Origin of the sequence: Hwanghaeella sp. 1Z406, assembly GCF_048892425.1 — a bacterium.
Classification (GTDB): domain Bacteria; phylum Pseudomonadota; class Alphaproteobacteria; order UBA8366; family Aestuariispiraceae; genus Pacificispira.
The window spans coordinates 115,343-173,013 of sequence record NZ_JBLZHU010000008.1; the positions used below are offsets into that span (position 1 = coordinate 115,343).

Consider the following 57,671-nt stretch of genomic DNA (forward strand, 5'->3'; position numbering starts at 1 on the left):
AGGACGATGCCGTTACTTCCGCTGTTGGGGCTGGCGGGGGCGCGAACAGCTTATCCCGATAGGCCTTGATGAAGGCATCGAACCTGTCGGCGCCGATCAGTTGATCCACTGTCGCCAGGACATCGCCGCCGGTCGGGGCGCGGGTCTGATTGGTCATGTAATCGAACACACCGGCTAAAGAACTGTTGGCCATAGCCGGGGCCCACAGGTCGATCAGATCCCGCAAGCCATCGGTATCGTTATTCTTATACAACGCAACCGCCCAGTTGATGACATAGCGCGCCGTCTCCCCTTCTACGCCAACAGCAGGATCACTGGGGGGATTGCCAGCCAGCCGTTGCAGAACCTTCGCTGATTCCTGCCAATTACTGGTCGTGCGATACAGATCACGACGCAGCAGGTCCGCTTCGACGCTGACATCCCCTGCCAGTTCCTTGATCGCATCCTCATAGTCGCCCTGCTGGATTTTGGCCCGCGCCAACAGGCGATCCCGATCCGCCTCCAGATCATTGCTGAGTTCAAACAGTGTAAGACCACGGCGGCCCTGGGCGATCGCCTCTTCCGCTTCTTCGGGTTTGCCGTCCATCAACAAAATCAGGGCCAGCTTGTTGCTCAACCGAACCCGCTCTTCGCCGGGGGGCAAGCGATCCTCATCGCTCAACAATTCGCGCAGTTTTTCGGCCGCCTCCGTCAACAGATCGATGGAGGCCAACCGGTCGGCGATATTCTCGATGATCTGATCGCCGTCCTCTCCCGACGGGGTCAATTCCTTGAACTCGTCATACAGGGCCAGGGCCTTAAGCGGCGGCAGGCTGTCGGCATCCCCATCCAGATACAATTTGCGGAAAATATCTGTCATTTCGCCGGCCAGATCTTCCGCCACCGGATCACCCGGGAAATATTTGACGGCCGTGCGGAAAACTCCCAACCCTTTGAAATAGTCGGGTTGCTTCAGGTACAATTCCCCAAGCCGCTTCAACAGATACAACTCGCTGCGGTCGCCACGCCACGCATAGCGCAGGCGTTCCATTCTCTCCAGGGCCTCTGCATCACTCATAAATCCCTGCCGTTGGCCCAGCGTGATCAGCGCAAGCTCCGCCCGATAGGCATATTTCCGGTCCCCAGACGCCATGACATCCTTAAACAACTGTGCGCCTTCATCAAATTCGGTTCGCGAGACAGCCAGCCTTGCCCGTTGATAGTCCAGCGCCGCCTGTTGCCCGCGCGTCAGTTCCTCACGCGCGCCCTGCAGGGAATTGATCCAGGCTTCCGCCCCCTGGATATCCCGGTTGGCAAAGGCGGTATCAATCCGCATCAGGCCAAGGCGGGCCTTCAGCGGGTAGGGATAGCGGCTCAACAGGCTATCGCCGGGGCTAAATGCCTCTGCGGCGGCCAGATAGTCCCCCTCTTCCGCAAGGGCGGCCCCGCGCCAGATCGCGGCTTCTGCAAATCCATCAAGACGAGGATCATTCAACAATGTCTTCGCCTCTTCCGTTCGACCAACCAGAACGGTTGAAGCCCCTTGCAATGCCAGGTTCTCCGGGCGCTTCATCAATTGGGGATCATTTTCCTCCACAACCCGCAAAACCCCCAAGGCTTCAAACCCCCGATTATGGGCCATCAGGAATCCCGCATAATTCAAACGCGCCGCATCCAGTTTTTCATCCGGAACTTCCGCCATGGACCGGAAAAGGGCATTGGAAAGGTCTTCGAAATCCTGTTGCGGGCCCCGCATCAAACCATTCAGGTCAAACAGTCTGCGCGCGCTTAGAATTTGCCCTGTGGACACGGGTGCTTCAGGCGACACGCCGGAAATCGCCAGACCATCCGGGGCGCTGATTTGAAATCCATCAAAATTTCGATCCAGCAGTACCGTGTCAGAAAGCCGAACCAGCGCCACACCCTGGGCGGTCGGCAACAGCTCAAATTCGGGATACTGACGCAGCCCATCGATTCCCATCCCGGATTCCAGGAATGTCGCGACGCGCATGACATCGCCCATATCGGGATCTGGTACATTAAAGGACCGCCCAGGCGTATCGGTGGGGAAGGTCAGAAATGGACCGATTTCCGCCGTAACATCCGCAAGGATCGGAACCTGAGACAAAGGGCGCTGCGGGGCGCGCCGGAATTCAACGACCCAGTTGAACCCTTCCCGTCGGGCGCTGGCGTTTACGCTGCGATCAGACACCTGCATGCGCAGAACCGACGCGCCACCGATTGGCAGTTGATCAATGCGCTCAATGACCGGCGCGCCCTCTACCCGCAAGGGGGATAGATCCAGATTGGTCGCAGCGTCAAAGATCACCCAGATATTATCAGAACGGCGAAAGACTGCGGCCCCCACATCACCAGACCATTGAAACGAAAAATTGAATAATGGCGGGCCGGACGGCGCTTCTACGGAGGGCGTTGCCGCCTCATCCTGCTGTGCCGGGGCATTGGGCATTGCCGCCATTTCCGCAGCCGATGGCTCAGATGCGACAGCCTGAGGCGCCTCTGGCGCAGGCACAGGCTCTCTCACGGGTGCTGGTTCGGTGGGGGCAGGTTCGGTGGGCGCAGATTGAACCGGCGGTTCCTGCGGGGGCTGTGAGACCTGTGGCGCTTGTTCGCTCACCAATTGATCATTCGCTAGGGCGGCGGCTGGTTGGTTGCGCGCTTCAGCAGAGGCCAGAACATCCAGAACGACCTTTTGGTCCAGCGGGAAATGGCGCAACTCCGCCCCCTCTGGCACGGCAAGCGTGATTGCAGTTCCCTGCCCGCTGGGCTGAACCGATGCTACACGAATACCCGGCGGCAGGGTCTGGGCCAGGGCTGCGACATCAACAGTGGCTGCACGCCCGAAATCAACAGTTACCGCACGGCCGTTCTGGTTTACTGAATAAGGTACCGATTGCGGCCAATCAAACACGATGCGGGTATAGCCAGGATGATCGCCAATGCGCACGGGCAAGTCTGTCGCCCCGACCTGGGCTGTCTGCGTGACTGGCTGTGCGGCTGAATCTGCTGTCGGTTGTTGGGCGGGCTGTGCGGGCAGATTTTGCGCTTGCGGTGCGGTTTCACTGCGGCGCAGATCCACCACGACGGAGTTTTCGTTCGTAAAATCAGTCACCGACATGGGGCTGGTTAATTCGAACGATACCGCATTCACAGCCGTTCCCGCTGTGCCCGGACCATTGGCTTGGGCGATGTAATCTCCCAGACGCTCCCGAACAGTGCTCAGATCAACCTGAAATGCGCGGTCAAACTGAACCGTCAGGACCTGATCGGTGATACTGGTCTGATAGCCGATTGGCGCAGGCCAGTCGAAAACCAAACGGGCAAAATCCGAATGTTGCCAGGCGCGAACGGTAACGGCTTCCTGTGCGCGCGCAAGTGTCCCACCCATGGTGATGGCCAGGATCAAAAGTATTGTGCGGCAAATCAGACGCCCTGTAGTAACGCAGTTCACTGTCCCCGAGCCTCCGGCACAATGACGATATCGACGCGCCTGGACAAAGCGTAGCGCTGTTGTTCCGGGATATCCCGATCAATAAAGCGATAGTTTGAATCACCCAACCCCAGAACCGTGAACTCCCCGGGATATCCAGCCTTGTTCAAGGTCTGGGCCACGGCCAGCGCGCGCGCCAACGATAGGGACCAGTTATCCGGATAAACCGAACCGGATGGGGGTGGGGTGGGGTCTGTGTTGCCCTTGATATCCAGACGATTGCCGAACTGACCAAAAACCACTCCCAATCGCCGCAAAGCGGGCAAGGCCTGGGGATCAATCTGCGCACCGGTTCCGGTGAAAAATCTATCGGTCGGCAGAGACAACACCAATTGATCCTCTAATCCTGTCATTCGAATTGTCTTCAACAGCGGGTCTTCCGCCAATTTCGTCTCAAGTATCCTTTGCAAATAACCGGTTGGAAAGGCTGACACCAGATCAATTCGTGTGATGGTCCGTTCGCCGACCGGTCGCGGCTGCCCTTCTGCCGTGGGATCTACCCGCGTTGCCAGTACGGAAATGACAGTATCCCACTTTTCCGACTGCAATTCCGACATGGAATACAACATCACAAAAAATGCCAGCATCAAGGCCGTTACATCCCCGAATGTGACCAACCAGGCGGGAGATTTTTCGACAACATCTTCTGGAATGGCATCCTGTTCCAACAGCGATGTATGGATATGCCCCATAACCTCCGGTTCCCGATCCAACCGCTCATCAGGGTTCGGGTTGGCAAAGGCAGATGGTTCCATCACCTCGTCGCTCATTACAGACCCCCAGCCTGTGTTTCTGGCTGATCTTCTGGCTGATCTGGCGTTGTCGCGGGGGTAGATGTCTCATCCTGAACCGGTGCGAATGTCATACGGGCCTCCCCCGCATCGCGAATAAAAAAGCGGAACCGAATGCGCGACACATTGCCCGGACGAATCCCGATTTCGAAATTATCCGGGGGCGCCCCGCCCGCCACCAGCGCCTTTGCCAGGGCTGCAACACGATCGAAAGCCAGTTCAGTTCCATCTTTTTCATCATCAACCGGTGCAATCATCGCCTCTGGATTTGCAAGATCGACAACCCCCTGCACGTCAGGCGGGGGTGCCGGGATATCAGGTACCGTTGGCACCTGTGCCAGATCATTTACGAACAGGATCGCCTGCATAATCACGACCTGCCCGGGCAACCGCGCCGATAACACATTAGCGGTCGCCGATAACAGATCCCGCCGATCCCCCCGCAATTCCGGTTGTGCACCGACAAATAGCTGGATCACCGGCAGTTCCACCATGATATGGCGACCCTGGGTCACCGTCTCAAACTTCACAAACGGCACATCCGACAACCACAGGCGTTCAACTTCATCCAGCACTTTTTCCGGTTCCAGCACCCCGCCCAAGGTCGAAACCAAAATTTCTGAGGACCTGTCCGGATCAATTGTGGTTTGAAACGTCGCGGAAACAGAGCTCAACACATCGCGTGATTTCGTTTCCCGTAAGGTTGAAATAGAATTAAGCAAAATAAAGAATGCCAATAACATCAGAAATAGGCTTAAAAACAGGATGGGTCCCGTTTCCTTGCGGATTGGGAGTACATCCGTTTCATCCTTCAACTGGTCTTCTTCATATATCATCCCCCCAATATGCCGGAGTCGCAGGATAAATCGCAAGAAATCGCCGTAATTCTATAAAATTTATAACAGAATGGCTGAACTGTTTCCCTAACTCTACAACTTCGCAATCCGTGGGATCATTGCACCTGACCAATCAGCATCAGGTCCGTATCTTCCGGCCGCGTCCCTGCCGCGGTCAGCATCGCGTGAACCTGGCCCCGATGATGGGTCTGATGATTGAACATATGGGTCACCAGCAAAGCCTTGGATTCTGTCATATCCCGTTTCACGGCCCCTGAATACCAAGATAAATCCCCCGTCAACCAGGCTGGGTCCAAACCATCCGACCATTCCTGAATCATTTGATCCATGGCTGTGCGGGCCTGTTTCAAAGCCTGCCAGTCTTCAATCATATGGTGGGAGTCAGCATTGCTCATCAACGGCTTGGGGGAGCCAGAAAATCGATGCATCCAAATCTGGTCGGCCCACAGAATATGACACAGCGTGCCATGAATGGAGCCGAAAAATGCACCGCGATCCAGACGCCGGGCATCATCATCCAACTGGTCTGCAGCACTATACAGATTTTCATTCTGCCATCGATTATATCGGGCCATGGTCTTAAGATATTGCGTATCTATCATCGTTCATGTCCAATTCAAAAATCCCCTAAAATAGCCACCAGTTTCGATTTCAGCATTGCGGCATTGAAGGGCTTTACAATATACCCGCTGGCACCGGCCTGTCTGGCGGCAATGACGTTTTCTGTCTTGTTTTCCGGGGTCATCATCAAAAAAGGCGTTGCGCGCCATGCTTCGTCAGCGCGCATGGCTAGCAATAAATCAAGGCCATTCATGGGTTTCATGGTCCAATCTGAAATGACCAGACCATAGTCTTTCCGTTCCAGTTTCGCCAAAGCATCCCGCCCATCCGTGGCGTCATCGATGCTGAAAAACTGAAGATCCCGCAGCATATGGCGCAGGATCCGAACCATCGTTGGTCGATCATCCACAATAAGGATATTCATATCGAAACTGACCGCCATATCACCGCGCCATCAATTCAAATCGCAAAACCAATTGGGGCCTGGAAATGCAAATCAGGATGCAGCCGAAATCAGTCCCTTGAAAGGGAATCTTTTAAAGAGGGCTAATTGTTGAAGGTTGGTAACTCTTCGCGGGCGTTGATTTCCTGAGTAACGATCACAGCCTTGCTAGGATCCATCGCCTCAAGAATTGGGGCCAGCTTTCTGTCATTCATTCCCCGAATAACACTGAGGATCGTATCCAGTTCCATCGTATCGAAGATTTCTGCGGCATTTTTGGGCTTCATATTGGAATAGACCCGTTGCAGGCGTGCGCTTTCCTCATCTTCCAGACCTTCATATTTTGCGACCAGTTGCTTTATTTCGTCGCGAATGCCTTCAAGATTCTTTTGAGTTTCTGCCAAGCGCGCCTCAACCACGCCCAACATCGCGCTGCGTTGTTCCAATTCCCGTTCGCGTGTGTCCAACTCCATGCGCCGCTGTGCCAGGCTGTTGGCCAGTCGCGCCTCTGTCGGATGCATGCCGTCTTCCGTCCCATCAATGATCGGGACATCGCTTTTATCCAGTTCCAGCGGCGTCATTTCGTTGCCATTATCGCCTGGGACGGGCGGAATAGCACTGGCATCCTGGGCAACCGCCACACCGATGACCGGGGCCTTTCTGGATGGTTCCTGATCCGTCAAAAGATCAACGATGGACCCGGCCCGAAAAGACAAGCCGAGCGCCGCCAAGACGATGACCACTGGGATCAATCTTAACCGCATTGCCACTTCCTCACCGCATATCCTGTAATGCTTTTAACAATTCAGACTTCGACTTTGCCCGCGCCTTCTTGCTATCTGATTTTTCACCAGCAGCAACACGGTCTTCTGGCGCAGCAACCAGGGATCGACCCGATGCCTCTGCACCGGTTTGGTCCGTATCGGAATGCGCGCCGCGAATGGCCCGAGACATGCCTTTTTTCAGACTATCCTTCAAGCTGGCTTCACCAGCCGCCCGCGACGACGGTTTCGCACCCAGCTTCTGGTCCGGCGCCGCGCGCAAATCGCTGCGCGCCTCAGCCGATGCAGGGTCAGCAGATCCTTTGCGGCTGGCGCGAACGCCAATTTCCAGGGCATCGGCAACTTTCTCCCCGCGCTTGATCAGGAATTCCAGATCATCGCACAGCGCACTGGCTTTATGTGCCGACTGCCTGGCATCATTCAGCGTCGCCCCGACATCTGATTTCAATTCCGACAAGGCTGTTTCCGCCCGCGAGGTTGCCTGCGTGAATTCAGTGATTAGGGATTGCAGCTCTTCACGTCCTGAGCGGATAATTGCCATTTGACGATTCAGACGCACACCGTAATAGATCGCAACGCCCAAACATATCATGAGCGCCACATCAAAACCGATGCTGATCACCGTTCCGATCATCGACCTGTCATATACCCTTCATCGTCACAACGTAAACCGATTGCCAGAAAATACACGTGTTTTGCCAAACGCACTAGCATTGTAACGATATCTAATATCAGGATTCGCCTGAAAAAAGGGGCTAGTCCACTTTCGCCCGCTTGTCGATGCGCACCGCGATGTTTCCGCCCTTGCGCCCCATCGTGCCCGTAAACATTGCCATATTGCCGCATCGAATTTCGACCGGAGAATCCGGCGTCGCGTGAAATGGCAGGAACATGCCCACTTCCCAGTCCAGCACATCACCCAGGCTCATGGTAACTTCATCCAGGACCGCTTCAATGGGAACTTCTGTGAACCAAAGTTCTGTCGCCAGGTGATTTTCCCAGATCGAATCCCGACCGAATTTCTCCCCCATGAACATCTGCAACAACAGTTCACGGACGGGTTCCAGCGTCGCGTAGGGCAGCATCAATTCCAGCCGCCCGCCGCGATCTTCCATATCTATGCGCAGACGTGCCAGGATCGCCGCATTGGCTGGTCGCGCGATTGTGGCAAACCGCGGATTGGTTTCCAGACGATCAAATCGCATCGTCACGGAAGACAGCGGGTCAAACGCGGCGGACAGATCCGCCAGAACCACGTTGATCATGCGTTCGACCAGATTGCGTTCAATCGTGGTATAGGGTCGCCCTTCAATCCGCATCGCCGCAGTCCCCCGGCGACCGCCCAGCAACACATCGACGATTGAATAAATCAAAGAGCTATCGATGGTGATCAGGCCATAGTTGTCCCATTCTTCCGCCTTGAAAACGGTCAGCATGGCTGGCAACGGGATAGAGTTCAGGTAATCCCCGAAGCGAATGGAGGTAATATTGTCCAGGCTGACTTCAACGTTGTCAGAGGTGAAGTTACGCAGGCTGGTCGACATCATCCGGACCAATCGGTCATAGACGATTTCCAGCATCGGCAGGCGTTCATAGGACACCATGCCGGAATCGATAATGGCCTCGATCCCAGATTTACTGGAATCTTCATCGCCGCCTTCCTGGAAACCAAGCAGGCTGTCAATCTCGTCCTGGTTCAGAACCCGCGCAGCGCCTCCGGCAGCAGCATCCCCGCTATCGGCCATGGCAGCCCATTCAGCAGCAAGGTCGTCCGCGCCGTCGGAATCACCGCCGCCAACGTCTTCGTCCGCCATCGCGTCAAACTCATTGGCCATATCGTCTTGATCGTCAGCCATACGTCCCGTGCCTCAGTTACGTTTCGGTACCATCCGTCATTCGAAACGGCGAAGCAATTCTGGGGCCAAGTCAAAAGAACCCCTTAAGTCTCAGCCTATTGCACCAACATTTTCACCAGCAGGAGATCCTTCACAGGGGTCGGTGCCACCACCTGACTGACACGCCTGTACAATTCTTCGCGTATCAGATAGGCCCCTGCACTGCCGTTCAACTCCTCCGTTCGCAATTCACGCAAGAAGGCGTTGAACTCACTAATGATCTTCGGTTTCATCTGCTCAACGCGCGCCACATCGGTTTGCGCCTCAAGCTCTAATTCAACTTGCAGCACCAGGAAATTCTTCCGCGTGCCGGTGCCACTTAACGATACCGTCAATTCATCCATCGGATAAAACACGCCGGGGGGATCAATGACGGCTTCACCATGGTCATCTGTAGCCGCAGCGTGCTCTTCCGTTGCGTGCTCCTCAGTCGCATGCTGCTCTCCACCGCCCAGCAAGGGGTCCAGCAGACCCAGTGCAAACACAGCGCCAGCCGCCCCGCCCAACAAGAGTATCGGCAGAACAACAAACAGAATGAGCTTTTTGCCGCTCACCTTCTTTTTAACCGGTGCTTCATTATCGTCTTCGTCGCTCATCTCTTGCCGCCTGTTATGGACCCTGGCCAACACCCAGCATCGCGGTGCATGCAGTACTGCAAGGACCCTAACATAAAGTCACCGAAACAAAAAAACTTCGGATTGCTTTTTATAGGCCGTTATTCGCCCACACAGATCAATGGAAAACATACATGACCGGGTCAAAGTGATCCGGCAATCCGTTCCGCATACCCCGCCCTAACCAGCACTTTTTGGTGAATAAGGGCGAGCATATTTTGCCGATACCCATTATAACTTATTGAATTTAAACAAATATAAAAACTGGCACGCGACTTGCTATTACAGGTCCAGAGAGAGCAGTGGGCGGTTGGTTGAGAGCTTCCGCCCAAATGAGAGAAAAGAGGCGTCCAGAAATGGAAAACACAAGCTATATAGCCATGTCGCGTCAGGCAGCCCTTCGGCGGTCGATGGACATTGTCGCCAACAACATCGCCAACGCCAATACTCCGGCCTTTAAGGCTGAGCGGATGGTGTTTCAGGAATATCTGGCAAAACCAACAAAGGATGAGAAACTGTCTTTTGTTGAGGATGTTGGCACAGCAAGAGACCTTTCCAGCGGGCCTTTGACCACGACTGGAAATGATTTCGACATCGCTTTATCTGACGAGGGATATTTCGTTGTCGATAGCCCCTTGGGAGAACGTTATACCCGCCACGGACGCTTCCAATTGGATGCGAACGGCCAATTGGTGACTGGATCAGGTTATCCGGTTCAAGGCCAGGCGGGCCCCATCAATATTCCAGAAGACGGCGGGCGGATCAGCATCGCAGGCGATGGCACGGTTTCCAATGACGACGGGATTTTAGGCAAGCTGCAGGTCGTGACCTTCGAGGACGAACAGAAGCTTCGCAAGGCAGCCAATGGCTTATTCATCGCCGACCCTGACATGAACCCGCAACAGGTTGCTCAGCCAAGCATGATGCAGGGCATGATCGAAGAATCCAATGTGCAGGCGGTTCTGGAACTGACGCGCATGATGGATATCAATCGCGCCCATGAAAGTGTCGCGAAACTGATTCAACGCGAAGACGACCGGATCAAAGACATGATCGATAAGCTGGGCCGTGCGCCACAGGGCTAATCGCGCTGTGACGAGATACTGACAGCTTTATCCGACTGAGGTTTTAAAGGAGACGACAGATGCGATCACTTAGTATTGGCGCGACAGGGATGTTAGCCCAGCAATTGAATGTGGAAGTCATCTCCCACAACATTGCCAACATGAACACCACGTCCTATCAGCGCCGGCGGGCTGAGTTTCAGGATCTGCTGTATCAGAACCTGCGCCGGGTCGGGTCGGACAGTTCCGACGCCAGCACCACGGTGCCAGTCGGTGTCCAGGTCGGGCTGGGGGTAAAAACCGCCGCCGTCTATCGCATCACCGAACAGGGAAACCTGACCCTGACGGAAAATCCGTTGGATGTCGCAATCAATGGCGAGGGCTATTTCCGCATTACGCTGCCCAGCGGCGATACGGCCTATTCCCGCGCCGGGTCCTTTCAATTGGATGGCGATGGCGATGTTGTGACCGTCGATGGTTTTACCGTGCAGCCTGGACTGACCGTTCCACCGAATGCCGTGGATATATCGGTCAATGCCTCAGGGGAAGTTCTGGTATCCCTAGATGGTGTCACCGCCCCGTCAAACATTGGGCAATTGGAACTGGCGCGTTTCCCGAATGACGCCGGCCTGTTGGCCATCGGGGACAACCTGTTTCTGGAAACACCGGCATCGGGTGGCGCAACAGTGGCTGCCCCTGGAACGGCCGGATTTGGCACGATCCAACAGGGCTTCCTGGAAACGTCGAACGTAAACGTTGTGGAAGAAATCACCAATCTGATTACGGCCCAACGCGCCTATGAGATGAATTCGAAGGTAATCGAAACATCTGACCAGATGATGTCGACCCTGACGAACCTTCGCTAATAGTGACTCATAGTCACCCACAGACGCTGACGACAGTAAGGAGAGTGATCATGAAACCGATATCAAACCATTGCCTGAGCGTGATTTACGCCCTGGTCCTGGCCGGGTTCGTGATCGCCCTGACTTTCCCGGCCCTTACTTTCCCGGCCCTGGCTGAAACCGCAAGCAAGGCAGAGTCCGAGGAAGTAAAGGTTCCTGTGGTACTGAATCCTATCGTTCAAGTGGATGCAGAATTCATCCATGTCGGGGATTTATTCGAACCGGCCGGGCAATACGCGGACCGCACGGTCATCCGTGCGCCAGAACCAGGACAGGAACTGGTCCTGCCGGCCGTATGGTTATGGAAAGCGGCAAAAACCTTTGGCATTGATTGGCGCCCAACCAGCACCGCGGAAACAGTGACCGTCACGCGGCCCAGCTCAGTGATTACAACAAGCCAGATCGAAGGACTGCTGCTGGATTCCTTCTTCAAACGCACCGGCGAGGATGACCTGGTTGAGGTTGAAGAAGATGGCGGTCCGTACCGGATCCATCTGCCGCGCTCTGTCGCGCCAACGGCCCGGGTCGAACGGTTTGACTATGACGCCCATTCCGGTCGCTTCACGGCAACCCTGCTGGCCCCTGCAGAAGGCCGCACCTTGCAGAAAATGAATATCTCAGGACGGTTCCACCGAATGGTTGAACTGCCCGTTCCAACGCGGCGCCTGGGCAAAGACCATATTATCGAAGCCGGTGATCTGACCATCGTGCGCATGCGGGAAGAAGGTTTGGGAACCAACCTGATCATCGATGAAAACAAGTTGATCGGGCAATCCGTTGGACGGTCGCTGACATCGGGGAAACCCATTCGCGCTGGTGACGTTGGCGCCCCGATCCTTGTCGAAAAGGGCCGGATTATAACAGTTAGCCTGCAAACCGACCGCATGGTGCTCAGCGTTCAGGGTCGGGCGATGGAAAATGGTGCCCTGGATGATGTCATCCGGGTGCAGAACACACAAAGCAACACGGTAATTGACGCAGTGGTGATTGGTTCCGGGCGCGTGGAAGTTCAGCTTCAGCAACCCCTGGCGATGCGCACGGAATAATCTGCCCGACACGCCGTTAACCTGAATGCAATCGAGATGAGGAGAGTAACCATGAAACATCATCCCTCCCGCCCTTCGGCGCGTTTCAAGACGCTGGCTTGCCTGACATTGGCAAGCGCCCTGCTGGTCGGTTGCAATTCGATGGAACGTCTGGCCGCTGTGGGTGAAGAGCCTTCGATGAACCCGGTGGCGAACCCGACCTATGACCCGAATTACACGCAGGTCACCATGCCAATGCCAAAGCCAGTAACGGCATCATACATGCCAAACTCACTGTGGCGCCCCGGCAGCCGGGCCTTCTTTAAGGATCTTCGGGCCTCTGACATTGGCGATATTGTCACCGTCGTGATCGATATCGACGAAAACGCACAGTTGGATAATTCCACAACCCGGACCCGAAACAATTCGGAAAATGTCGATGTCGACAGCTTACTGGGCTATGAAAATGCCTTGAATTCTGTCCTGCCCGAAGCGGTAAATCCCGCAGCCCTGTTGGCATTCGACGGCCAGACCAGCAATGCAGGTGGTGGCGCGATCGATCGCCAGGAAGCCATTTCGGTCAGCGTTGCGGCCGTCGTGACCCAGGTTCTGCCCAATGGCAATCTGGTCATACATGGACGCCAGGAAACACGGGTGAACTTTGAATTGCGGGAACTTCAGATCGCTGGGGTCATCCGCCCCCAGGATATTTCGACCGCAAACACAGTAAGCTACGAAAAGATTGCTGAAGCCAGGCTTGCCTATGGCGGGCGCGGCCAGGTCAGCGATTTCCAACAACCCCGCTGGGGCACCCAGATCATGGACGTGATCATGCCCTTCTAATCAACGGTCCCGTTTTGGGACCCACAGTTTCGGTGTCGCCCGCGTACTCTCTCTCTCCTCTCTCTCTCGCGGCGATTCCGAATGGGGCCTGACCAACATGGTCGGGCCCCCTTATCTTCTAAACCCGATTACAGCCCTGATCCCAAACAGGTTGATAACAAAAAAGGCCCGCCGGATTCAGATCCAGGCGGGCCTTTAGCATTCTTAACGGCGTCATGCTGACATCCGGGGTCCGAACTTAATCTTCCCGATGCAGCCGTTCCATCCGTTCGTGATGTTCCTGTGCTTCCAGGCTCAGAACCGCAATTGGTCGGGCCTCTAACCGGCGCAGCGAAATGGGCTCACCGGTTTCTTCGCAATAGCCATAACTATCATCTTCAATACGCTCCAGCGCCGAATCGATCTTGGCGATCAATTTACGCTCCCGGTCCCGGGTGCGCAGTTCAATCGCACGATCCGTTTCCATCGAGGCGCGGTCCGTCAAGTCCGGCTGTGCCAAGCTTTCCGACTGCATGCTTTCAAGCGTTTCTGAAGATTCTCTCAGCAGATCTGCACGCCAATTCAACAGCTTCTGGCGGAAATACTCTTTCTGAAGAGGGTTCATGAACTCTTCAGACTCACTGGGCCGATAATCCGGCGGCAGCAAGGGCGACGACACAGTCGCTTTCGGGTTTACACTGGTATTGCTCGTAGCCTCACTGCCCGACATGCCAATCTCCCGGTCAAATGCGTCCTATACTTCAAGACCGGCGGCTTATATGGCCCTAGGCAGGTCATTACAACACATTTTTTTAGGATTATTCGTCGCATCCCGCAGGCGCACACAAGACCTGCCTAAATGCGCAACAGGATCAATCGTCCTGTCCGTGCTTTGCCAGTTCAACGGCAACGCGCAGTTCAATATCATCGACCAATGATTTAACCTTTGGATCCAAAGCACCGCTGGCGCGCTGGCTCAACGCCGCCTGCAATTGTACCAGGCGCTGCCGTGACAAACCACCGGACAAGAGACCAATTCGTATCTCATCCAATTGATCCAACAGGTCTTCTCCGCGATCCAGTGCCGCCTTGTTGCGTCGTTTGGCATCCGGTTCCGTCGCATCGACGCTGTCTACCCCTTGCAGGGCCAGCAAAGCATCAATTGAGCTGACACCAGAACCACCCGCCAAACCACCGGCGCTGTCGACCGTATCATCCGCCCCGCCGTCGGCCTGTCGCAAGGCACTGGAAAATCCCACCCCTTTCGCCCCGCCGGTCTTGGCGGTCTTCTTGGACTGGCTGAGCTTTCCAGATGATCCGGGTCCGTCGACTTTCATCGTTACAGTGTATCCATTTTGCGCCGCAGGGGAAATCCCTGTGTTAGTAACTGCGCGCCGATTCCCACCCGGAATCAAGCGCAATGGCACCCGGCAAGTCTTGCCTAAACCGGGAACTCAGCACCAAGGCTACTCGCGTAAATCAATGAATTCAATAGCTTGTGTCTTTTTCCAATCTGGCACGGGTTTCGCATAACTCTCACCGAGACGGGTGTGTTTACCCAGCCCGAAATGAGAGATGAGAAACATGACCAGAGATTTCACAAAACGATCTGCAGGCTATGGCGATCTCAGAACGCGCCCGATGGCCCGAGTTGCACGCTTTTTCCTGGCGATACTGGCCCTCATTCTGGGATGGGCCCTGGTGCCGGCGGAAGCCGCCGCGCAATCACGGATCAAGGACATCGTCGACATTGAAGGCGTTCGCGACAACATGTTGGTGGGCTATGGTCTTGTCGTTGGCCTGAACGGGACGGGAGACAGTCTGGACACCGCCGTTTTTACCCGGGAAAGCCTGGTCGGGATGTTGCAGCGCATGGGCGTCAATGCCAGTGACTCCGATCTTGATACCGATAACATTGCCGCCGTCATGGTGACGGCTACATTGCCGCCATTTTCCCGTCAGGGGTCCCGCGTGGATGTGACAGTATCCTCTATGGGGGACGCAGACAGCCTGCTGGGCGGCACATTACTTGTCACCCCGATGCTGGGTGCAGATGGCGAAATTTATGCCGTATCCCAGGGAACGGTCGCTGTCGGCGGCTTTTCCGCGCAAGGCGCTGCTGAAACGGTCGTGAAAGGCGTTCCAACCTCTGGACGGATTTCCAATGGGGCCATTATTGAACGCGAAATCCCGTTTGAGTTGGCCCAGTTGAACCAGGTTAAATTGAATCTGCGCAATCCTGATTTCACCACGGCACGCCGCATTGCCCGCGCGATTGATGCCTTTGTCGGGGAACCCACGGCGAAGGCAACAGATTTGAGCACGGTTCAATTGAACATTCCGCCCAGCTATAATGGTGAACTGGTTGAATTGCTGACCGATATCGAACAATTGCGCGTTGAGCCGGATCAGATCGCCCGCGTGGTCATCGACGAACAGTCAGGCGTCATCGTAATGGGTGAAAATGTCGGGATTAGCACCGTCGCTGTGGCTCAGGGCAATCTGACCGTACGCATCACCGAAACCCCGCAGGTCTCGCAACCCACACCATTTTCTAACACGGGTACGACGGAAGTTGTTCCCCGCACAGAAGTCACCGTGGATGAGCAGGAAGACCGTCGCCTGGGCCTTGTGCCTGGCACCGTCGAATTACAAGAGCTTGTGAACGGCCTGAACTCCCTGGGGGTTGGCCCACGCGACATGATTACGATCCTGCAGGCGATCAAGGCATCTGGTGCCCTGCAAGCAGAAATCGAGGTGATGTAATGATCGATACAAGCAGCCAAATGCTTCTGGACAGTGCGCGCAATCAAGCGTTTGCGGCCAAGCCTAAAATGCCAATGGACGGCACACCAGACGCGATAAAGAAGTCAGCCATCGAATTTGAAGCCGTCTTCGCCCAGCAAATGCTGGAGCCAATGTTCGCTGAAATATCGAATGACAGCATGTTCGGTGGCGGTCACGCCGAAGGGATCTACCAATCCATGATGGTCCAGGAATTCGGTAAAATCATTGCGCAACAAGGGTCACTGGGGATCGCCGATACGGTCGCGAAAGAAATGCTGAAAATCCAGGAGGCCCAATCCAAGTCAGCCGCCAACACCACAGGGGAGATATCCCGATGAACGCCACTATCCGCGCCCATAATCTGATCGAACTGATGGAAGATCTGGTTGTTGTTCTGGAAAAAGAAAACGCGCTTTTAGAGACACCCCAGGCCGCAGAACTCAGCCCGGTTGTCGAAGAAAAGCAGGCTTTATTCAAACATTACAACGACCATGTCGAAGCCATCTCACAAGATCCAGGATTTGCTGTGGCCTTAAGCGATGACTTGCGCACGCAATTGCAGACGCTGGCTGAAACCTTCGAAGCCCTGATGACCATCAACCGGCGAAAGCTGGAAATCTTGACAAAGTCCAGCCAACACGTCGTCAACCGGATCATTGAGGCGGCAAAGCAGGCTGCGGGCGATATACCCGGTTATGGTCGCCAGGGCGCGATATCCAATGGACGCGCAGCCGCCCCGATCGCCATGAACCGAGAAATCTAACTGCAAGGTTTTTACACGCAACGATGCACAACACCCCGTGACACGAAAACCCAGGACGTAGAAACGATCCTCTTCAACCCCACGGACTTAGTGCACAGGAAAGGCAAAGAAAATGTCTCTGTTTGGCGCCCTTAACGTCGCAATCACTTCGGTGAATGCCTTGAACTCCGCGACGCGCGTTGTGTCTGACAACGTCGCAAACGCGAATAACGAAAACTATAACCGCCGCGAAACCAAATTTGAGAACCTGCAATATGGTGGCGTTCTGGTCAGCGATATTACACGCGCTGCGAATACAGGCCTGCTGCGGGATTTGTTTCAGCAAACCACGGTCGCGTCGGCTGACGAAATGCGCGACAAGCTGTTTCAGCAGCTGGAGCAATTGACCGGAACCATCAACGGCCAGACCCCGTTGGTCGACAGTATCGAGCGCCTTCGCACCGCATTTAAGGCATTGGAAGCCACGCCGGAAAGCGATGCGGCTGAGAACGATGTTATAATCGCCGCCAACAATCTTACATCAGAAATCACCCGCCTTTCCGATGGCCTGGATCTGATTGAAAACCAGGTGCTTCGAGACATCAGCCTGGTGGTGACTGACGCTAACAGCGCCATCACGGAAATCGACACGTTGAACAATAAAATCGTTGTTGAGAAATCTGCCGGTCGGTCGACAACGGCGCTTGAAAACCAGCGCGATGCCGAGATCACCAAACTCGCCAGCATTTCACAGTTGCGAACCTTTGAGCGCGACGATGGATCCATGGCGGTTTACACGACATCTGGACTTATCCTGGTTGATGCAAGTCCAGAGACCTTCACCTGGGATGAAGCAACGCGATCCCTGACAATTTCTGGGTCAAATAGCACGAACCTGTTGACCAGCGACAAGTTGCCCGATGGTGAGCTTGGTGCATTGGCAAACTTCATCAGAACCGATGCCACGGCGCAATCCAGTTCGGATTCCGGGACCGGCACCATTCAGAAACTGCGCAATCAGTTGGATGAGCTGGCCTTTTCGCTGGCAGACAACTCAACCGCCCGAACCTCCGGCGCGACCTTTGTTGACGCCAATGCCGACCTGACCGGCAGCGGCACCATTACCGCTGGCAATACCTTAACCTTCACGGTTGGCGGGGCGCTACAGGGTACAGTGACCATCAATGCGGGCGACAGCATCGACACGGTGGTCGCAAATATCAATGCGATCAATCAGGTGCGTGCCCGGGTCGATGGCCATGGTCATTTGCAGATTTTAAGCGATGGCGGTCAGTTTACGATTGGAGGGACCGCTGCAGCAGAATTTGGCCTTTCAACAACCCAGATTGCTGCAGATTCAGATGATACCCTGGCCTATGCCTATGAAGCGGAACGCAGTCAGGGAACGGTTCCACTGACCACCGCAACGGTGATGAGCAGCATTAACGGCATCGCAGTGGGAGATTCCTTCAGCTTCAACAACACATCCCTGGGCGGGGCCGTCACATATACGGTCGGCGCCGGTGATACGGTCCAGACCATGCTGGATACGATAAATGCCCAAGACGGCATGTATGCCCGCATCGGGGACGGAAATGTCCTGGAAATCACCAGCAAAGCCGGTGGCCTGGCCCTGACCAATACGAATAACACCCCCCTGACCGCGCTGGGCTTTACCGTGAACGGGACCTCCGCCAGTATCAGCGGCACAACTGCCACGGGACAAAGCGCTACCCTGTTTGTCGCAGAATCGGGCAACAGCCCGATGGATGTGGACCGCACCAATCTGGCAATCACAACCGGACTTGCCAATAACAGCCTATCGTTGCGGACCGGCAACCGGACAGAAATTCTGGCCGCTCTGAACAGCAGCAATCGGTCGATCAGCGGGTCTGGCAGCACAATCGCCAATACGGATTATACTGGTCTTACCAATGGAATTCTGACGGGCCTGTCCCAACGCGCCGAACGGGCAACCCTGGACGCACAAGAAAGTGAAGGCCTTCGTGCGGGCTTGAACCAGGCCCTGCGCGACGAGGTTGGCGTGAATATCGATGAGGAAATGGCGCGCCTGACCGTGTTGCAAAATGCGTATGCCGCGAGCGCGCGCGTCATTGATACGATCAACCAGATGTTCCAGGCCCTGGAATTGGCGGGACGATAGGAATTCATGACAACAGCACCTCCCCTTCGCATTGGCGTAATCGGACTCGGCGTGGGGGAACGCCATATTGTTGGCTATCAGGAGATCCCCGACGTAGAAGTCGTCGCCTGTTGCGATATCGACCCGGTAAAAATGGCCGCCGTCGCAGCCCGTCGGAATGTGCCCCATCTGCACAAAGACTACAGCACATTACTGGCGGATCCGACGATCGATGCGGTCTCGTTATGCTCTTACGATGATGCGCATGTTGAACAGGCCGTCGCCGCCTTTCGCGCAGGAAAGCATGTCTTCTGCGAAAAGCCAATTGCGCTGGACCGTGCTGGATTGGACCAGGTCATTCGCGCCTGGTCTGACAGCGGCAAACATCTGTCCTCGAATCTGATCCTGCGACAAAGCCCGCGTTTCAAGGCGGTGCGAGACATGGTCCGGAAGGGTGACTTTGGGGACCTGCATTATATGGAAGGGGACTATCTGCACCAGATTCTGTGGAAAATCACAGAAGGGTGGCGTGGAAAAATGCCTTTCTATTGCGTCACCTATGGCGGGGGTATTCACCTGATAGACCTGATGCGCTGGATCGCCGGCGAGGAAGTGACGGAAGTCACAGCGATGGCCGCGAAGAAACTGACAAAAGAAACCGGCTTTGCCTATCCCGATACCATGACAACGCTGATGCGTTTCAGCAGCGACCTGATGGCCAAGTCCACAACCACATTCGGGCCACAGCGTCGAAAGTTTCATTCTTTGAATGTTTATGGAACCAAGTTGAGCTTCGAGAATGCAAATGGGCCCGCGCGCCTTTATCATGGCGACCAGCCGGAAGATGAAGAACCCTTTGATGTTCCCTATCCGGGTATTGAAAAAGGCGACCTGTTGCCCGATTTTATCGCCGCCATTCGGGAAGATCGACCGTCGATTGTCGATGCCAAGGATGTCTTCCAGGTCATGAACATCTGCCTCTGCGCCTGGGAAGCGGCGGAAACCGGACACACCATGCCGGTTGTTGCTGTCGTCTGAACCCTATTTTCGATCACATCTTTCGTCTTGCAGCAGTAGCAAGGCGTCCGCACGCATTGCCAATAAGATTGATAAATATACCGCCCGTCATGTCAAAATTGAAACCATCAGCAATAAAACAACTAAGAATTAAGATAACTAAATTCATTTTAAAATTTGATCTAAAGCAAGAGACGAAACAACAAAAAGCTGTATAAATTTATTACAATAAATATAATACAACTTTCTGGTTAACCCAAAGATGACTTTCTTACAAGGCAACAACTTTGACGAATTCGAAAACATCGCAATTGGGACGACCGGGCACATTCTTTGCTTCCGCAGCACCCTTGTATGAATACTGGAAAATGTTGCCCGACGATAAGCCCAGACGGGCCTTGCGTGCCGAGCAACTGGGACCCCTCTTATTGCCGCATGTCAGCTTGCTGCGGGTTTTGGGACAGGCTGAAGACTTGCGATATGATCTGATCTGTCAGGAGATGAAGATGATCGCCCCCCGATTGATTCCGGGCAGCCTGGGCAGTGATCCCTTGCAATTGAACCCGGATGATCGCGGCGTGCTGGACCTATTGATGGGCGCAGCCCTGAAACAAAGTCCAAGCGCCCATCTGGCAAATTTCAAATCCTATGAAGGCCACAGAAGGTCTGTCTTTACACTGATCCTGCCCCTTGGCCTTAACGCGCAGGCAGTGTCATCCAATGATTTAATTGTTTCCGTCTGGCAGCGGCCCAATAAATTGGAGAATGACCAAGAAGTCTTCGAGGATATGACAGACGCATTTCTGACCTATTGCGATACCCACACAGAGTCGTAAAAATCAGAATATTGCCTGAAAAAGGAAAGTTACTCTGACGTAACCTCTTTCCATTTAGATTTAAAGGCACCCCAACTGTCATCCAGCTTGGACTTGGCATCGGTCCAGCCTTCATCGGTCGTTGTTTTTACATCGTTCCAGCCGTCCTTCACGCCCTGCCAGGCAGCTTTTGCATCTTCTGTTAACGGCCTGTTTGAATTTCTGGCTTCTTGCTCTTCAATCTCTTGCTTCATCTGTGCTTCGTAATCCTGGCGCGCGCCTGTTGGAGTTTCTGTCTGACTTGTCGTTTCGTCAGCCACCGCCTGAATTGCACCGCCGCATAAGAATAAAGAAACAGCCAAAATGCTGAAAAAGGCTTTCATGCTAATAACTCCCTTAAAAGATATGAGGCGACACGCCGCATCTGTGAACATGATAGGCGGCGGTTAAATATCAAGGCCACACAGCTAAATTGAAACGCGCTAGAACCCGACCAGCATGTCATATCCAACCGCGGCGGCAACCAGTGTTAAGACCCCCGCGACAAGGGCGGCAAGGCCATCCTCGCTGACTAAGGAGATACCAAACAATGCGATTGCCAGACCGGGCAAGCTGGCGGCAAAAGGAACAAATGCAAGCGGTATCATAAGCACCGCCAGTCCACAGCACAGGACGGCAACGAAGTAATTGAATGGCGACTTCAACAACCAGGTCAGCCGCGGCGACAGGAAGCGATCAATTATCCTGGCTGCAGGCCTAGAAATGTCCAATGCCTTGTTCAGTTTTGCACGCGGAATGGATATTTGGGTGATACGTTTAGGCATCCATAATGCCGATGGTGACACAATCATTTGCACCGACAGTATTATCAGCAGGATCGCCATTCCAATTGCCATTCCTGGGATAGCGCCAGTGGGGGCGGCTGCCAGAAATGCAGGAAAAAACAGCAAGGGCCCGTGACTACGCGCGCCAAAGCTTGTCAGAACATCTCCGAGATCAAAGGATTCCTGATCTTTAGGTGCGTTCCCGGTTATGCCATCCAGCAAATCCGTCAAGGAATGTGGTTGCTGTGTCATCCGTCCCATTGACTCTTCGACAGTCTATCCAAGTCGTCATACAAAATACGCCCCGCCTTTCGACGGGGCGCATCTGTATGATCACTATGTGAGGACTTTAGACAATCCCGTATTAGGACTGATCAGAAGTCATTTCTTTCCACTTAGCCTGGAAGTCATCCCAGCTCTGCTGGAACGTTTCCTTGGCGTCTTCCCAGTTTTCATCTGCGGATTCGCTCAAGGCTTTCCAGTTTTCTTCCACTTTCTGCCAGGCTGCGCTGGCCTCTTCGCTCAATTCTTTATCAGAAAATATCGCTTCCTGATTTTGCATCTCAGTGTTCATTTTCTGCTCGTAAACATCGCGCGGAGAATTGTTCGCGGTGTCACTTGCGGCCATAGCCTGCGGTGCAACAAGGCCCAGAGCCAGTGCGATAGTGGCAGCTTTTACGATGGTATTCATGAATAATCTCCTTCTTTGATGGCAGATGGTGCGTCCACGACCCCTCTGCGCTGTTATTCTTGTTTCAGTTAGTATAAACGGCGGACGCCATTCCTTGCTCTCAAAACATTTAGTAATAGATATTTTCTCTTCAACATAAAATTTTCTAAAAGGTAATAAATCAAAATTTTGCCACATTCACTCAGTCACTTTTAATTAACTTTATCTTGTATGATAATATATTTATAAAATTTTAAATAAAGTTTGTCATTCAGATGTATTTTTTTATTGCAAAAATCAATCCCGTATCCATGTAGAGAAATAATTTCCGTCACTGCATTCGTTCAGGACGGTTCCAACCATGTGCAAAGGCCTTCGGGAGATCTGAACAACCGGTCTTAGCACCACGACTTAAGGAGACTGTTTATGCTATATTGGGCAGCCGTGTTTTTCATCATCGCACTGATCGCCGCAGCCTTTGGCTTTGGGGGGATTGCAGCCGTTGCGGCAGGCGCCGCCAAAATTCTGTTCTTTGTCTTTGTGGTTCTGTTTTTCGCAGCCCTGATCATGCACATCGTGCGTGGCCGCAGGCTTTAGGGACCCGAGGTTTTAAAGGTCCACATGACCGCAGCGGTTGAACTGCGGTGCAACATTCTTAGTTTCTCTCGCTCAGGATTCGGGGCATCCTGAGCGAGATTACCTTTGTTGGAGTATGTAATGTATGCCTGAGTCCCCGACCCTGACCCTTGCGAAACAAATTTGCCGGTTCAGAACCAGCCTTGACCTGATTGAACATTGGTTATCAAAACAGCCACAGCAAGACAGTCTGGAAATCCCTGAATTTGACCCAATTGACGTCCCCGGTCTGTTGCCGAATATCTACCTGCTGGAAAAAATTGACGGTCGACTGAAATATCGGGTTTCTGGGGAGAATGTGAATTCTCTATTCGGACGTCAGAATACGGGCCGATATCTCGACGAGGTGGTGCCACCTCATTTATACGAATTTGTGCACCCCTATTTTTACTCCATTTTCAGCGGTAATTTGGTAGTTTTCGGGGGAATGGTCGTTGTTTCCAACAAGGAATATCTGGAATTTGAACGGGTGTTGTTGCCGGTTCGCCGCAAGGGTGAAACCCGATTATTGGGAATGCTGTCGCTGACAGACACGGCGAAAATGCGCGATGATGCCCCCCCACCCCGTCCAAAGGGGGGGTATACCTTTCACTGCCAGAACCTAGCGACAGGCACGATCGAAGAATTTTTTCACGAAGTGACCCCCATCAAGTCTCCCCAAATACGATAGCGGCTTGATCTGGCGTGAAAATTGCTTCCAAACTTGGAAGCAATCACGGCCCGGAGAGCAACAGGCATGCCCGATACCCCCATCCCATTTGGCAAACCGCAACTGGATACAGACGTATTCGACGCGGTCCGCACCGTCCTTGAAAGCGGGATGCTGGTACATGGCACGGTCACACCCGCTTTTGAAGCGGCCTTTGCACAGCGGATCGGGGCCGCCGAAGCTGTGGCAGTATCATCCTGTACGGCGGGTCTGCACCTGACGCTGTTCACCCGCAACATCGGCCCGGGGGATCGTGTCGCCGTGCCCGCCATGACCCATGTGGCAACCGCCCACAGTGTAGAGCTTGTCGGGGCGGAGCCGGTGTTTATCGATGTCGATCCTGCAACAGGCAATATGGACCCGGCCGCGCTGGAAGCCGGAGAGGGGCCCCTGGCGGTGATCATGCCCGTGCATTATCTGGGCCTTCCCTGTGATATGGACCGCATTCTTGCTGTGGCACAGAAGAAAGGTGCATTTGTACTGGAAGACTGTGCCCTTGCCGTGGATGCGACCTGGGGTGACCAGAAGGCGGGGACGCTGGGCCTGGCGGGCAGCTTTTCTTTCTATCCAGTCAAGCACATGACGTCCATCGAAGGCGGCATGGTGACAACCAATGATCCGGCGCTGGCCCATGAGCTTCGACGGCGCCGCGCCTTTGGCTATAACCGCGCCCTGGGTGAACGCACCCGACCTGGCCTGTATGATGTTGATATCCTGGGCATGAATTATCGCATGAGCGAAGTTGAGGCCGCGGTAGGATTGGCGCAACTTACTCATCTGGATGACTTTATGGCGGATCGGTCCCGCAATGATGCGGCATTGCGGGCGATACTGACCCGGATTGACGGCCTGACCCTCTTCCCCGACACGCACGGCAAGGCGACATCATCGCACTATTGTATCAATGCGGTACTGCCCCGGGATGGCTCCGTTTCAAGGGATCGCGTGGTCGATGGATTGAACGCGCGAAAAATCGGGTCTTCGGTTCATTATCCAGGCCCAGTCCCCCTGTTTACCTATTATTCACAAAAATACGGGTATAAGGCTGGTCAGTTTCCTGTCGCAGAATGGCTGGCGGATCAAACCATCTCCCTGCCCGTCGGGCCGCATCTGACCAGGGGTGATGCAGAGAGAGTAGGCAACGCCTTTCAGGAAGCGTATAGTGAGGCATCGCGATGACTCCAACGCAGAAAGCATTGGCGCCATCGCTTCAAATTTTAATCACGCGGGTAAACCAGAAGGAGACACCGCAATGAGTTCGATACCCTTTGAGACACTAAGACCCAATCTGGAAGACCAGCGGATCTTGCTGGTCGGTGGCGCTGGCTTTATTGGCCACAATCTTGCGCTGGAACTATCCCGCATGGGGGCCACGGTTGGCATTTGCGACAATCTGATGGTCAACAGCCTGATCGAAAATTGCTACGAACCTGGCCGCAATGTTGTTCAGCGCACCGCCTATCAGAATTTTCTGTTGGACCGATTTCTGCTGTTGCGGGAAAACGGTGTGGTGCTGATGAACAGCGATGCGCGCCTGCTGGCCGATCTGGGCCGTGTGTTTGAAGCATTCCAGCCCACCAAAGTCGTCCATATGGCCGCCATCGCCAGCGCCGTGGATGCAAAGGCAGAGCCGGGTCTGGCGTTTGATCTTCAACTGATCACACTGCGCAATGTCCTGGAACTGGTGCGCCCGAAAGTAAAAGATATCAATCAGGTCATGTTCATGTCGTCTTCGACCGTTTACGGCGATTTTGAAGGCGCAAGCGTGGACGAAACAACCTTCCCGCGCCCGGAAGGCATTTATGCCAATGCCAAATTCATGGGGGAACGGCTGGTCCGAACCTATCGAACACAATACGGCCTGGGCACGACGGTTATTCGACCATCTGCCTTGTATGGGGAACGCTGTATTTCCAGGCGAGTCAGCCAGGTTTTCATTGAGAACGCCCTGACCGGCAAGCCGTTGCTGCTGGAAGGCGGTGGCGATGGGCGGTTGGACTTCACCTATATCAACGATCTGGTACAGGGCATGGTGCGCGCATTGGCCCTGCATAAAGGGCATGACGACAGTTCAACCTTCAACATCACCTTCGGCAACGCCCGCACGATTGCGGATCTGGCCGCCGTGGTGAAATCCGTTGTTCCCAATGCCATCCTGGAAGAACGCCCACGGGCCGTGGACAAACCAATCCGTGGCACCCTGTCTATCACCCGGGCCCAGGAGAAACTGGGATTTGAACCGGAATGGACCCTGGAACAAGGGTTCAAACGCTATTGCGAATGGTATGCTGATCAATGGCAACGCGCGCAAATGCAAGTGGAAGCCAATTAAGATGAGCGATACAAAGCGGGGTCCAGCAGCCCTGATGCTGCTGGCCAGGCTCGATTCAAGGCGCCTGCCGGGAAAGGGTCTGATGGATCTGGGTGGGCGCACAGTGCTGGGCCGGGCCATTGATCGCCTGCGCCGCTGTCATCATGTATCGGACATGATCCTGGCCACCAGCGATCGCGCCCTGGATGATCCCTTGCAGGCCTTTGCTGAGGCTGAAGGCATCGGCTGTTTCCGGGGCGATGCGATGGATGTCGCAAAACGCTGCACGGATGCCTGCACCGAATTTAATTTGGACTGGTTCGTCAGGATCTGTGGTGACAGTCCCTTTGCCGATCCTGCCGTCGTGGACCAGGTTTCCCAAAAGTTCCTGGACAGCGGTGCAGACCTTGCCACGAATGTTTACCCCCGATCCTTCCCCATTGGGGCCAGCGCCGAGGCTGTATCAAAGGCCGCGATGCAGCGTATCTTACGCGCAACCCCCGATCTTGCGTATCGGGAACACGTGACACTGTACGCGTACGAACATCCCATCGACTTTTCCATAGTCAGCGTACAGCCAGAAGATCTGGATTACGAGGCGATGTCTATTGCTGTGGATACACCGGAAGATCTGGCCCGCGCCCGCCGCCTGATTGCCCTGCTGCCAGATCCGACGACGGCAACCCTGGCAGATATCCTGAAGCTCCAGCCGCAACTGTCTTAGCGCCAATCCGGGCGAACGCTGAGATAAAAGCTCTCTCATCCTGAGGAGCGAAGCGTCTCGAAGGATGGGCCCTCTGGAAACACAGGACTTACAGCCCCTCCTTCGAGGCGGTGCTATCGTGCCACTTGAGGATGAGGATGGTTATTGGCTGAAGCACCGTCATTCCCGCGAAGGCGGGAATCCAGGGCCACCCGCATAAATCACACCAGCTGCCCCTGGACCCCGGATCAGGTCCGGGGTAACCGCTTTGTCAACAGGCGCCCCCAGCGCGCAGACCGTGATGTAATCTGTTAGAATTGAAAACAGCCCCCTGCATCACAGCGCCTTTCATATCAGATCCATACCCCGGGTCTTAGGCGCGCCATTGCCGTCGATGGGCATGGCCCAGGCTTCTTCCTTGAAATCGCCAAAGCTGAAGCGCTTGCTGGAGCCGTCTGGAAACAGATAGGTCGCGCTGCCGTCTATCGGGTCATAGATCGCGGTATAGATGGTCCCGAACCCATTATGATAGGCGTTGGTGTATAAAGGCGGCTTTCGGAAAGCATCCACCAGTTTCGGGAATGTGACTTTATCATCTTCCAGACGGAACCTAAGGAACTGCTCGCGCTCCAACGTGGCGGTCGCGCGTGCATGGTCGTGCCATTCTATGCGTCCCTGATGATTGGTGGCATAAGCAACGGATTTGATCACGGGACGGCTGCCCGGCGCCAGATAGGCGGTCGTGAAGCGTCCCTTCTTATCAACCACCGTCACATTATAGGCCATATGGGTCGGCACATCGGCCAAGACTTTTGCAGCGTCCTCCACCGTCGCACAGAATTCCAGAATGTTGCGCAGGATAACGGGGATACCAAATCCCTCCCCCACGGCGCGGCGGCCCCCAAACGTCAGGCTGACAGCCAGCCCCTTCTCGTTCACCCCATCCAGCACGCCCCACAGGCAATCGGTCATCGCAATGACCTTTGTGCCATTCCAGGCGCTTTCCATGATAACGCCATCGATCAAAGCCGGGCTGTAATCATAATTGCGCACCAGTTTCGGACCATCGCCCAACCAGACGATCTGACTGCAGCCGGAGATATAGGCTGGCGGTCGCCACAGGCTGAGGAAACGCGCCGCCAAGTCGCCCCCACCGGCCAGATCACACAATCGGTCATAGGTCGGCAATAGACGGGGCATATGGGCTTCCAAGGCCTCCTTACAGGTCAGCCAGGTCGCGCGCTGCTCCAACCCATCAGAGAGATACCAGGCCCGATAGGCCGGCCAATATCTCTCAAACAGGGTCTGCCACTTATCGCCGGGCTTCTTCTCAGAAACCGACTGGAAATAAAGGTCCATGTCTTCCCCGTCCGTCCCCTGTGTCAGGGGACCGGACCGATACGGTCCTTCCTGTTCCGGCACGCCCAGAAACTGGGTTCCGAAAGCTGTACTTTCTGTGCCAATTACAGAATCTTGTATGCCCCAGCGGTCGGTGCCGGTTGTAAGCCCCGCCCCTTGAACTTCCCGCGCATTCCATTGATCCATTTCTTGGCCCGCTTATTCAGCTTGAAGTTATCGGTCATAAGGCGGCCGCGGGTCACCAGAATGCCAAGGTCAGCCCCTTCATACCGATAATCTCCAACCCCGGAAATTCTCAGGAAAAAGGCTTCATTCTCGCTGGCAACCGCACGGCGGTGATAGTCAAATCGACTGAAATCGATACTGCCATCAGGGTTCATACGATAGATGCCACTTTCAGGGGCTTCGGTGATGATGTCCACCGAATCCTGTGTATGTTTCATGACATATTGGGACCAACTGTCGATATTGTCCGGATCAGCCCAACGGTCATTCAGAGCCTCTACATCCAGTTCAAACGGCATCCCCGAAAATTCCAGCAAATGGAACAGGAATAGCGGCGCATCCGCATGGGCGAAGGCGGCATGATTGGTCATGGAAGACGCCCCGGTAATGCGCGGGTTCAATTCCCCCAGATACATCAGGCCACTGTCCATATCGATCAGGAAATCCAGCTCGAAATACCCGCGATACCCTTCTTTGCGCAGCTGCTCCCCAAATTTATAGGTGTATTCACGGGCCTGCTGGCGGATTTCCGGTGTGAAGCTGGCATCAAAAATCTCATTCCCGCACCAACCGCCTTTATAGGGGGTCAGTTCCGGGAACCCGACCAGTTCGGTCATCAGCGGCCCCACAATGGTGCCCGCCTTGGTCGTGCAGGCTTCAATCGCCGACCCACGGCAATTGATGCGTTTCATAACCTTGATTTCACCCTGACCGATGATTTCGGACTGATGCTTCTTGAAATCCTTTTCAGTGGAGATGAAGAAGGTCGTATGACCGGAATCGCCAAAGGCAGACTGCAGCACCAGATGCTCACCCAGCCCCTTTGATACCTCGCGCAACTGCTCATAGCTTTCAATCTTAGCCAGGACGTTAGGCACCGATGGTACGCCCGCCTTGTCACCGATGCGCACGGTGATGATTTTGTTATCAACCCTGGTGCGCAGCTTCGCTTTCGGGAACCAGACATCCATCTTGGCCTTTTTCGCCAGCTTTTCCGTTTCCTCGTCAAACATCAGGAAAACCGATTTAGGATTTTTCCCCATGGCGCTGACGGTATCCAGCACTTCCTTATGCTGCAGCAGATAATTGTTGATATCCTCAATCGACTGGAATTCGGCATGGGGCGCTTCATTGGGAACGAAGACGTTCGGGTGACGCCCGTCATAACAGTCTATATAATTGATATATTTAAAGTTCTTAACCCATTCATCCATGCCCAACAGGTTAAAGTTGGTCGCACTAATGAACACGATCGGTGTTTCATTGCGATGGAAATACCGCCGTATATCCGACATGCCTTTCAGGACTTTCTTTTCCCGTGGCACGCGCTTTTTCGTTCCCGGCTTCAACGTCGCCTTTTTCGCGACAGGCCGCTTGACCGCAGCCTTCGCCGCGACTTTCTTAGCTAATGCCTTTTTCACTGTCGCTTTTGGTGCGGTTTTCTTTGCTGGTGTTTTTTTAGTAGCCGCCTTCTTAGTAGCGGCTTTTTTCGATGCCGCCTTCTTCACAGTTGCCTTCTTTGTGGCTGCTTTCTTCGTCGCTGCTTTTTTGGCAACGGCCTTTGGCGTCGGAGTGGTCGACACAGGTTTTGTCGTCAGGGCTTCTGGAGCCCCACCATCGACGGCGACGGCGGCTTTTGTTGATGTCTTCTTTGCAGTGGCCTTCTTAGCCATAGGTTAGTCCCCCATTTTCTCTGTTCGGTTTATTTCTTTGCGACGTCTTTTAACGCCTTTTCTGTGAATACGCGCAGTCCCAGTTCCGGGCGATAGCCGTGAATTTCCTTCACATCCAATGCCCGCATATATTTCAGAATTTCGATGCTCAGGACCTGCCCTGGCACCAGAATTGGGAATCCCGGCGGATAGGGAATGATGAAGGTCGATGATACGATTTCCCGGCCTTTGGCCATTTCCGCATCCAGGCTGCCATCTTCCAGGCTTAAATACTCACAATTTTCCTGATCATAGGCCAGGAAGTACGCGGTGCGAATATCGCCTTCTGCCGTATCCGCACTTTGCCCTTTTTGGGTATTCTTTGCACGGAAAGAGTCATGGAAGCGGCTGAAATCCGGTTGCGGCGGCAATTCTTCCAACAAGGATGTCACCTGACGATTATGCAGCGCCCGTTCGACCGGTGAAGAATCATCCAGCCGTTCGTCCAGTTCCGCTGAGATCTTCACCAGAACTTCTATCAGATAAGCGACCGAGGACCGTGTGGTCCCGATATTGGTCATGAACAAGACCGTATTGCGGGATGTCTTGTTGATCTGAATCCCGTACTTGTCCATCAACTCCTTATTCTTAAATGTATCGCCATCCAGTCCTGTTTTGCCGATCAACAGCGTGACCCGCGTCGCATCCAGCGCGAATTCATCCTTCGCCCAGGCTTCCCAGATGTCGGCCCAGCCATGTCCAACCTGATAATAGGATTCCATGCCGCTTTCTCGGTATTCGGCTGGAATCATATCGCTGGCGGTCAGGACGCGGAAATATTTACTTAACAAGGGATGGGTCGCGACTTTCTCGCGCAGAACCATGGCCATTTCGACCTGCTTCTGAACCATCTCGAAGCCTTCCAATTCCACCTGCCGGCGCCCCACATCCAGAGACGCAACGATCTGATAATTTGGCGAGGTTGATGTGTGGGTCATATAAGCTTCGTGGAAGGATTCCTCTGCCTTGGATTTGTAATCCTGATCATGAATATGGATCATCGACCCCTGACGCAGACTGGTCAGCGTCTTATGGGTTGATTGGCAGGCATAGACACGAACCCGCACCTTGTCTGGATCGGGCATCAGGCGTTGATCCAGCCAAGTGGACTCTTTCTCTGGCCCCGCCTTGTCAAAAGCGGCCTTCCAGGCCTCGTATTGCTCCCGGTACTCACCGGTCTGATAGCGTTCCCGCAACATCGCCGCATTATGCATCGCGGTGCGCTGACGATAGGTCGGCCCGAAACGGGCAAAGGCAAACCATGCCTCATCCCACAGGAAGACCAGGTCTGGCTTAATCGCCAGGCATTCTTCCATCACCCGCTCAACGTTATATACCAGTCCATCGAAGGTACAGTTGGTCAGCAACAGCATCTTCACCCGGTCCAGCTTTCCCGCCTTCTTGAGTTTTAGCAACTGATGCTTGATCTCGCGCAGCGGGACCGCGCCATACATAGAAAATTCATTCAGCGGATAACTGTCCAGATAGACAACCTGCGCACCAGCCAGGACCATTCCATAATGATGGGATTTGTGGCAATCACGGTCTACCAGAACAATATCGTCCGGCTTCACCAATGCCTGAACCACGATCTTATTACAGGTCGAAGTTCCGTTGGTAGCGAAGAATGTATGCCGTGCCCCAAATGCCCGGGCTGCTGATTCCTGAGCATGCTTGATTGGCCCATGGGGATCCAGCAGTGAATCCAACCCGCCAGACGTGGCAGAGGTTTCCGCCAGGAAGATATTCATCCCATAAAAGTCGCCCATATCCTTGATCCAATGGGACTTGGCGATGGATTTTCCGCGGCTGATCGGCATTGCATGGAAGACGCCCGTCGGCTGTTTGGAATATTCCTTCAGGGCGGTGAAGAATGGTGTCTTATAGCGCGTGTTGACGCCGCGCAGAATATTCAGATGCAGCTCCATATAGTCTTCCTGGTTATAGAAGACCCGGCGGCAATTATCACAGACACGCCCGGCAATATCCTCCACGGACTGATCCGTGACCATATAGATATCCAATTCCGGGCGCAGCTTTCCAATAGCATAGGCCAGATTGACACCATATTCCTCTGGCGGCAGATCATCGAATGTCTCGTCGCCAAGCCGGTTCAGATATCGCTTCAACATCGGCAAATCATGGCGCGACTTGTAGGGGAAACCGTAACGGACAACGACAGCCTGAATATTGTGATTGAACAACACACCAATCAGCGCATCTTCAAAGCTGCCGACAACCACGCTTTCATAGACAAAGGAATCCTCTGCCCGGCGCTTGTCTCTGAGCGACCGTTTCAGTGTGGTTTCCTGATGCGGTGACAGGTCATCGACAATCATCACTTCGAAATAGGGACGATTGCGCGCACGCTCTTCAGCGGTATCGGACCGCTCGTCATTGTCTTCATCATCTTCGGTGGGTATGACATGGATGTGGCGGCTGCGATAGCTGTCGGACATCAAGGCCCGCGTGATACGGGCGACTGTGTGAGTAAGCGTCGTGAATTCCTGCTCTTCAAACATAGTATGCAGACGCTCGAAGGTGACCCGTCCAGGAAAGGCCCAATAGCTTTCGATGGGTTCCAATTTGTGCAGCAGGTCTTCAACAACCTTGTGCATGGGGGAGCCCGGATCGCGACGCTCTGCCACCATCAGGCGCGCAGCCGCGTTCTTCAATTTGCTCCAGCTATCATTCCGTAATTGAGAGGCGGAATAATGCGCGGTTAGATCCCCTGGCCCGCTGCGGCGAATCGCCAGTGCCTTGCCTTCTTTTGCTCCCGGTTTTCCGCCTTTTGGGGCGGCATTCTTTTTGGACTCACTCGTTAGCTTTGCGATCGGTTTGCTCCATTTATTGTATCAACGGCGTGCAGGCGCATACCGCCTGGGCCGGCAGGCTCTCCCAATGGCTCTGAAACACCCCTGTCCAAGGTTCCAGGCCGCATGTCCAAGCCTGCCCGAGACCCTCTTTGAGGCATTTCGAGGGGGCCAAGACTGTAAAGATAGGATGTGTCGGCATAGGTCGGATCATAAATCGAAAAATAGACGCTGCGGTCACGGAAACTCTTCTGCGTCTGCCCCAATCCTTTAAGGCCGGTTTCCCGCTGGCGACGCACCAGGGTAAGATCCACCTCAATCGGGATAATCTCTTCCTGCCCGGCGGCTTGATACAGAACGGTTCCGGACGGGTCCACGACACAAGACCGTCCACATCCCCCGGCACCCAATCCATTGATATCAAATATATAGCATTGGAACATGGCCGCCGACGCGCGGGCGATGGACAATTCCACATCACGATCAATGGTTCCGGTCAGGACAGGGTGCAGCAAAACCTCGACCCCCTGTGCTGTCAGGGTTCGTGTCGTTTCCGGAAACCAGATGTCATAACAGATCGAAACCCCAAACCGCCCAACGTCTGGAACATCGAAGATCAGAAACTCTGTCCCTGCCTCGATACCGGCCTCATATGGGCGAAAGGGAAACATCTTGCGATAGCGCCCGACAATCTCCCCCTCAGGATTAATCACGATCGCTGTATTGTAGATTTTATCGCCAACACGCTCAAAAATTGAACCTGGCAACAGCCACACACCATGGGCGCGCGCCATTTCCTGAAAGATTTCTTCTGCAGGTCCAGGCAGAGTTTGCGCATGCTCCGGCAAAGGCCCATAAGGTGCGAGTTCTGAGAACATGACCATCTGAACCCAGGGAAACCGGGCTATGGTTAGATCAAGGCGCTGTCGGATCGCTGTAACATTTTCAGCGTATGCTCCAACATGCATTTGAACTCCGGCAATCGCAAAGGGTTGCATTCGGGCGCTCTTCCGTCCGTAGTTATTATTATCTGCATAGGACACCATAGGCATCCATGCTTGTAAACAATCGGATTCTGGACAGTGACGGAACGGTTACAAAGGGGCTTGTTCAAACCACCCTATCAAACGGTTGAAAACAGACCGCCATCTTCATTCAATGTCGCCTGTTCATTTTCCAATCGCCTTGCATCGCTTAAGCTGAATTGGCGCACCGCAGGCAGTTTATCCGTTCTTTCCATAAAAACAGGGCCGCTGATCAATTGAACGCCACTTTCAGCCAGCTTGATAACCTCACGCCAACTTGTGGCATTTACTACGGTACTGACCAAGCCAAGATCCCGGGCAGTGCTTAGGGTGGATTTTGTCCAATCCAAATCTGCGTCAGAAACCGTTCCTGGCAATTCGACACCCACGATCTGAACGCCCGATGCATGAAGACGCGACAGTATGTTCTTAATCGCGCTGCGCCCTGTACCCTGCCGCATAACAACCGTAACCCCCCGAAAAAACGGGGTTAGATACTGGCAAAGCTCCATTAGGCGACTGGGGGGAATTCCCTCTGGTACGTCGCACAAATTCACGTATATGCGTTGCCGCAATGTTGGTGGCGTCATCCGCAGCACCTCAGTCAATTGCTGTCGTCCTTGCGCAGCCGACAGGGTTTCAAAATTTACATTAAAAACGACATGACTTCGCTTACCCTCCTTTAGGGAGCCTTTCAGCGCCATCAGACCAAATTCCAATATATCAATATCGAAGGAGAAAATGTCCTGGTGCGTTGCATCAAAAGGTAACGCATCATAACCGATCGACAATTCGTCCTGAAATGGCGTCTGCCGCGCAGGGACACACTGATACCCTGCAATCATATTCGTCGGTACAGACCACATAGCGACAAACAGCGGAAAACTGGGTACGTTTTCAATATCCGCCATTTCAGCGGCGAACCGCTTTCGGCTCTCCTGTCGATCCAACATGCTTTGAGAAAATGGCGGGTTCGGAATTTCATCTGTAATTTCAATGTTTAAGGGTTCATCAAGTGAAGCGCTGTTGAGCAACTTACTTGCCCCTTTTGCCAACATGTTTGCCACTTCATTCGGTTTAAGCGCGGCACTGGACTTCCATTTTTCATCTTCAGAGATGATGGTCCTGAGTGTCGTTCCTTCGAATCCGCCCTGCCCAAACAAGGTTTCATTTACCTGTTTGGCAATTCTGCTGGCTTTCAACAGGGCCATGTCCTGGTTAACACCCTGAAAGATGATAACGTAACTGCCGTCTTCGCATTTAAGATACGAATCCAGTTTTCCCGAATGGGTCCGGATCGCGCTTTCAACAAAGCTGCTGACCAATTCCCGCATTTTGGACCAACGCTTGGGACCAACCTGTTTTTCAATATCTTCAAGGCCTAGCGCAATCATTTGTCCAACTTGTATCGACTCCCTGGATGGGAGTTCATGAAGAACCTTACATAATTGTTCGACTGACTCGAGCCGCAACGCGGACATAAGAATCCATCCCTAACCTTATTGTTAACGATCCTTTTGTATTTCAATCTAATTACAATGCCCTAATAATTCGTTAATTAGAACTGCCGGGCGGTATTTGGGTACGTTTTTCTGCCTTTTGGCATATACTACTAAAAAATTTATGGTCATAAGAGTTATAGACCAGTCACTTCTGATAATATTTTGCCTTTCGAGCGCGAACCGCCAAGTCAAAAATGGTCACGCAAGATGGACATTGCGATAGGAAATTAGGCGCGTCTCAAGCGTTATTCCTGTAACAAATTAATAAAAAAGAACAATTCGCGCCAGCGTATACCCCAACTACCCCCGATCAAAAAACGGAAAATGCGCCTAAAATGTCAATAATGTTACTGAGTCTTTGTCTGCGCGACTCGCTCCGCCATAAGGCACAGAATTTCCCACATCATTGTAACCCCTGCCAGGGCCGTCGCGCCGGACGGATCAAAAGGCGGGGATACTTCAACCACATCTGCGCCCACAATATCCAGCCCGCGCAGGCCGCGCAGCATGCGTTGCGCGTCATGGGTGGAATAGCCGCCAACTTCCGGCGTTCCTGTACCCGGCGCATAAACTGGATCCATGCCATCCACATCAAAAGAGATATAGGCCGGACCGCCTCCGACAATCTCTCTGGCAAGGTCCGCAACCTTATCGGGCCCCAGATCGAAATATTCCTCAATTTCGACAACACGAATGCCCTGAGCCAGCCCCCATTCCTTATCCTCAGGACCATACAATCCACCGCGTATGCCAATTTGAATAACACGCTTGGGATCCAACAGCCCCTCTTCTATCGCCCGGCGGAAAGGCGTACCGTGGGTGTAGAGTGCTCCCCCAAAATAGCGATCCCAGGTATCGGTATGGGCGTCAAAATGCACCATACCCAGCGGGTTCTTCTTATCTGCAATGGCCCGCATGATAGGCAACGTAATCAGATGATCACCCCCTGCGGTCAACGGCAGGATGCCCTTCTCATGAATCCTGCGGAAATGCTCTTCGATCCGGGCCAGCGTATCTTCCAATTGGATCGGATTGACGGGGCTATCGCCCAGATCAGCGCAATTGGCCAATTCATACGGCATGATCCCGCTGACATGGTGGCAATTGCGCGTCATGGTGGACGCATCGCGCATCTGTCTGGGTCCATGTCTGGCCCCGGCGCGATTCGTTGTCCCCCCATCCCAGGGAACGCCAGTCAGACCAATATCAACCCCGCCGGCATCTTCTGGCGCAACATGCGGCAGGCGCATAAAGGTCGCAATTCCTGCAAATCGGGGCAGCACCATTCCGGACAGGGGTTTGTAACTAATCTCACCATCCGCCATCACAGCATTCCTTCCCAGATTTCGTAACCAACACGTCCACAGGGGACCCTTATCGGTGCACCAGACCGTTAATGATCCGACTCATTTAAGAACTGATCGCCCAGACCGGTATTATAGGCAAACCCTTCCGGCGTCAGGGTGATCGTATGCATATCCGGGCTGACAACCAAGCCCTTGCGCGCCAGAGCCACCCAGACGGCAGGATTTGAAAATCCGCTGGCGTCGCGAGCATGAACGGTAAAGGCACCGACATGCACATGATCACCATGGGCATGGGGAATTCGGGTCAGGGTCACATTTCCCGTTGCCTCATCAGATCTGGAGGAATTCGGATCGCGGGCGATAACCTGTGCCAGGACAAGGGTTCGCGCCTGAAGCTTATTTAGTTTCAAAGGGTTTGGTTTTGACGTCACGCTGTTTCCTTTCTGATGATACGCCATCCAGTACAAACGCAATACAGGCCACCACGCAACCGCCGTATAGACCTTTGCGCAACTGTTTCATGAATATGAAACGTTTTATGCACAAGTTTGCAACGCTGTACCTGTAATCAAGGGCCTGCATCAGGGGCGAAAGCCTGAGCATCCGGAGACGCGCCTTCGTTTAACCATGGTCGACAGCATCACACCGGTCCCAACCGACAGTGACAGATGCAGGGGAAGTTATGCTAGAGATTCAGTCTCTTACAAAGAAATTTGGTGAATTGCACGCTGTTGATGCCGTGAATCTGTCGATTCCAGACAAGGCGATGGTCGGAATTATTGGTCGATCCGGCGCTGGAAAATCCACCATGCTGCGCCTGATCAATCGCCTTGCCGTTCCGACATCCGGGAAAATCCGGTTTCACGGGCGCGATATTTCAAACCTTTCAGGCAAGGCCCTGCGCGACTGGCAGGCCGACTGTGCCATGATCTTCCAGCAATTCAATCTGGTGCCGCGCTTGGACGTGCTGACCAATGTCATGCTGGGCCGCCTGAACCATATTGGAACCCTGCGCAGCGTCTTCCGGCTGTTCACCGATAAGGAACGCATGGAAGGCCTGTTGGCGCTGGAACGCCTGGGGATTGAACAAACCGCCCTGCAACAGGCTGGTACTTTATCTGGCGGACAACAGCAGCGTGTCGCCATCGCCCGGGCCCTGGTGCAGAAGCCGAAACTTATTCTGGCGGACGAACCCATCGCCTCCCTGGATCCGATGAATGCGAAACTGGTCATGGATGCCCTGCAGCGCATCAATCAGGAAGACGGCATAACCGTCGTGTGCAACCTGCACACCCTGGATACCGCGCGGACCTATTGTGAGCACATCGTTGGCATGGCCCATGGCAAGATCGTCTTTTCCGGTGGGCCTGATGACCTGACCACCGCCCAGGCGCGGGAGATTTATGGCGCTGGTGAGGAATTCAACGAGGCTGCCACATCGACATCGATTTCGCATGAGCGCGAAGTCTTAAAAACACCCGATACCGAACAGGATGACCTGATCGCATCGGGGAAGGTCGTCAACCTGTGAGGACAAGGTAGGCGAGCTTAATCAAAACCGAGGTGATGGAATACCGATCACCTGGTCCTGCAAGTGCCCTTTACCAGACGTTAAACTTACCACAGCAAGAAAGAGAGATATCATGCAGATCAAATCCATCGCGGCCGCCGTTGCCACCGCCGCCATTATGAGCATTTCCAGCGCCGCCAGCGCACAGGAAATCACAGAGTTTCGCATCGGCATTCTGGGCGGTGAAAACGCCAATGACCGTTTGAAGTCTCATGAATGCCTGAAAGACCGAACCGAAGCATTGCTGGGTGTTGAAACCAAAATCTTCGCCCCGGCTGATTACAGCGGCGTGATCGAAGGCCTGATCGGTGGCAACCTGGATATGGCCTGGCTTGGAGCCTCTGCTTATGCGGCAGTTTACATGGCAGACCCGGAAGCGGTTGAGCCGGTTCTGGTGAAAATCAACACAGACGGGTCTTACGGCTACTATTCTGTCGGCTTTGCCCGCGTTGATTCAGGCATCAAATCGCTGGATGATATGAAGGGCAAAGTTTTTGCCTTCGGTGATCCGAACTCCACCTCTGGCTATCTGATCCCTTCCGTTGAAATTCCTGAAGGCGGCTATTCCATGAAATCCGGCGATTACTTCTCGGAAGTGAAATTCGTTGGTGGTCATGAACAAACCATCGTTGCCGTTGCCAATGGCGATGTTGATGCCGGTGTGACCTGGGCAGACGGCCTGGGCAACTGGGAGGAAGGGTACAATTCCGGCGCACTGCGCAAGGCAACCGATGCCGGTCTGGTCGACATGACCGAAATCCAGGAAATCTGGCGCTCTAAAGTTATCCCGGAAGGCCCGATCGTTCTGCGCAAGGCCCTGCCAGAGCGCGTGAAACTGCAAATGACCGGTCTGATGGCCAGCCTGGAATCGATGGACCCGGAATGCGCCTACAGCGTTATGGCCGGTGAAGTCAAAGGCATCGCCCCAATCGGTCACGACGCCTATATCAGCGTGATCGAAGCCCGTAAGGCTTCCATGAAGAACTAATCAGCGGATTGGTTTTGTGCGGCGCCGATGCCATTAAACGCATCGGCGCCGCAGTCCGTTTACTGTGGAGCTTCGATAAAATGAACACCCCCCTGACCATCGGCCAGTTACAAAGCCATTTCAATGGCATGGAACAAAGACGGCGGCTCTATACAGCCGTGTTTCTTGGCGCATCGCTGATCGTCTTCTTTGGGGGCTTTTCTATTGCGGAAGACCTGAATTCCGGCGGTTTCTGGCAGGGACTTGCCAAATTCTTCGATTTCCCGTCCCAAATCATTCAAGACACTTTTGCTGCCGATGACTGGCTTATCACCGTCCTTGAATATTCGCCCGCCATGTTGGAAACGATCAACATGGCCATGGTTGGAACCCTGTTTGGCGCAGTGATGGCAATGATCCTGGCCTTCTGTTCCTCGCGCAATCTAGGCATCATACCGGGCATTGTCCCCATTGCGCGGCGATTGATGGACATCACCCGCGCCTTCCCAGAGCTGATTTTGGCGCTTTTCCTGATCTATTTACTGGGTGCGACCCCGATACCGGCAATCATCGCCGTGATGCTGCATACAGCCGGTGCCTTGGGCAAACTGTTCTCAGAAGTGAATGAGAATATCGACAGGAAACCGCTGGAAGGGCTGCAGGCGACCGGTGCCAGCTGGCTGCAGCGCATGCGCTTTGGCGTCCTGCCGCAGGTTCTGCCAAATTATTGCAGCTATGCGCTGTTGCGGTTTGAAATCAATATTCGCGCCTCAGCCATTTTAGGCTTTGTTGGCGCTGGCGGGATCGGCCAGGAATTTCGTACCGCCATCAGTTGGGGCGCAGGCGACAAGATTTCGGCGCTGTTTCTACTGCTATTCCTGACCATCGTCGTCATTGACCAGATTTCCAGCCGTATCCGGCGGAATTTGGTCGGCGGCACGTATCAAATGGCCTGACCTGTCACGCGCTTTACGATTAAGGACACGACCCCATGACGACGATGACACTCGACAGCCAGGCGAACCGCCTTCGCCGCACCCATGGCGAGGTGATCCGGAAGTCCCGTCTGGCGGCCTTCTGGCCCCTGACGTCCCTGGGCATCGTTCTGGCTTATCTGGTCTATGCCTGGGTTGCCTTCGATGTTTCAGGCGTGTTTGGGGCGGCAGATTGGAACCGGGGCGTGCTGCTGTCGCGTGACAGCTTTCACCACAAATATCAGGTCAGCTATTCCGCACGTCAGGATGAAGTATCGGTCACGGTCGAAGGCGACCGGAACACCGAACAGGACCCCCTGCCCAGCTGGGTCACAACAGATGGTGACAGGTATCGTGTCTCGCTAGGGGGACGCCATATCGTCACATTCGCAACAGGACGGCTGGACTATACCGCGCCGGACGGATCGACCTATGCCGCGCGCGTGACCAAGGACGGCGTGCATGTGAATGGCTATCGCGCCTTCCTGGATGACGATAACCAATACCGTTATGTCCCTGAGGAACAGTCCGGAAATGCAAACGCCCTTGATATGGCCGAAATGGTCAAACGCGGCATCCTGCCGGAAGGGTCGTCCTTTGCACCGACAAAGTTTGAATATGCACCGGACTTTTACAAGACAATGCGCGTTACCCGCGCGCAGATTCTTGTTCAACGCTATTTCTTTGGTTGGGAATATTTCTGGTTTGGCCCGAACTCGCAATTGCATGGTCTGAGCACGGCTGCATTGTGGGATCTCGCCTGGTCTGAGGAGCGGATTGATCCGGCGCTATCCAATGCCGAATTTATCTTCCTGGAATTCTGGCGCAACCCGGACTGGCAACACAACGAAATGTTTATTGCCTTGCTGGAAACACTGTTGATGGCGCTGCTGGGAACCTTTGTAGCCGCTGGTGTTGGCCTGCCCCTTGGTTTTCTGGCAGCGGCAAATTTCAATCCGATCTTTGCCAGCCGCATGGTACTGCGCCGCCTGTTCGACTTTCTGCGCGGAATCGACCAGATCATCTGGTCCTTGATTTTCATCCGCGCATTCGGCCTTGGACCCCTGACCGGTTCCCTTGCGATTGCTTTCACCGATACCGGCACTTTGGGGAAATTGTTTTCTGAAGCAATTGAAAATATTGACTCAAAGCAGGTGGAAGGCGTTCGGTCCACCGGGGCAACGGCGATCCAGCGCTATCGCTTTGGTGTGATACCGCAAATCCTGCCGATCTTTGTTTCCCAGACTCTGTATTATCTGGAATCCAACATTCGATCCGCCACCGTGATTGGGGCGCTGGGTGCTGGGGGTATCGGCCTGAAACTGGTGCAATCGATGCAGACACAGCAGGATTGGGAAAATGTGATGTATCTGATCGTCATGACCCTGATCGTTGTTGTATCCATGGATATCGCGTCGGGCTGGCTGCGCCGTAAGCTGATCAATGATCGGGGATAAAAACAGGTCCCCCATTTGATCGCATCTGGAATCTCTGGCATAATCGCAGGATCGGTGTCGGCGTATCGCCAGAACCATGGACCAAAGCAGATTATAGGGTTCTTTACAGGCCCTTGGCGCGACACCTGGTCCGAATGATTGACCCGAAAGGTCGACTCTCAATGAAGCTCAATACCAGCCAGCAGGCTGCTGTGAAACAGCAGACCGGCGCCGATCCCGTTGAAGAAGGAAGCACCCCCCACACTGCCCTGACGGAGGCTTTTGGGGACCACACATTTTATGTCAGCGAAGCAGGACTTCTGGTTCCAGAACCTGTTGAGGCCGAAGGAACAGACCCGATGGAGCTGATCCTGGTTGCCGAATGGACCGATGAAAAGCGCGAGGCGATGCAACGGGTCGAACCTAAGCAGACAGGCTTTGTTCTGGACGCCGCCCCGGCAAACGACTCCGCTGCCAGCTGAGTACCACCCGCGCCCTTAGCGTACCTGCCCCGCTGGGGTCGATTGAATACGGGACGGTGTTTCTGATAATCCCTATGGCGCGGTCGAAAGATATGATCTCTTCGCCGCGCCATTTGGGCTTTCCGAATTCAGTAAAAAATATCCCTGAAATCCCACCTGACGTTTAGCGCAATGCCTGCGCGAACGGGATCGTGTGCGCCGCCGTATCTGCTGAAAAAACATGTGGGGAAAGCATCCTGTATGAGCTCATGCAAGGGCATGATCCTCTTGAAGACATTCGCACGCTGACACGAACCGTCGATTTATGACGGCGACGGCGGATTGTCGATTTCACTGGAAACGGGGCGGTATCAGGATTATTCCGCCGCGTTAATAGACGCGCCGGATTTGCTGCTTTTTATTTGGTCGAAGCTGTCCTTATCCAAATAGCCGATACACCGATTCCGCCCCTGGCGTTTAGCTTCATACAAGGCCTTGTCCGCCTTGTGCAGGACTTCTTCACCAGTGTCATTGTCAAAATCAAACAGCGCCACGCCGACGGAAATGGAAATATCGAGGCCACCATCGGGACCGCCACGGGCATGTATCGGCGCGGAACATATGCTCTTGCGCAGCCGTTCGGCCACGACACCAGCAACACTGTAATCTGCGTCCGGCATCAGGACGACGAATTCTTCACCGCCAAAGCGGGCAATTGTGTCAATCGACCGGACATTCTGACCAACACGACGGCTCAATTCGATCAGAACCTCGTCCCCGGCCGCATGACCATACGTGTCATTGACCTGCTTAAAGTAATCGATATCGAACATCATGACCGCCAATGGTTTGCCACTGGCCCGAACACGGTCAACAAGGCCGCTTAGATGCGCGGTCAGATATCGGCGATTATACAGCCCCGTCAGACTGTCCGTCAGCGCCATGGCAAGGCTTCGTTCGTAATTTTCGCGCAGGCGGTCCTGATACCGCTGACGGCGAATCTGGGTGCGAACCCGCGCCTGCAATTCCTGCTTATCAATCGGTTTGATCAGATAATCGTTAATCCCGATATCCAGGGCTTTGGCCAGGCGCTCCGTATCATCTTCTTCAACGGTCAGTAACATCGGGGTGTGGCGGGTTGCATCAGCGGCGCGCACATGGCTGCAAAACCGTAACGCATCGCCGTTCTTTAAACGCAAGCTGACAACCAGCAACTCGTACGCTGCCATTTTCAGGCGTTCATTGGCTTCGGCGACAGAGGCAACAATATCACTGCTGGCATTGTCCCGATCCAGTGCATCAACGATCTTCTGCGCATCAATCCGATTGTCTTCTACCACCAGAACCTTGGCATTGGACGCATCAACGGCATGAATGGGCTTGTCTTCGCGCATGACGCCCAATTGCCCGGATGTCTGTTCGCGCATGCGCCATTCATCCATCAACATTTTCAGGCGCACAAGCGAGCGTACGCGCGCAAATAGAGCTGCATCATTGACAGGTTTCGTCAGAAAATCATCTGCGCCTGCTTCCAGGCCCCGCACGCGATCTGCCGAATCAGATAAGGCCGTGACCATGACGACCGGAATATGCATGGTAACAGGATCTTGCTTCAGCTTTTCACAAACCTCGAACCCATCCATTCCGGGCATCATAACATCCAGAAGGATAATATCGGGCTGGTCATGCTTCGCCATTTCAAGGCCTGTCAGCCCGTCACGGGCTGTTATGACCTCAAAATACTCACTGGTCAGCTTTGCCTCCAACAGTTTGACGTTGGGGCGTAAATCATCGACCACGAGCACTCTTGCGGTCATCCGCTTCACATCCTTACATTCACGCGCCTAAAATCAGGCGAGAAACTTCTCTATCGTGGACAAGAAATTTGCCACAGAAATTGGTTTGGCAATATACGCCTCACAACCACCTTCCAGGATTTTTTCCTCATCCCCTTTCATGGCAAATGCCGTCACGGCGATAACCGGAATATGTTTCAGATCGTCGTCTTCTTTTATCCATTTGGTCACCTCCAATCCCGAAACTTCCGGCAATTGTATGTCCATCAGGATCAGATCAGGCTTCTCACTGCGGGCAATTTTCAAGGCCTCCATGCCATCCCTCGTTTGAAGGATGGTATAGCCTTTTGAATCCAGCAAATCATGAAACAGCTTCATGTTGAGTTCATTATCCTCAACGATCAAAACCGTCTTGGCCATATTGCCCCCTATCCGAACATAACCGATCTCTGTATCGGTTCAAATCAACACTGTGTACACTACCCGCTTACACATTGAAATCAACTGACCAATGGAATGCTGTCTATTAAGTGTTCTATAACATAATCGCTGAGGTGGCGATGCTTTTCACGCATCGACAAAGATAGGACAAAGGTAATGCGCATTGGTCTGGACCTGGGTGGTACAAAGACATCTGGCATACTAATGAACCAGAATGGTGAGATTCTGGCACGTCATCGGGTTGAAAGCCCGCGCGGTGACTATAACGCGACCTTAACCATGCTTCGGGATATGGTAACGCACCTTGCCGGTTCCAAGGGCGACGATATCCATGTTGGGATTGGCATACCGGGAAGCATTTCTCCCGCGACGGGATTGGTAAAGAATGCCAATTCCACCTGGTTGATCGGCAAACCATTACTGCAGGATGTAACGCAGGTTCTGGGCCGACCGGTGCGCATCGCCAATGATGCCGATTGCTTTGCATTATCTGAGGCTGTTGATGGTGCGGGGGCCGGGTACCGCACAGTTTTTGGCGTCATTTTGGGAACGGGCGTTGGGGCTGGTATTGTCAGCAACGGGGCCTTGCTGAATGGTCCAAACGCCATCGCCGGTGAATGGGGGCATAACCCATTGCCGTGGGCCACTGCGGGATCAGACCCCGCCCTGCCCTGCTATTGCGGGAAATCCGGCTGTATCGAAACCTATCTCAGCGGTCCCGGCCTGGCGAAACACCATGCCAAAACATCTGAAGAAATCGTACCAGCAGATACAATCGCCCTGGCCGATTCACCCAAACGTAAGGCCAGCCTGATGCTTTATGCCAGCCGCTTGGCCCGCGCCCTATCCCATGTGATCAATATTTTGGACCCCGATGCGATTGTGCTGGGCGGCGGCCTGTCTGGCATACACAGCCTGTATCAAGACGTCCCGGCCTTGTGGGGAAAATACGTCTTTTCTGATTCGGTCAGTACCCCCTTGCTGCGTCACATGCACGGCCCGGACAGCGGCGTTCGGGGTGCTGCATGGTTATGGCCTGCGTAATGACTGATATGCAGCCCCCCCTGTTTCTGTGCCGGGAATGCCTGCATCAGATGACACGCCCAACGCTGGAGGAAATGCCAAAGCGGTGCCCGCACTGTCACTCCCCCCGCGTGATCGCGCATGCCGAACTGGCCAGCCTATCAATTGCCCATATTGATTGCGACGCCTTCTACGCCTCTGTTGAAAAGCGGGATGATCCCAGCCTGGCCGACAAACCTGTCCTTGTCGGCGGGGGAAAGCGCGGCGTGGTATCTGCGGCCTGTTACGTTGCCAGGCTGTATGGTGTGCGATCCGCCATGCCGATGTTCAAGGCGCTGAAGGCCTGTCCCAATGCTGTCGTCATACGTCCGAATATGGAGAAATATGCGTCTGTTGGCCGGGAAATCCGCGCCATGATGCTGGAGATGACCCCACAGGTTGAGCCGATCTCTATTGATGAGGCATTCCTGGACCTGACCGGCACAACCCGCCTGCACGGCCGTCCCCCCGCTGCGACACTGGCATATCTGGTGAAGCGCATTGAAAAGGAAATCGGGGTCACGGCGTCCATTGGGCTCAGCTATAATAAATTCCTGGCGAAAATCGCCTCTGATCTGGACAAGCCCCGTGGCTTTGCCGTGATTGGGCAGCAGGAAGCAGTCTCCTTCCTGAAATCAAAACCGGTTGGCATTATCTGGGGGGTGGGCAAAACCTTGCGCGCCACCTTGGAAGCAGACGGAATCCATACCATTGGCGATCTGATGGCCTATGAAAAATTTGACCTGATTGGGCGGTATGGCGCGATGGGCAATCGGCTGTATCATTTTGCCAGGGCAGAAGATGGTCGCAGCGTAGAGCCGGAAGGCGAAACCAAAAGCATCTCTGCCGAGACAACCTTTAACGACGACATTTCCACTGCGGCTAAACTGAAAGACGCCCTGTGGCCCTTATGCGAAAAGGTTGCCCGCCGGATGAAATCAAAAGGATATGCCGGGCGCACAGTGACGGTGAAACTGAAAACCAATGGATTCAAGACGGTCACCCGATCCCGCACCTTAACGGACCCCAGTCAACTGGCCGAAACCCTGTATCGCACGGCAGCGCCCATATTGGACAAGGAAGCCGATGGCCGGGCCTTTCGCCTGATTGGCATCGGCATGTCGGAACTGACAGACCCGGCCGGTGCGGACCCAATTGACTTGGGCGACCCCGATGCCGGCAAGCGCGCCAAAATCGAACGCGCCATGGATGCGGTGCGCAAAAAGCTGGGCGACAGTGCGGTAAAGAAAGGACGCGGCTGGACCTAACCCAAAATCAGCTTCAAACCCAAGCCAAAGACGGCACAAATACTCAATGTCGCAATCACGCCCAGCCTGTATCGAAACACGGCCATCAGCGCCAAAGCCGTCACCAATACCGCCGATAGGTCCAGACTGGTCAGCACCGGCATGTCCACCGAGAACGGCCCGAACTGAAAAGCCGATACCTGTGTGAACAGGATGCGAAGACCAAACCAACAGGCCAGATTGGCGATGACCCCGACAACAGCCGCCGTGATTGCCGATAAAGCACCGGCAAGACGAGGGTTTTGTTGCAATCGCTCAATCGCGGGCGCGCCCAAAAAGACGAAGGCGAAACACGGCGCAAAGGTCACCCACAGCGTGACACAGGCGGCCAGAACGCCGGCCCACAAAGTCCCTTGGGCCGCATAACCTGCCAGAAAACCAACAAATTCCAGCACCAGTATCAAGGGGCCCGGTGTGGTCTCCGCAAGCCCCAAACCGGTCAACATCTGATCCGGGGTCAACCAGCCATAGCTTTCCACGGCCTGTTGCGCGACATAGGTCAGAACGGCATAGGCACCGCCGAATGTAACGACGGCCATCTTGGAAAAGAACAAGGCGACATCTGCATAAAATCCACCCACCAACACCAATGCCAGAACCGGCGCACCCCAGGCAAAAAGCGACAGCAACCCTGCGCGGCGCGCCGCTTTCGCCCGCATCGCCATAAATCCTGGATTTTGCGCGATCACATGATCCAAAAGCGCCGGGGTCTCGCCACCTCCTGCGTCATGCTTCCCCCCCTGAAACCGCCCTGGCAAGAGGAAACCGATCAATGCAGCGGAAATCACGACGATGGGAAATGGAACCGACAGAAAGAAAAGGGCGACAAAGGAAATGCTGGCCAACCCCCACGCAATCGCTCCATGCAGGGCCCGTTTGGCTACCTTATACAGGGCATTAAGGACAATCGCGACAACCGCACAGGACAAGCCAAAGAAAACCGCAGAGACAGCAGGCACCTCCCCCGCGGTCACATACAGAATCGATAGGCCCAACATCACGATTGCGCCCGGAATGATGAACAGCAGACCGGCAATCAAGCCGCCGACCGCGCCATGCATCAGCCATCCCAGATAGGTCGCCAATTGCTGCGCTTCCGGCCCCGGTAACAGGGAACAAAAATTTAAAGCGTGCAGAAACCGCCGGTCGCCGATCCAGTTATGATCTTCAACTACTTCGCGATGCATCAACGCAATCTGTCCCGCGGGGCCGCCAAAGGACAGGCACCCAATGCGAAACCAGACTTTCGTGGCTTCTGCCAGGCTTGGCATTGTTTGTGGGGACGTCGCTGTATCCGTCATGCTGCACCTGCTGTGTTGGGCCAATCATGTGTTTCTGAAGTCGCATCCCTGCACCATCGATACAGCGCATCATAAACGCCCATCGCAGCACCAAGCTGTTCTAAATCATCCTTATATTGCCGCGACAAGCCCAGCGAGATTGCCAATAGTCCAGCAGCCTCTGGTGCCAAATCCAGGCGCGCTGTATCGGCACCGCGCACAATCGTTGCCAATCGCGCCAGAGGTTCTGTGGTCAACCCAAATTCCATCAGCATGGTATCAAACGTACAGGTCTCACCGCGGTGACTCCAAAAGACATCATCGATATCAAATGGTGTCGCCCCAAAACGATCCGCAACATTCAGGACTTCACCGGGGGAGACGAATAAGAAAACGGCATTGCGATCAATAAAGCGCCGAATGAGCCAGGGGCAGGCCAGTCGATCAATTTTCGGGCGCGCGCGCGTCACCCAAAGCGTCTGCCCCTTGCGATCAGGCTCAGGCAGGGATGTGAATGGAACAAGGGGCAATTGCGCGTCAAGCCATCCCAAATACCCCCCTTCCAATGTCTGTGCGTCGGTCCCGTGGTGTCGCAACAAGGCGGCAACGCCCTGGCTGAGTTTGAGGCCCTTATGGCAAGAGATCACAACCGATTGACCTAGATAGTCTGGTGCCCAATCCGATACGGAATTATAATTGTGCCGCCTGGATCCGGGAATAAGGTTGGGATGCAGCGAAAAATCTTCATCGATGCGAACGTCCAGAATGATGGGACAGGTCGGTGTGCCAATAAGGCGATTGAGCTGTTGTGATGTGATTTCAGTGGGTGACGTCATAATGCGCCCTTTCCAGATAAGTGGCTTTAGGACGCGATCCTTGGGCTGACGCCTCACGGGGTGTTCGCAAACCCCATGAATTGAACGTTAGTGACAACGTTCACATTGGTCAAGTTACGATCCTCAGACACATCATGACGGGGCGTGACGGGTCGCGATAGTTCTCTTAAGCTGTCGTCCTCTCATGATAAAGGAGTGGCGTAGCCTATGTCCGATCTGCCCAAAGTATTTGCGACCCGCTTAATGCCTGAAGATGTTGAGGCCCGCTTTCGGTCAGAGTTTGATGCCCAACCCAACGAGACCGATGCGCCTTTAGACAGCGCTGCCATTGTTGCGCGCGCTCAGGGCTGTCGCGCGATTATTTGCAGTCCAACCGAAAAAATGGATGCCGAAACAATCGCCACATTGCCCAAATCCGTTGAGATTCTGGCGACCTTTTCCGTGGGCTGCGATCATATTGATTTGAAGGCGGCCAAAGCCCGCGGCCTGATCGTCACCAATACGCCAGACGTGCTGACAGATGCGACAGCCGACACGACCATCCTGTGCCTCTTGGGCGCCGCCAGAATGGCGCAAGAGTCAGAAGCCACTCTGCGGGCAGGGAAATGGGGCCGATGGGCCCCCCGGGACATGCTGGGCGTTCATATGAGCGGTAAGCGTTTGGGCATTGTTGGCATGGGCCGGATTGGTCAAGCCGTCGCGCGGCGCGCCAAGGGTTTTGATATGACCATAATGTATCACAATCGCCGACAACTGGAAGGCAGTGACGATCAGGGCGCGACCTTCTATGCCAGGGCGGAAGACATGTTGCCCCTGTGTGATTTCCTGGCGCTGACCTGTCCCCTGACCGAAGACACGAAGCATTGGCTAAATGCAGAGCGGATCGCACTGCTGCCTGACCGAGCGGTTGTCGCCAATACGGCGCGCGGTCCCGTTGTCGTTGACGATGCGCTGATTGACGCCTTGAAGTCCGGCAAGGTCTTTGCTGCGGGGCTGGATGTGTTTACGGGGGAGCCGAAATTGGACCCCCGCTACCTGGACCTTCCCAACGCCTTCCTATTGCCCCATGTGGGATCGGCAACGGTAGAGACGCGCAACGATATGGGCTTTCGCTGTCTGGATAACCTTGCCGCCCATTTCGCAGGTCAGCCTTTGCCCAGCCGGGTCATCTAGGCACACCCCAACTGCTGTGCCAGGGCTTGCAGATCATTCCAAGTTGGCTCTGGAATCGCCACCGCGTTTGATTTCGCTTTCGCTGCGCGTTCCCGCTCGCCGGGGACTTGCACCAAGTCGAAGCCAGGCGCTGGCGGGCAGGTGCGTATCTCTGCCAGAATTTCCTCAGCCGTTGCATGCAATGCGCTTTGTTCTTTGAACATTTTCGTGTCCAGACACAAAATCAGCCAGTTCATTTCAGTTGTGGATGGCCCCAACATGGCCTCCCCGATCAGCTCTGCAATCAGACCCAGCGCGTAGCCTTTCGGGCCCCCCATGGGCAGGATGGCACCGCCATTGAAGTAAGCGTCCGGATCACGGCTGGGATGTCCATCCCGATCAATCAGACACCCCTCTGGCAACAAAGCACCCGCATTTTTCGCCGCATATATCCAACCGCCGGCAATAATGGAGGTTGCGAAATCAAGAACGACCGGTCCGTGATTGCCACCCGGCATAGCAAGCGCATAGGGGTTGGTTGGCAAAATCGCCCGACTGCCGCCATAAGGCGCAACCTGACGCCAGTTATGTCTGCCCCCGCCGCCAACACAAATCGTCAGGCAGCCGGCGTCCGCACCGCGTTCAACATAGGCGCCAATGCGTCCCGTATGCCCGCAATGCCTTACCGCAACAGCAACCAACCCTGATTGTCGCGTTGCCAGGACTGCTTTCTCTATCGCCAGTTCCATTGCCGGGATGCCGATACCACCACCCCCGTCTATTTCCCAAACGCCGCTGCGCGTTTCCATCGCAGTCGGCACAGCGCCAGCAGACATATACCCTGATCTAAATTGATCGACATATTGCAACAGGCGCATCACACCATGGGATTCGACGCCCGCCAGGCTCGTCTCCACCAAATGGTTGCTGACGCTGGCCGCTGTTTCTGGCGTACAGCCGATTTCGCGCAAGACCTTCCGTCCCAAATCCCGAAGGATACCGGCATCCACATCCACGCGCGTGCCATCAAAATCCAGTTTGCTCATGCTTCCCCCAATTTATGAGTATATTATTACTTTTAAGAGGTATCCTGTCGGCTGCCGTCCGGTCCTGGTGGGCAGGGTCGCGACCCTAACTATTCTGAAAAATCCTTTGGAGGAAATAAACGTGGCACTAGCACAGGAAACCGCTCTTATCGTTGGCGCAGGATCCGGCCTTAGTGCCGCGCTGGCCCGCCTGTGTCATGAACAGGGGATGGCAGTCCATCTTGCCGCGCGCACACCATCAAAACTGGACGAACTGTGCCAGGAAACAGGGGCGGTTGCCCATGCCTGCGATGCGTCCCAGGCGGATCAGGTGGAGGCCTTGTTCAACGCCCTGCCCTGCGTGCCCGATCTGGTAGTCTTCAATGCCTCAAAACGGGTGCGCGGCCCGATTCAGGATCTGGACCCGGCCGCTGTGAAAGAAGCGATAGAGACAACATGCTTTGGGGGCTTTCTGGTTGGACAGGCTGCGGCCAAGCGCATGATTCCCCGCGGCACTGGGTCGATCCTGTTTACCGGGGCATCTGCCAGCGTAAAAGGCTATCCAAATTCCTCCACCTTCGCGATGGGGAAGTTTGCCCTGCGGGGGTTGTGTCAATCTATGGCGCGGGAACTGCAACCCCTGGGTATTCATATTGGGCATTTCATCATTGATGGCAGCATTGCCACAGGCCCCTGCCCGGAAGATGACAAACTGGACCCGACGACTATCGCGCACAGTTATCTGGATTTGCACCGCCAACATCGCAGCGCCTGGACCTGGGAAGTTGAATTGCGCCCCTGGCTGGAGCGTTTCTAACCCTGCACAAGATAGACACTACATCTTGATTCCCCACCACTAGGAATCCGATTCCGGGCAACTGGGCAGGAAAATCCTCCCTTCATCTGCATGCTAAAGCCAATTTGATGACAGGGCTGCGCAAAAGCCCGGACTGTAGAGCGTTTTCTGGGCAAGCTTCCCTTTGGCATGCGATTTGCCCTGTTTCCCACAGATTGGGATTTGGGAACGGGAGAGAGCATAATGGTCCAAGCAGTTGAAAAATTACGTCTGGTCAGTGATACACAAGGGATTGTATCCCCCGATGGGCAGGGGATTGTATCCCCCGATGGGCATGACCAATCCGGCCTGAACGACCGTCCAACCGATTGGGCGGAAATACGCAATTACCGTCGATTGCTGCGCGATGCCCTGACCCTGGCGCAGGAAGCGCGTCAGAATCTGACCGATGCACAACGCCGGATCGCGACATTGGAGCATCTGTCGCGCACGGATGAGACAACCGGCCTGCTGAACCGGCGCGGCTTTGAACTGGCGCTGGAAACAGCCCTTGCGCGGGTCAAACGGCATGGCGAAAAGGGTGTGCTTGTCATGATCGATTTGGATGGATTCAAGGCAATCAATGATCGCCATGGGCACCCCGTTGGTGACCTGGTGCTGGCCACGGTTGGCACAATCCTGAACCGGCATACCCGCTTTACTGACAGTGCTGCGCGTATTGGCGGGGATGAATTCGCCCTGATCCTGACGGACACGGATGACAAAGGGGCCAAACTGCGTGTTCGCAAATTGGATCAAATTCTGAACTGCAGCGATGTTCCCTGGAATGGCATGCGTATCCCCATTCGCGCATCGTTTGGATATGCCCCTTATGGACCAAGGGACGAGGCCGACAATCTGTTCGCCAAGGCCGATGCCGCCATGTATGACCGTAAACGCGATCGGGCGGTAACGCCCCAGCCAATATTAACGCAATAGCGATCAGGCGGGATCGCCCCAGCCAATATTAACGCAATAGCGTCGCAATCAGGAAACTGCCGCTGTCAATCTGGACCCAAGCTGCTGTCTTAGGTGTTCGCATATCGCGACGCTGGCAAGGCAGAAGTGTGAGCGCAGCAATGGGCCTGAACGCAATCGACGCCGTCAAAAAGGCACCCCGCCAACACGGCGCAATGGAATATTCCGAAGCCCCAACCGACCTGAATGTGGTTCGGGGTTATCGTCTAAAAAGATTACGCGATGCCCTGAAGGCTGGTGATTATGCCGGTGGCCTGTTCTTTAACCAGTTGAACACGCGCTATGCGACCGACGCCACCAACATGCAGGTCTGGTGCGCACATTATGAAACCCGCTGCGTCTTCGTGTGTACCGATGGGCCGGTCATTCTATTTGATTACGCCAACCACCCGCATCTGGCCACAGACCTGCCGGGCGTTGATGAATATCGCGCCATTCCCTCTTTCTATTTCTTTTCCGTCGGGCCAAGGGGCGAAGAACGTGTGAAGATGTTTGCCGACCAAATCTCAGATCTGGTCAAAACCTATGGTGGGGGCAACAATCGTATCGCGGTGGATCATGTCTCCATCATGGCCGCCAGCGCGCTGCAGGACCAGCAAATCAGCTTGCATGACGGTGAAGGTCTGGCAGAAATGGCCCGCGCCATCAAATCGCCGGAAGAACTGATCCTGATGCAGGCATCCATGAATGCCTGTGAACAGGGTATCCGCGAAATGCGCGCCATCCTGGAACCGGGCATCACCGAAAATGCGCTATGGGCGAAGTTGCATGAGGTCAATATCCGATTGGGCGGGGAATGGATCGAAACCCGCCTGCTTTCCGCCGGGCCACGCACCAATCCCTGGTTCCGGGAATGCTCCATGCGTCCCATCGAATTGGGTGATATGGTCAGCTTCGACACGGATCTGATCGGCCCCTATGGATATTGCTCCGATATCTCACGCGCCTGGGTCTGTGGCGTGGATCAGGGGGATATCAAACCAACCGATGAACAACGACGCCTCTATGCCAAGGCGTATGAGCAGATCCAATACAATATCGGCACATTGGGCCCTGGCAAATCCTTCCGGGAAGTGACAGAATCCACCTGGACCATCCCTGATGAATTTCTGTCAAACCGCTATACCAGTTGCATGCATGGCATTGGTTTGGCGGATGAATACCCGTCGATCAAACACAAGGCGGATTTTAATGCGAAAGGCTATGACGGCGTATTCGTGCCGGGCATGGTGATGTGCGTGGAAAGCTTCATCGGGGTCGAAGGCGGACGCGAAGGCGTGAAGCTGGAAGAACAGGTTGTCATTACGGAAACCGGCGTCGAACGCATGTCCACCTATCCCTATGAAACCAATTGGCTGTAATTCAGGCATATCGCGCCTGAGATTGTCTAAAACCGGGCCGACAAAAAAGTTGGCCCGGTTCAGCACCCCTGCCGCGGGGCCTGACCCGAAACCAATGTCCGTGCCATAAAGGGCGTTGTGCTGTCGGGCTGAACCGTGACTTTTACCGCGTCGATAACGGCATAGTCCCCCGCAGAATTCAGGCGCCACAGGTTCGGGGCCTGATCTCCCCCAAATTCCTGATCCAGACAATAGGGGTCGGAATCCCCGTGGATCAACAGAACCGGTCCCCTAAACTGCTGAGCGGCCAGCCTCACTTGATCTCTCAACATAGCGAAGGCATCGCATTTTATCCGCGTGGTGCCCTCACAGGACCCGCTGCCCCAAGGTTCCGTTACATCGGCCTGCATCGCAATGACCAGCGCCTTTGCCTGGGCCTCCCTGGCCTGTTCCACCGCCCCCTCAAGCCAGACCCGATTGGCCTGTTCACGCGCGCTGACCTGGGCCAGGGCGAAATCGACATCATCCAGCAGGATCTGCGCACGTCCATTATTGGTGCCGACAACATGCAAGGTCACATATGTTACACCATCATCGACCCAGCGCGCATTTTCAGGATATCCATCCTGGCGCATCACATGCATTTCCTCTGGGCTTTCCGGCGCGGGCTCAAAGAAAATCTGGCGCAGGCGCGACAGGCGATCATATTCCCGCATCGCCAGTCCAGTGGAATCCCGGTCGCAATCGGTCCAGTCATTATCCCCTGGTGTCAGGAAAACCCGCCCTGGCTTCAAACCATACAGCGTGTCCCGAACGGCCAGAAACAGGCCGTCACTGCACACCTCTTTGCTGCCTTTGAAATCACCAACATGAATAACAAAAGGGGCCAAGTCCGCCTTAATCGCCGGAATAATCTGATCTTCAAAAACCCGCTGTTGATCCTCAGTATAGGGCAAATCGCTTAAAACGATGAAATCCCCGGCTTTTGCCTCCACCCCGACCATCAGGATCAATCCTATGAATGCAAATGACCATGACCCAACAGACATCAATGCCTCCTGCCCGACTCCTCAATGCAAGCATTATAGCATCCCTGTCTGACGAAACCGTGACGGATCACGCGTCCTTGGAATAGAGGTAGTCTCGTGTCAGGGGCACGGTTTCCAACCGCTTGGAGAGTTGGATTTGCCAGACCATCAGCGTGTCATAGCGGAAGCTCATCTCAGACACGGCCAGATAAAACTCCCACATCCGACAAAAGCGCGCGTCATAAATCTGCTCCGCCCGGTCCCAATTCTCCAGGAAGCGATAGCGCCAGTGCTTTAATGTTTCCGCATAATGCAGACGCAGAATTTCAATATCCGTCATCCACAGGCGCGTCTTTTCAATGCGTGTGATAACCTCCGAAAGGGCGGGAATATATCCACCTGGAAAGATATACTTTCGAATAAAAGGGCTTGTAATGCCCGGTCCCTCATTGCGCCCGATCGCATGGATCAACGCCACGCCATCATCGGTCAACAAGGACTGAACCTTATCAAAGAACGCCTGGTAATTCGGGACGCCAACATGTTCGAACATGCCCACAGACACGATGCGATCAAACTGTCCCTCAACAAAGCGATAGTCGATCAGTTCGAACTTCACGCGGTCGGCCAGACCTTCCTCGTCCGCGCGTTTGCGCGCAATCGCCAATTGTTCAGTCGACAATGTAACGCCCAGCACATGGACGCCCTCAACCTGTTTGGCGATGCTCAACGCCATACCACCCCAACCACAGCCGATATCCAGCACCCGCATACCGGACTTCAGCAGTAGTTTGTTTGCGATATGGCGTTTCTTTGCGGTTTGTGCCGTTTCCAGGCCTGCCTCTGATGTCGGAAAATATGCACAGGAATACTGATGATCCTTGTCCAGGAACAGGTCATACAGTTCACCCGACAAGTCATAGTGATGCGCGACGTTCTGACGGGAAAGCCCGGCGGGATTCAATTGATGCACTTTGCGCATCATAAAGCCCAAAGCGCGGCCAATGCTGGCAGGCATGCTTGCCCCGGAGCCGCTGGTTATATTTCGACCAACAAGTTCAAGAAAATCCCATATGCGCCCCCCCGTGAAGGACAGGCGCCCATCCATATAGGCCTCTGCAAAGGCGGGGTCCGGGTTCAGCGCAATGGTCCAGGCAACTGTTTTATCGTGCAAATGCATGGTAAGCGGCTCTGTCCCGTCGGACTGATCCTCGGTTTCACCCGCATTACCATATTCTTTTTTTGCACCCTTCGCGTCGACGACGACCAAACGACCGTACCGGATCAAACGCTTCAATACTTGATCTAACATCACGTCCAGAATTCCCCCCGGACACACCAAAACATACCGTCGAACAAACCAGGTGAAACCTTAGCATATGAATTCTACCGAAATCGAGTAATTCTCTCATTCGATTTTATGCATTTACTCAACGGCATCTCTGATCTTGCGCCACTTGGCGACATTTCTGTTATGTTGGGTCAAGGTTTCAGCAAATGCATGCCCCCCTGTGCCATCCGCGACAAAGTAAATATCCTTTGTCTTCATTGGCTGCATGGCAGCGATCAGCGCGTCCCGGCCGGGATTTGCAATCGGGCCGGGTGGTAATCCTGTGATCAGATAGGTGTTATAAGGATTTTCCAGTTTCCAGTCCTGCCGGGTCAAAGCGCGACCCAACGGCCCGTCACCCTGCGTCAGACCATAGACAATTGTCGGGTCCGATTGCAGGCGCATGCCCTTGCGCAGACGATTGACAAAAACGCCGGCAATATGGGCGCGTTCCGATGCAATACCGGTTTCCTTTTCCACAATCGACGCCAGGATCACCGCCTCTTCGGGGGTGCTGTAAGGCAGGTTTTCAGCACGGGATTGCCATAATTCCTGGACCGTTGCCGCCATTTTCGACTGCAGACGGTCAACGATGGAGGCGCGACTGTCGCCCCGACGATATTGATACGTTTCCGGGAACAGCGTGCCTTCCGGTGACTTTGGCGGCAGCCCCCCGGTTAAACCGTCGGTCTGCTCAATAATTCCGAAAATCTCGGAAACGGTCAGCCCTTCTGGAATTGTGATACGATGTTCTATCACATGATGGGCGATCAACGTCTGCGCCACTTCCGCTTGGGACTGGCCGGGCAGGAAGCGATACTCCCCCGCCTTCAATTGGGTATGCTGGTTTTGATATCGCAGCATAGCGATAAAAACCTTAGGATATTCAATGACGCCTGCCCGCTGTAAATTCGCCGCGATGCGCTGCAGGCTGGCCCCAGGCTCGATCACCACTTCGACTTCTTGCTGCAGTGGCCCTGATGCGTGATAGGTATCCTGTGCCCAGAACACCACGCAAATGGCCGCCCCCGCCAGCACAACACCGACAACAAGACATAAAATCAGAGTCCGGCGCAGGGCCCGGCCCAATCCGCCGCGTTTGGGGGAAGGTGGTGTGCCGGCAGGTTCATTATCTGTTGGGTCTTCAGACGGCTCTGACACGCATGCTCCTATCGGCTAAAGATCTGATCAGGCCAGGCTTTTTTTCCGGGTCGCCGCATGCGCACTGCCCACGGCTGCAATGATTGCACCCATGAAATATACAGCAAGTCCCACAGAGGTCGAATTGGAATAATCAACCCGCCC

At 54.4% G+C, this 57,671-nt stretch carries 56 protein-coding genes (2 of these 56 running past the window's edge); 26 read left to right on the forward strand and 30 right to left on the reverse strand.

The window, feature by feature from the left end:
• The 9 genes from ACOSDR_RS15780 to ACOSDR_RS15820 form a co-directional block, all read right to left on the reverse strand.
• On the reverse strand, nt 1–3,388 hold the 5' portion of the coding sequence (locus tag ACOSDR_RS15780) for a hypothetical protein (protein ID WP_420731860.1). The gene continues 5 nt to the left of window position 1, outside the view; the window shows 3,388 of its 3,393 coding nt (coding positions 1–3,388); it begins with the start codon at nt 3,386–3,388; the stop codon falls past the left edge of the window.
• 59 nt (nt 3,389–3,447) lie between these two features.
• On the reverse strand, nt 3,448–4,260 hold the full coding sequence (locus ACOSDR_RS15785; RefSeq protein ID WP_420731861.1) for an OmpA/MotB family protein: 813 nt from the start codon (nt 4,258–4,260) through the stop codon (nt 3,448–3,450).
• Nucleotides 4,260–5,117, reverse strand: coding sequence for a hypothetical protein (locus ACOSDR_RS15790; protein ID WP_420723722.1), 858 nt, complete (start codon nt 5,115–5,117; stop codon nt 4,260–4,262). The genes ACOSDR_RS15785 and ACOSDR_RS15790 overlap by 1 nt, the downstream gene beginning before the upstream one ends.
• Before the next feature lie 116 nt (nt 5,118–5,233).
• Nucleotides 5,234–5,740, reverse strand: a complete 507-nt coding sequence (locus ACOSDR_RS15795; RefSeq protein WP_420731862.1) for a DinB family protein — start codon at nt 5,738–5,740, stop codon at nt 5,234–5,236.
• Between the two features lie 14 nt (nt 5,741–5,754).
• Nucleotides 5,755–6,141 (reverse strand): response regulator, encoded by a 387-nt coding sequence (locus ACOSDR_RS15800; protein WP_420731863.1) that lies wholly within the window; start codon nt 6,139–6,141, stop codon nt 5,755–5,757.
• A gap of 104 nt (nt 6,142–6,245) precedes the next feature.
• Entirely contained in the window at nt 6,246–6,905 is a 660-nt protein-coding gene (locus ACOSDR_RS15805; RefSeq protein ID WP_420723719.1) for a MotE family protein, read from the reverse strand.
• 10 nt (nt 6,906–6,915) lie between these two features.
• Entirely contained in the window at nt 6,916–7,557 is a 642-nt protein-coding gene (locus ACOSDR_RS15810; protein WP_420723718.1) for a DUF6468 domain-containing protein, read from the reverse strand.
• A 121-nt stretch (nt 7,558–7,678) separates the two neighbouring features.
• A complete protein-coding gene (gene fliM / locus ACOSDR_RS15815) occupies nt 7,679–8,737 on the reverse strand; it encodes a flagellar motor switch protein FliM (protein ID WP_420724107.1) in 1,059 nt (352 codons plus the stop codon).
• Nucleotides 8,738–8,874: 137 nt separating this feature from the next.
• The gene (locus ACOSDR_RS15820) at nt 8,875–9,414 is read right to left on the reverse strand and encodes a flagellar basal body-associated FliL family protein (RefSeq protein WP_420731864.1); all 540 of its coding nucleotides are present in this window, start codon (nt 9,412–9,414) and stop codon (nt 8,875–8,877) included.
• Between the two features lie 374 nt (nt 9,415–9,788).
• Between ACOSDR_RS15820 and flgF the strand changes: the two genes are divergently transcribed.
• From flgF to flgH, 4 genes are read left to right on the forward strand one after another with little or no spacing between them, the layout of a single operon-like run.
• On the forward strand, nt 9,789–10,517 hold the full coding sequence (gene flgF, locus ACOSDR_RS15825; protein WP_420723716.1) for a flagellar basal-body rod protein FlgF: 729 nt from the start codon (nt 9,789–9,791) through the stop codon (nt 10,515–10,517).
• Nucleotides 10,518–10,576: 59 nt separating this feature from the next.
• Nucleotides 10,577–11,362, forward strand: coding sequence for a flagellar basal-body rod protein FlgG (gene flgG, locus ACOSDR_RS15830; RefSeq protein WP_420723715.1), 786 nt, complete (start codon nt 10,577–10,579; stop codon nt 11,360–11,362).
• 50 nt (nt 11,363–11,412) lie between these two features.
• Nucleotides 11,413–12,447, forward strand: a complete 1,035-nt coding sequence (gene flgA / locus ACOSDR_RS15835; RefSeq protein WP_420731865.1) for a flagellar basal body P-ring formation chaperone FlgA — start codon at nt 11,413–11,415, stop codon at nt 12,445–12,447.
• Between the two features lie 51 nt (nt 12,448–12,498).
• Nucleotides 12,499–13,269, forward strand: coding sequence for a flagellar basal body L-ring protein FlgH (gene flgH, locus ACOSDR_RS15840; RefSeq protein WP_420723713.1), 771 nt, complete (start codon nt 12,499–12,501; stop codon nt 13,267–13,269).
• A gap of 238 nt (nt 13,270–13,507) precedes the next feature.
• Here the strand turns inward: flgH and dksA are convergent, their stop codons facing one another.
• Nucleotides 13,508–13,873, reverse strand: a complete 366-nt coding sequence (gene dksA / locus ACOSDR_RS15845) for an RNA polymerase-binding protein DksA (protein ID WP_420724106.1) — start codon at nt 13,871–13,873, stop codon at nt 13,508–13,510.
• 247 nt (nt 13,874–14,120) lie between these two features.
• Nucleotides 14,121–14,585: a flagellar assembly protein FliX gene (locus tag ACOSDR_RS15850; RefSeq protein WP_420731866.1), complete on the reverse strand. Its 465-nt coding sequence runs from the start codon at nt 14,583–14,585 to the stop codon at nt 14,121–14,123.
• Nucleotides 14,586–14,832: 247 nt separating this feature from the next.
• On the opposite strand from ACOSDR_RS15850, the gene ACOSDR_RS15855 reads away from it, so the two are divergent.
• From ACOSDR_RS15855 to ACOSDR_RS15880, 6 genes are all read left to right on the forward strand, one after another.
• Nucleotides 14,833–16,014: a flagellar basal body P-ring protein FlgI gene (locus ACOSDR_RS15855; RefSeq protein WP_420731867.1), complete on the forward strand. Its 1,182-nt coding sequence runs from the start codon at nt 14,833–14,835 to the stop codon at nt 16,012–16,014.
• Entirely contained in the window at nt 16,014–16,373 is a 360-nt protein-coding gene (locus ACOSDR_RS15860) for a rod-binding protein (protein ID WP_420723710.1), read from the forward strand. Before ACOSDR_RS15855 ends, ACOSDR_RS15860 begins: the two co-directional genes overlap by 1 nt.
• A complete protein-coding gene (gene flgN / locus ACOSDR_RS15865; RefSeq protein WP_420723709.1) occupies nt 16,370–16,798 on the forward strand; it encodes a flagellar export chaperone FlgN in 429 nt (142 codons plus the stop codon). Before ACOSDR_RS15860 ends, flgN begins: the two co-directional genes overlap by 4 nt.
• A 112-nt stretch (nt 16,799–16,910) precedes the next feature.
• Nucleotides 16,911–18,941 carry a FlgK family flagellar hook-associated protein gene (locus ACOSDR_RS15870; RefSeq protein WP_420731868.1) on the forward strand — a complete coding sequence of 677 codons (2,031 nt, stop codon included), beginning with the start codon at nt 16,911–16,913 and terminating at the stop codon, nt 18,939–18,941.
• Nucleotides 18,942–18,947: 6 nt separating this feature from the next.
• Complete coding sequence (locus ACOSDR_RS15875) at nt 18,948–19,958, forward strand: Gfo/Idh/MocA family protein (RefSeq protein ID WP_420731869.1); 1,011 nt, start codon at nt 18,948–18,950, stop codon at nt 19,956–19,958.
• Nucleotides 19,959–20,224: 266 nt separating this feature from the next.
• On the forward strand, nt 20,225–20,773 hold the full coding sequence (locus tag ACOSDR_RS15880; RefSeq protein WP_420723700.1) for a hypothetical protein: 549 nt from the start codon (nt 20,225–20,227) through the stop codon (nt 20,771–20,773).
• A 29-nt stretch (nt 20,774–20,802) separates the two neighbouring features.
• Here the strand turns inward: ACOSDR_RS15880 and ACOSDR_RS15885 are convergent, their stop codons facing one another.
• The 3 genes from ACOSDR_RS15885 to ACOSDR_RS15895 form a co-directional block, all read right to left on the reverse strand.
• Nucleotides 20,803–21,135 (reverse strand): hypothetical protein, encoded by a 333-nt coding sequence (locus ACOSDR_RS15885; RefSeq protein ID WP_420723699.1) that lies wholly within the window; start codon nt 21,133–21,135, stop codon nt 20,803–20,805.
• A 99-nt stretch (nt 21,136–21,234) separates the two neighbouring features.
• A complete protein-coding gene (locus tag ACOSDR_RS15890; protein WP_420723698.1) occupies nt 21,235–21,828 on the reverse strand; it encodes an exopolysaccharide biosynthesis protein in 594 nt (197 codons plus the stop codon).
• 112 nt (nt 21,829–21,940) lie between these two features.
• Complete coding sequence (locus ACOSDR_RS15895; protein WP_420723697.1) at nt 21,941–22,267, reverse strand: hypothetical protein; 327 nt, start codon at nt 22,265–22,267, stop codon at nt 21,941–21,943.
• Nucleotides 22,268–22,672: 405 nt separating this feature from the next.
• Between ACOSDR_RS15895 and ACOSDR_RS15900 the strand changes: the two genes are divergently transcribed.
• From ACOSDR_RS15900 to ACOSDR_RS15920, 5 genes are all read left to right on the forward strand, one after another.
• Nucleotides 22,673–22,843, forward strand: a complete 171-nt coding sequence (locus tag ACOSDR_RS15900) for a DUF1328 family protein (protein ID WP_420723696.1) — start codon at nt 22,673–22,675, stop codon at nt 22,841–22,843.
• Nucleotides 22,844–22,967: 124 nt separating this feature from the next.
• Nucleotides 22,968–23,552 (forward strand): PAS domain-containing protein, encoded by a 585-nt coding sequence (locus ACOSDR_RS15905; protein WP_420731870.1) that lies wholly within the window; start codon nt 22,968–22,970, stop codon nt 23,550–23,552.
• A gap of 66 nt (nt 23,553–23,618) precedes the next feature.
• Nucleotides 23,619–24,770: a DegT/DnrJ/EryC1/StrS family aminotransferase gene (locus ACOSDR_RS15910; protein WP_420731871.1), complete on the forward strand. Its 1,152-nt coding sequence runs from the start codon at nt 23,619–23,621 to the stop codon at nt 24,768–24,770.
• 73 nt (nt 24,771–24,843) lie between these two features.
• Complete coding sequence (locus ACOSDR_RS15915; protein WP_420723693.1) at nt 24,844–25,923, forward strand: NAD-dependent epimerase/dehydratase family protein; 1,080 nt, start codon at nt 24,844–24,846, stop codon at nt 25,921–25,923.
• 1 nt (nt 25,924) lies between these two features.
• On the forward strand, nt 25,925–26,626 hold the full coding sequence (locus ACOSDR_RS15920) for a cytidylyltransferase domain-containing protein (protein WP_420731872.1): 702 nt from the start codon (nt 25,925–25,927) through the stop codon (nt 26,624–26,626).
• Between the two features lie 327 nt (nt 26,627–26,953).
• On the opposite strand, the gene ACOSDR_RS15925 is transcribed toward ACOSDR_RS15920, so the two are convergent.
• The 7 genes from ACOSDR_RS15925 to ACOSDR_RS15955 all read right to left on the reverse strand — a co-directional run bounded on the left by ACOSDR_RS15925 (nt 26,954) and on the right by ACOSDR_RS15955 (nt 36,979).
• Nucleotides 26,954–28,150 (reverse strand): C45 family autoproteolytic acyltransferase/hydolase, encoded by a 1,197-nt coding sequence (locus tag ACOSDR_RS15925; RefSeq protein WP_420723688.1) that lies wholly within the window; start codon nt 28,148–28,150, stop codon nt 26,954–26,956.
• Entirely contained in the window at nt 28,069–29,862 is a 1,794-nt protein-coding gene (locus tag ACOSDR_RS15930) for a biotin carboxylase (protein ID WP_420731873.1), read from the reverse strand. The genes ACOSDR_RS15925 and ACOSDR_RS15930 overlap by 82 nt, the downstream gene beginning before the upstream one ends.
• Nucleotides 29,863–29,891: 29 nt before the next feature.
• The gene (locus ACOSDR_RS15935) at nt 29,892–32,576 is read right to left on the reverse strand and encodes an aminotransferase class I/II-fold pyridoxal phosphate-dependent enzyme (RefSeq protein WP_420731874.1); all 2,685 of its coding nucleotides are present in this window, start codon (nt 32,574–32,576) and stop codon (nt 29,892–29,894) included.
• A gap of 146 nt (nt 32,577–32,722) precedes the next feature.
• Nucleotides 32,723–33,712, reverse strand: a complete 990-nt coding sequence (locus ACOSDR_RS15940; protein ID WP_420731875.1) for a carbon-nitrogen hydrolase family protein — start codon at nt 33,710–33,712, stop codon at nt 32,723–32,725.
• A gap of 125 nt (nt 33,713–33,837) precedes the next feature.
• The gene (locus ACOSDR_RS15945; RefSeq protein ID WP_420731876.1) at nt 33,838–34,950 is read right to left on the reverse strand and encodes a hypothetical protein; all 1,113 of its coding nucleotides are present in this window, start codon (nt 34,948–34,950) and stop codon (nt 33,838–33,840) included.
• Nucleotides 34,951–35,588: 638 nt separating this feature from the next.
• Entirely contained in the window at nt 35,589–36,566 is a 978-nt protein-coding gene (gene speB / locus ACOSDR_RS15950) for an agmatinase (protein WP_420731877.1), read from the reverse strand.
• A 68-nt stretch (nt 36,567–36,634) separates the two neighbouring features.
• The gene (locus ACOSDR_RS15955) at nt 36,635–36,979 is read right to left on the reverse strand and encodes a hypothetical protein (protein ID WP_420731878.1); all 345 of its coding nucleotides are present in this window, start codon (nt 36,977–36,979) and stop codon (nt 36,635–36,637) included.
• 251 nt (nt 36,980–37,230) lie between these two features.
• Here ACOSDR_RS15955 and phnC point away from each other — a divergent pair, with 251 nt between their 5' ends.
• The 5 genes from phnC (at nt 37,231) to ACOSDR_RS15980 (ending at nt 41,977) form a co-directional block, all read left to right on the forward strand.
• The gene (gene phnC, locus ACOSDR_RS15960) at nt 37,231–38,079 is read left to right on the forward strand and encodes a phosphonate ABC transporter ATP-binding protein (RefSeq protein ID WP_420731879.1); all 849 of its coding nucleotides are present in this window, start codon (nt 37,231–37,233) and stop codon (nt 38,077–38,079) included.
• A 112-nt stretch (nt 38,080–38,191) separates the two neighbouring features.
• The gene (phnD, locus tag ACOSDR_RS15965) at nt 38,192–39,106 is read left to right on the forward strand and encodes a phosphonate ABC transporter substrate-binding protein (RefSeq protein WP_420731880.1); all 915 of its coding nucleotides are present in this window, start codon (nt 38,192–38,194) and stop codon (nt 39,104–39,106) included.
• 80 nt (nt 39,107–39,186) lie between these two features.
• The gene (gene phnE / locus ACOSDR_RS15970) at nt 39,187–40,041 is read left to right on the forward strand and encodes a phosphonate ABC transporter, permease protein PhnE (RefSeq protein WP_420731881.1); all 855 of its coding nucleotides are present in this window, start codon (nt 39,187–39,189) and stop codon (nt 40,039–40,041) included.
• 35 nt (nt 40,042–40,076) lie between these two features.
• Complete coding sequence (phnE, locus tag ACOSDR_RS15975) at nt 40,077–41,516, forward strand: phosphonate ABC transporter, permease protein PhnE (protein ID WP_420731882.1); 1,440 nt, start codon at nt 40,077–40,079, stop codon at nt 41,514–41,516.
• A gap of 161 nt (nt 41,517–41,677) precedes the next feature.
• Nucleotides 41,678–41,977, forward strand: a complete 300-nt coding sequence (locus ACOSDR_RS15980; protein ID WP_420723678.1) for a hypothetical protein — start codon at nt 41,678–41,680, stop codon at nt 41,975–41,977.
• A gap of 356 nt (nt 41,978–42,333) precedes the next feature.
• Here the strand turns inward: ACOSDR_RS15980 and ACOSDR_RS15985 are convergent, their stop codons facing one another.
• Entirely contained in the window at nt 42,334–43,773 is a 1,440-nt protein-coding gene (locus tag ACOSDR_RS15985; RefSeq protein WP_420723677.1) for a PleD family two-component system response regulator, read from the reverse strand.
• A 33-nt stretch (nt 43,774–43,806) separates the two neighbouring features.
• Nucleotides 43,807–44,172, reverse strand: coding sequence for a response regulator (locus tag ACOSDR_RS15990; protein WP_420723676.1), 366 nt, complete (start codon nt 44,170–44,172; stop codon nt 43,807–43,809).
• Between the two features lie 177 nt (nt 44,173–44,349).
• Here ACOSDR_RS15990 and ACOSDR_RS15995 point away from each other — a divergent pair, with 177 nt between their 5' ends.
• Nucleotides 44,350–45,237 carry an ROK family protein gene (locus ACOSDR_RS15995; RefSeq protein ID WP_420731883.1) on the forward strand — a complete coding sequence of 296 codons (888 nt, stop codon included), beginning with the start codon at nt 44,350–44,352 and terminating at the stop codon, nt 45,235–45,237.
• Entirely contained in the window at nt 45,237–46,523 is a 1,287-nt protein-coding gene (locus ACOSDR_RS16000) for a DNA polymerase IV (protein WP_420731884.1), read from the forward strand. The genes ACOSDR_RS15995 and ACOSDR_RS16000 overlap by 1 nt, the downstream gene beginning before the upstream one ends.
• On the opposite strand, the gene chrA is transcribed toward ACOSDR_RS16000, so the two are convergent.
• Together chrA and ACOSDR_RS16010 are read right to left on the reverse strand one after the other, a co-directional pair.
• Nucleotides 46,520–47,863, reverse strand: coding sequence for a chromate efflux transporter (chrA, locus tag ACOSDR_RS16005; RefSeq protein WP_420723673.1), 1,344 nt, complete (start codon nt 47,861–47,863; stop codon nt 46,520–46,522). The two genes, ACOSDR_RS16000 and chrA, sit on opposite strands and share 4 nt — an antisense overlap.
• Nucleotides 47,860–48,678 (reverse strand): chromate resistance protein ChrB domain-containing protein, encoded by an 819-nt coding sequence (locus ACOSDR_RS16010; RefSeq protein WP_420731885.1) that lies wholly within the window; start codon nt 48,676–48,678, stop codon nt 47,860–47,862. Before ACOSDR_RS16010 ends, chrA begins: the two co-directional genes overlap by 4 nt.
• Before the next feature lie 207 nt (nt 48,679–48,885).
• Between ACOSDR_RS16010 and ACOSDR_RS16015 the strand changes: the two genes are divergently transcribed.
• Nucleotides 48,886–49,851, forward strand: a complete 966-nt coding sequence (locus tag ACOSDR_RS16015) for a 2-hydroxyacid dehydrogenase (RefSeq protein WP_420731886.1) — start codon at nt 48,886–48,888, stop codon at nt 49,849–49,851.
• Here the strand turns inward: ACOSDR_RS16015 and ACOSDR_RS16020 are convergent.
• Nucleotides 49,848–50,876: an Ldh family oxidoreductase gene (locus ACOSDR_RS16020; protein ID WP_420731887.1), complete on the reverse strand. Its 1,029-nt coding sequence runs from the start codon at nt 50,874–50,876 to the stop codon at nt 49,848–49,850. The two genes, ACOSDR_RS16015 and ACOSDR_RS16020, sit on opposite strands and share 4 nt — an antisense overlap.
• Nucleotides 50,877–50,997: 121 nt before the next feature.
• On the opposite strand from ACOSDR_RS16020, the gene ACOSDR_RS16025 reads away from it, so the two are divergent.
• The 3 genes from ACOSDR_RS16025 to ACOSDR_RS16035 all read left to right on the forward strand — a co-directional run bounded on the left by ACOSDR_RS16025 (nt 50,998) and on the right by ACOSDR_RS16035 (nt 54,029).
• Complete coding sequence (locus ACOSDR_RS16025) at nt 50,998–51,672, forward strand: SDR family NAD(P)-dependent oxidoreductase (protein ID WP_420731888.1); 675 nt, start codon at nt 50,998–51,000, stop codon at nt 51,670–51,672.
• Nucleotides 51,673–51,894: 222 nt separating this feature from the next.
• Nucleotides 51,895–52,629, forward strand: a complete 735-nt coding sequence (locus ACOSDR_RS16030) for a GGDEF domain-containing protein (protein WP_420731889.1) — start codon at nt 51,895–51,897, stop codon at nt 52,627–52,629.
• 128 nt (nt 52,630–52,757) lie between these two features.
• Nucleotides 52,758–54,029, forward strand: coding sequence for a M24 family metallopeptidase (locus tag ACOSDR_RS16035; protein ID WP_420731890.1), 1,272 nt, complete (start codon nt 52,758–52,760; stop codon nt 54,027–54,029).
• A 59-nt stretch (nt 54,030–54,088) separates the two neighbouring features.
• Here the strand turns inward: ACOSDR_RS16035 and ACOSDR_RS16040 are convergent, their stop codons facing one another.
• The 4 genes from ACOSDR_RS16040 to ACOSDR_RS16055 all read right to left on the reverse strand — a co-directional run.
• Nucleotides 54,089–55,057, reverse strand: coding sequence for a hypothetical protein (locus tag ACOSDR_RS16040; protein ID WP_420731891.1), 969 nt, complete (start codon nt 55,055–55,057; stop codon nt 54,089–54,091).
• A gap of 67 nt (nt 55,058–55,124) precedes the next feature.
• Nucleotides 55,125–56,348: a class I SAM-dependent methyltransferase gene (locus ACOSDR_RS16045; protein ID WP_420731892.1), complete on the reverse strand. Its 1,224-nt coding sequence runs from the start codon at nt 56,346–56,348 to the stop codon at nt 55,125–55,127.
• A gap of 114 nt (nt 56,349–56,462) precedes the next feature.
• Complete coding sequence (mltG, locus tag ACOSDR_RS16050) at nt 56,463–57,527, reverse strand: endolytic transglycosylase MltG (RefSeq protein WP_420731893.1); 1,065 nt, start codon at nt 57,525–57,527, stop codon at nt 56,463–56,465.
• 27 nt (nt 57,528–57,554) lie between these two features.
• Nucleotides 57,555–57,671 carry the end of a hypothetical protein gene (locus ACOSDR_RS16055; protein ID WP_420731894.1) on the reverse strand. The gene runs 831 nt beyond the window's last position, so only the last 117 of its 948 coding nucleotides appear in the window; its start codon lies beyond the right edge, outside the window; the stop codon is at nt 57,555–57,557.

Coding starts and splice junctions, on each gene's coding strand:
- ACOSDR_RS15860 (WP_420723710.1), top strand. CDS start 16,014: ATGATCGATACAAGCAGCCAAATGCTTCTGGACAGTGCGCGCAATCAA.
- dksA (WP_420724106.1), bottom strand. CDS start 13,873: ATGAACCCTCTTCAGAAAGAGTATTTCCGCCAGAAGCTGTTGAATTGG.
- phnE (WP_420731881.1), top strand. CDS start 39,187: ATGAACACCCCCCTGACCATCGGCCAGTTACAAAGCCATTTCAATGGC.
- ACOSDR_RS15945 (WP_420731876.1), bottom strand. CDS start 34,950: ATGGCCCTGTTGAAAGCCAGCAGAATTGCCAAACAGGTAAATGAAACC.
- ACOSDR_RS15870 (WP_420731868.1), top strand. CDS start 16,911: ATGTCTCTGTTTGGCGCCCTTAACGTCGCAATCACTTCGGTGAATGCC.
- ACOSDR_RS15895 (WP_420723697.1), bottom strand. CDS start 22,267: ATGAATACCATCGTAAAAGCTGCCACTATCGCACTGGCTCTGGGCCTT.
- ACOSDR_RS15905 (WP_420731870.1), top strand. CDS start 22,968: ATGCCTGAGTCCCCGACCCTGACCCTTGCGAAACAAATTTGCCGGTTC.
- ACOSDR_RS15805 (WP_420723719.1), bottom strand. CDS start 6,905: ATGCGGTTAAGATTGATCCCAGTGGTCATCGTCTTGGCGGCGCTCGGC.
- ACOSDR_RS15940 (WP_420731875.1), bottom strand. CDS start 33,712: ATGCAACCCTTTGCGATTGCCGGAGTTCAAATGCATGTTGGAGCATAC.
- phnE (WP_420731882.1), top strand. CDS start 40,077: ATGACGACGATGACACTCGACAGCCAGGCGAACCGCCTTCGCCGCACC.
- chrA (WP_420723673.1), bottom strand. CDS start 47,863: ATGACGGATACAGCGACGTCCCCACAAACAATGCCAAGCCTGGCAGAA.
- flgA (WP_420731865.1), top strand. CDS start 11,413: ATGAAACCGATATCAAACCATTGCCTGAGCGTGATTTACGCCCTGGTC.
- ACOSDR_RS15875 (WP_420731869.1), top strand. CDS start 18,948: ATGACAACAGCACCTCCCCTTCGCATTGGCGTAATCGGACTCGGCGTG.
- flgG (WP_420723715.1), top strand. CDS start 10,577: ATGCGATCACTTAGTATTGGCGCGACAGGGATGTTAGCCCAGCAATTG.
- ACOSDR_RS15795 (WP_420731862.1), bottom strand. CDS start 5,740: ATGATAGATACGCAATATCTTAAGACCATGGCCCGATATAATCGATGG.
- ACOSDR_RS15850 (WP_420731866.1), bottom strand. CDS start 14,585: ATGAAAGTCGACGGACCCGGATCATCTGGAAAGCTCAGCCAGTCCAAG.
- ACOSDR_RS15790 (WP_420723722.1), bottom strand. CDS start 5,117: ATGATATATGAAGAAGACCAGTTGAAGGATGAAACGGATGTACTCCCA.
- ACOSDR_RS16040 (WP_420731891.1), bottom strand. CDS start 55,057: ATGTCTGTTGGGTCATGGTCATTTGCATTCATAGGATTGATCCTGATG.
- ACOSDR_RS15925 (WP_420723688.1), bottom strand. CDS start 28,150: ATGGATCAATGGAATGCGCGGGAAGTTCAAGGGGCGGGGCTTACAACC.
- ACOSDR_RS16015 (WP_420731886.1), top strand. CDS start 48,886: ATGTCCGATCTGCCCAAAGTATTTGCGACCCGCTTAATGCCTGAAGAT.
- ACOSDR_RS15920 (WP_420731872.1), top strand. CDS start 25,925: ATGAGCGATACAAAGCGGGGTCCAGCAGCCCTGATGCTGCTGGCCAGG.
- speB (WP_420731877.1), bottom strand. CDS start 36,566: ATGGCGGATGGTGAGATTAGTTACAAACCCCTGTCCGGAATGGTGCTG.
- ACOSDR_RS15910 (WP_420731871.1), top strand. CDS start 23,619: ATGCCCGATACCCCCATCCCATTTGGCAAACCGCAACTGGATACAGAC.
- ACOSDR_RS15810 (WP_420723718.1), bottom strand. CDS start 7,557: ATGATCGGAACGGTGATCAGCATCGGTTTTGATGTGGCGCTCATGATA.
- ACOSDR_RS15885 (WP_420723699.1), bottom strand. CDS start 21,135: ATGAAAGCCTTTTTCAGCATTTTGGCTGTTTCTTTATTCTTATGCGGC.
- ACOSDR_RS15785 (WP_420731861.1), bottom strand. CDS start 4,260: ATGAGCGACGAGGTGATGGAACCATCTGCCTTTGCCAACCCGAACCCT.
- ACOSDR_RS16000 (WP_420731884.1), top strand. CDS start 45,237: ATGACTGATATGCAGCCCCCCCTGTTTCTGTGCCGGGAATGCCTGCAT.
- ACOSDR_RS15855 (WP_420731867.1), top strand. CDS start 14,833: ATGACCAGAGATTTCACAAAACGATCTGCAGGCTATGGCGATCTCAGA.
- ACOSDR_RS15980 (WP_420723678.1), top strand. CDS start 41,678: ATGAAGCTCAATACCAGCCAGCAGGCTGCTGTGAAACAGCAGACCGGC.
- flgN (WP_420723709.1), top strand. CDS start 16,370: ATGAACGCCACTATCCGCGCCCATAATCTGATCGAACTGATGGAAGAT.
- fliM (WP_420724107.1), bottom strand. CDS start 8,737: ATGGCGGACGAAGACGTTGGCGGCGGTGATTCCGACGGCGCGGACGAC.
- phnD (WP_420731880.1), top strand. CDS start 38,192: ATGCAGATCAAATCCATCGCGGCCGCCGTTGCCACCGCCGCCATTATG.
- ACOSDR_RS15990 (WP_420723676.1), bottom strand. CDS start 44,172: ATGGCCAAGACGGTTTTGATCGTTGAGGATAATGAACTCAACATGAAG.
- ACOSDR_RS15915 (WP_420723693.1), top strand. CDS start 24,844: ATGAGTTCGATACCCTTTGAGACACTAAGACCCAATCTGGAAGACCAG.
- ACOSDR_RS15890 (WP_420723698.1), bottom strand. CDS start 21,828: ATGACACAGCAACCACATTCCTTGACGGATTTGCTGGATGGCATAACC.
- flgH (WP_420723713.1), top strand. CDS start 12,499: ATGAAACATCATCCCTCCCGCCCTTCGGCGCGTTTCAAGACGCTGGCT.
- ACOSDR_RS15900 (WP_420723696.1), top strand. CDS start 22,673: ATGCTATATTGGGCAGCCGTGTTTTTCATCATCGCACTGATCGCCGCA.
- phnC (WP_420731879.1), top strand. CDS start 37,231: ATGCTAGAGATTCAGTCTCTTACAAAGAAATTTGGTGAATTGCACGCT.
- ACOSDR_RS15985 (WP_420723677.1), bottom strand. CDS start 43,773: ATGACCGCAAGAGTGCTCGTGGTCGATGATTTACGCCCCAACGTCAAA.
- ACOSDR_RS15995 (WP_420731883.1), top strand. CDS start 44,350: ATGCGCATTGGTCTGGACCTGGGTGGTACAAAGACATCTGGCATACTA.
- ACOSDR_RS15820 (WP_420731864.1), bottom strand. CDS start 9,414: ATGAGCGACGAAGACGATAATGAAGCACCGGTTAAAAAGAAGGTGAGC.
- ACOSDR_RS16020 (WP_420731887.1), bottom strand. CDS start 50,876: ATGAGCAAACTGGATTTTGATGGCACGCGCGTGGATGTGGATGCCGGT.
- ACOSDR_RS16030 (WP_420731889.1), top strand. CDS start 51,895: ATGGTCCAAGCAGTTGAAAAATTACGTCTGGTCAGTGATACACAAGGG.
- ACOSDR_RS15930 (WP_420731873.1), bottom strand. CDS start 29,862: ATGGCTAAGAAGGCCACTGCAAAGAAGACATCAACAAAAGCCGCCGTC.
- ACOSDR_RS15800 (WP_420731863.1), bottom strand. CDS start 6,141: ATGGCGGTCAGTTTCGATATGAATATCCTTATTGTGGATGATCGACCA.
- ACOSDR_RS16045 (WP_420731892.1), bottom strand. CDS start 56,348: ATGTTAGATCAAGTATTGAAGCGTTTGATCCGGTACGGTCGTTTGGTC.
- flgF (WP_420723716.1), top strand. CDS start 9,789: ATGGAAAACACAAGCTATATAGCCATGTCGCGTCAGGCAGCCCTTCGG.
- ACOSDR_RS16010 (WP_420731885.1), bottom strand. CDS start 48,678: ATGACGTCACCCACTGAAATCACATCACAACAGCTCAATCGCCTTATT.